The following is a 56,877-nucleotide window of genomic DNA, read 5'->3' on the forward strand; positions in this document are numbered from 1 at the left end:
ACGGGCACCCGCGCGTCCGCGTCGACGCCAACGGCGGGTGGACCGTCGACGAGGCCCTCGCGGCGGCGGAGGCGCTGACCCAGACCGGCCCCGTCGACTACCTGGAGCAGCCGTGCCGCACCGCCGCCGAGCTCGCCGAGGTCCGCCGCGGGCTCATGCGCCGCGGCCTGTTCGTCCGGGTCGCCGCGGACGAGCTCATCCGGCGGGCCGAGGACCCGCTCGCCGTCGTCCGCGCCGGGGCGTGCGACGTCGCCGTCGTCAAGGCCGCCCCGCTCGGCGGGGTCGACCGCGTGCTCGAGGTCGCCGAGGAGGTCGCGGCGTACGGGGTCGCGGTGACCGTGAGCTCCGCGCTGGAGAGTGCGGTGGGGATCGGGGCCGGTCTCGCGGCCGCCGCGGGGATCCCGGAGCGGATCGACGACGACGGCATGGTGGTCCCGCCGCAGGCCGCCGGCCTCGCCACGGGGTCGCTGTTCGCCGAGGACGTGTGCGCGCCGCGCCCGATCGTCGACGGCGGGCTCGAGGCCGTCGCCGTCGCCCCGGACGCGGACCGCCTGGAGTCCCTCGCCGTCGACGGCGCGACGCGCGACCGGTGGTTCGACCGGCTGCGGCGCGCCCACGCCCACCTCTGACGGCCCGGCCCCGGCCGGGCGCGACGGTGCCTCGCCCGGGACCCGGCCGTGCCGCGCCGGTGGCGCGCCCGTGACGCGCCCGGACGGTCCCCCGTCGGGGAGGGCGCACGTCGGGCGGTAGATTCGGTGGGGTGACCCATGACGACCACGACCTTCCCGGAGCGTCCGCCGGATCCGCCGGCCCCCACCCCGCCGACCCGACCCCGCCGGCGGTGACCGTCGCGGCGACCGTCGTCGACGAACTCGTCCGCTGCGGTGTCACCGACGCCGTCGTGTGCCCGGGCTCCCGCTCCGCCCCGCTGGCCCTCGCCCTCGCCGAGGCCGCGCGCACCGGCCGCCTCCGGCTCCACGTCCGCACGGACGAGCGCTCCGCGGCCTTCCTCGCGCTCGGCGTCGCCCGGCGCAGCCGCCGCGTCGTCCCCGTGGTGATGACGTCCGGGACGGCCGTCGCGAACTGCCTCCCCGCGATGGTGGAGGCCACGGCGTCGGGCGTGCCGCTGCTCGTCCTCTCCGCGAACCGGCCGCTCGACGTCCTCGGCACCGGGGCGAACCAGACCATCGACCAGGCCGGGATCTTCGGCGCCCACGCGGTGGCGTCCCTCAGCCTCGACGCCGCCGTGACCGGCGGCAGCGCCCCGGCCGTGCGGTCGCGCGTCGACGCCGCGGTGGAGGCGGCGCTCGACCCGTCGCGCGGGGGCGGGGTCCAGCTCGACATCCCCTTCGCGCCCCCGCTCGTCCCCGCGGACAGCGCGACGGTGAGCCTCGCGGCGCGGCGCGCGGCGTCCGACGGGACCGGGGACCCGTGGCGCGCGTCGGCGCTGACGACCCGCCACGGCCGCCCGAGCGCCGCCGCCGGGGCCGCCGCGCGCGCCCGCTTCGGCGAGGTCACCGTCGACCTGTCCCGCCGCACCCTCGTCATCGCCGGGGCCGTCCGCGACGAGGTGTGGGGCCGGGCGATGGCCGAGGCCCTCGCGGACGTGCCGACCGTCGCCGAGCCGACCGCGCCCGTCCCCGGCACCCCGGTCCACCCCGCCGGCGCGGCCGTGTTCGGCGCGACCGAGATCAGCGCCAACGGGTTCTCCGCGGCCGTGCGGCCGGAGCAGGTCGTCGTCCTCGGGCGGCCGACCCTCCACCGCCCGGTGACGGCCCTGCTCTCCGCCCCCGACATCGACGTCGTCGCCCTCACCGACGGCGTGACCGTCCCGGACGTCGGCCGGACCGTCCGCCGCGTCGGCGGTTCCGTGACCCTCACCGGCGCGCACCCGGCGGGCTGGACCGACGTCTGCGCCGCCGTCGACACCCTCGGCGCCGAGGCCGTGCGCGACGCCCTCGCCGCCCCGGGCCCGGTCACCGGCCTCCACGTCGCCGCCGTCGTCGCGGACGCGCTGCGCGACGGGGACGCGCTCGTCGCCGGGGCGTCGTCGGCCGTCCGCGACCTCAGCTTCGCCGGCCTGCCCTTCGACGGCGTGCGGACCCTCTCCGCGCGCGGCGCCGCCGGGATCGACGGCACCGTCTCCGCCGCCGTCGGCACCGCCCTCGCCCACGCCGCCGCCCACCCGGACGAGCCCCGCGCCCCGCGCACCGTCGCGCTCATGGGGGACCTCACGTTCCTCCACGACGTCAACGGCCTCGCCATCGGTGCGGACGAGCCCCGCCCCGGCTCCCTCGTCATCGTCGTCGCCGACGACCGGGGTGGGGCGATCTTCGAGGGGCTCGAACCGGGGGCCGCGCCGCTCCGGGAGTTCGACGACGGCACCCCCGCGTTCGACCGTGTCTTCGGCACCCCGCCCCGGGGCGGTGTCGCCGCCCTGTGCGCGGCCTTCGACGTCGCCCATGTCGCGGTCGACTCCGTCGCGGACCTCGCCCGGGTGCTCGACGACCACGCGGAGGCGGGGGAGGACGCGGTGGCGACGTCGCGGGACCACGCCCCCGGGATCCTCGTCGTCGAGGCGCGGGTCGACCGGGCGTCGCGTCGTGACCTGGAGGCCCGGATCCGGGACCGGGTGGAGATCCGGTGAGCGCCCCGACCCACCCCGTCCGCGCCGCGCGGGAACGCTCGCGCGCGCGGACCCGCGACCGGCGGCTCATCCAGGCCGTCCTCGCGCTGCTGCTCCTCGCCGCGGTCGTGTGCGCCGGGATGGTCGTCAGCTCCGCGGTGGACGACCTGCGCATCGCCCGTGACCGGGGCACCGCCACCGCGACGGTCGTGGACATCGACCCGCTGCGGACGGTCGTGCGCTACCGGGACGACCGGGGGGAGTACCACACGCCGGACACGGGCCTGAAGTACCCGACGGGCCTCGTCCGCGGGCAGCGGGTGAAGGTGGAGTACCAGCGCTCCGACCCGGACACCGTGAAGGTCGCCGGCCGGTCGTGGACGTTGGCGTTCCTGCCGGCGGGGTCGACGTTCCTCGTGTGCCTCGTCGTCGCGGCGCTGCTGCTGCTCGTCGTGCGGCGGACGTCGCGCCGGGCGGCGGGGGTGGGCTGACCGCCGCCTCGGCCGCCCCGCACGCCGTCGCCCCGGCCGCGGAGGGGGCCGCCCGGCCCGGGCCGACCGCCGGGTAACCTGGTGTTCGCCGGGTGGACCGTGAAACTTCATGTGTCGATCACCCTGTGGCGGCGTGCGGAGGTGATGCTGAGGTCATGCGTGTCGCCATCGTCGCCGAGTCCTTCCTCCCCGTCGTCAACGGGGTGGTCAATTCCGTGCTCCGGGTGCTCGAACACCTCCGTGACACCGGTCACGAGGCGATGGTCGTCGCCCCCGCCGCGCTCGACGGGGCGGAGCAGGTCGACGAGTACGCCGGCTTCCCCGTCGTCCGCGTCCCCGCCGTCGCGGTGCCGATGATCAACTCCCTGCCGATCGGCGTCCCGGTGCCGGCCGTCACCCGCAGCATCCGGGACTTCGCCCCGGACGTCGTGCACCTGGCCAGCCCGTTCGTCCTCGGCGGGGCGGGGGCGGTCTCGGCGCGGATGCTCGGCATCCCGTGCGTGGCGGTGTACCAGACCGACGTCCCGGGGTTCGCCGGCTCGTACCACCTGCGGGCGTTGACGACGGCCGCGTGGCAGTGGGTCCGCACGATGCACAACTCGTGCACGCTCACCCTCGCGCCGTCGTCGGTGACGATCGCCGACCTCGAGGCCCACGGGGTGGAGAACGTCCACCACTGGGGCCGGGGTGTGGACACGGTCCGGTTCGACCCGGCGAAGCGGGACGACGCGCTCCGCGCCGCGTGGATCCGGGAGGGTGCGCGCCGTCGGGGGGAGGCGGTCGAGGGGGAGCGTCACGTCGTCGGGTACGTCGGCCGGCTCGCGAGCGAGAAGTCGGTGGACCGGCTCGCCGGGCTCATGTCGCGCCGGGACATCCAGGTTGTCGTCGTCGGGGACGGCCCGGAGCGCGCGCGGCTCGAACGGCTCCTGCCGTACACGGTGTTCACCGGCGGGCTGTACGGGGAGGACCTGCCGCGGGCGATGGCGAGTCTCGACGTCTTCGTCCACACCGGTGACGTCGAGACCTTCTGCCAGACGATCCAGGAGGCCCAGGCGAGTGGGGTGCCGACGGTGGCCCCTGCGGCGGGCGGGCCGGTGGACCTCGTCGTCGACGGGGTGAACGGCCGGCTCCTGCCGCCGGCCCGGTTCGCGCGGGAGCTGCCCGCGGCGGTGGACACGGTCCTCGCCGAGGGGGCGGGGGCCCGGGCGCGGGCCCGGGAGTCGGTGCTGCCGCGGACGTGGACCGGCCTGTGCACGCAGCTCGTGGAGTACTACGAGCAGGCGCTGGCGATGGAGGACTTCGCGGCCGGCGCGCGGTGGGGGGCGTGGGGCGCCCGCGGCACGTCGTGGAGCCGCACCCCGGCGGCCTGAGACCTGCGGGTCGGCCTGGCCGGAGCGGGGCCCGGTGTGCGCGGTCCCGGCCTGACCTGAGCAGGGCCCGGGGCCTGCGGGCCGGCCTGACCGGAGCGGAGCCCGGGTCGCGCGGGCGCCGGCGGGCCGGCGGTGGGGTGGGGGCCGTCGGATAGGATGGCCGTCGTGTCCAGAGCCAGCCTCGAGAAGAACCCCCGTGACGTCGCGACGATGTTCGACGCCGTGGGCAAGAACTACGACATCACGAACACGGTCCTGTCCTTCGGCCGGGACCGGGCGTGGCGGCGCCGGACGCGGCGGCGTCTCGACCCCGCGCCGGGCGAGCTCGTGCTCGACCTCGCGGCGGGGACGGCGGTGTCCACGGTCGAGCTCGCCGAGTCCGGCGCCTGGTGCGTGGCCTGCGACTTCTCCCGGGGGATGCTCGCCGCGGGCCGGCACCGGGACGTGCCGAAGGTGTGCGGGGACGCGATGCGCCTGCCGTTCCCGGACGGGACGTTCGACGCCGTGACGATCAGCTTCGGCCTGCGCAACATCGTCGACTTCCGGGCGGGCCTGCGGGAGATGGCGCGGGTGACGAAGCCCGGAGGGCGGCTCACGGTGTGCGAGTTCTCCACCCCGACGCTCCCGGTGTTCCGCACCTTCTACATCGAGTACCTCATGCGCGCGCTGCCCGTCGTGGCCCGCGCCGTCGCGTCGAACCCGGAGGCCTACGTCTACCTCGCCGAGTCGATCCGCGCGTGGCCGGACCAGGAGTCCCTCGCCGCGGAGATCGACGCGAACGGGTGGACGGACTGCGGCTGGCAGAACCTCACCTTCGGCATCACCGCCCTCCACAGCGCCGTCAAGCCGCGCTGACCCCGCGGCCGCGCGCCGCGGGACACCCGGCCCGGACCTCGCCGGCCCCGGCCGCCCCGGTCCGGACCTCCCCGGTCCGGACCTCCCCGGACGTGCCCGGATGCGCCGGCCCCGCCCCGGCCCGGCTCAGACCCGGCCGAACAGCGGCCGGCTCTCCGCCGCGAGCACCCGGTCCGCCCCGGCGGACAGCCGCCCCGCGCCCCGCCACAGCCGCGCGACGACGTCCGTGTCCGCCGGCGTGACGAGGTTGCCCATGAGCCGCGCGGCCGTGCCCATGAGGCCGGGCGTGCGCATCCCGACGGGCCCGACGGCCGCGAGCAGCCCGGGCATCGTCAGGACGGTCGCCAGGCGCCGGGCCAGCGAGAACGCCGCGCCGTACCGCTCCCGGAGGTGCGCGGGCCAGAGGTGGCGCAGCCCGTCGGGGGTCCGGGCGGCGTCGTCGAGGAGGGCGACGACGTCCCGCGCGGTCTCGAGCGCGTAGTCGATGCCCTCGCCGTTGAGCGGGTTGACGCACGCCGCGGTGTCCCCGAGCGCCGCCCAGTTCACCCCGGCGACGCGGGTGACGGCCCCGCCCATTGGCAGCAGCGCGCCGGCGACGTCCTCGGGCTCTCCGAGGGACCACTCCTCCCGGCACTGCCCGGCGTACTGCGTGAGCAGCCGGCGCGTGTTCACCCGCGCCGGGCGGGCGGCGGTGGACAGGGCGCCGCAGCCGAGGTTCACCCGGTCCCCGCCGAGCGGGAAGATCCACCCGTACCCGGGCTGGGCGGTGCCGTCGTCGTCGCGGAGTTCGAGGTGGGAGTGGATCCACTGTTCGTCGCCGCGGGGGGTGCTGCAGTAGGAGCGGGCGGCGACGCCGTGGACGAGCCCGCGGAGCCACACGACCCCGAGGTCCCGCGCGAGGCTGCTGCGCACCCCCTCGGCGAGGAGCAGCACCCGCGGCCGCACGGTGAACCGGCCCCCGGGCCCCTCGCAGGTCACGGACGTGACGAGCCCGGTCGTGTGGTCGACGTCGACCGCCTTGACCCCCTGCAGCACCTCCGCCCCGGCGTCGGCGGCGAGCCCGAGGAGCGCGGCGTCGAGCGACATCCGGGTGACGGCGCTGCCGCGCCCGGGGAAGCCGCCGCCGGTGGGCCACGGGGCGGTGACGGAGCCGCCGAAGCCGTGGAGTTTCAGGCCCCGGTGGGCGGGGCGGTCGGTGAGGAGGTGCCCGGCCCCGAGCTCGTCGAGGGCGGCGACGGCGCGCGGGGTGAGGCCGTCGCCGCAGGTCTTGTCGCGGGGGAAGGTCCGCATGTCGACGACGACCGTCTCCCTGCCGGAGCGGGCGGCGTGGATCGCGGCCGCCGACCCGGCGGGGCCGCCGCCGACGACGAGGACGTCGCACGTGCGGTCGAGCGGGGGCCGGGGTGCGGTGGGCGGGACGTCACCGTCGTCCTGCCGGGGGACGGTGCGGGGCGCGGAGGGGCGGTCACTCATGGTGGACCCATTCTGTCACGCGCCGGTCACGCGCTCCTCTCCGTCCCGCCGCGCTCGTCCACGCCCCGCCGCGTCCCTCCCCGTCCCGCCACGCCCCTCCACGCGCCGGGGACGCCCCGCGGACCGCGCGGGTGGGCGCGTGGGTGGGAACGTGCACACGTGCTCGTCTACAGTATCGTGGGACACCGACTGCCGGACCCGGCAGCGGTTGAGCGTTGGCGGCACGACGACAGGCAGAGGCTACGGACGAGATGGCAAAGAGCAACACCGGGGAGCGGGTGGACCTCGATCTGGGCGACCCGTCGTTGAACGCGGTCATCGGTGCGGGCATGGAGCGCGTCGAGACCATGCTCCGGGACCGGCTGCTCGTGGGGGAGAGCTTCCTCACGGACAAGATCAGTCATCTCGCGCTCGCGGGGGGCAAGCGGTTCCGCCCGATGTTCGCGCTGCTCGCGGCGCAGTACGGGCCGTCACCCGAGACGACGGACGTCGACTCCGCGGCGGTGGTCGTCGAACTCACCCACCTCGCCACGCTCTACCACGACGACGTCATGGACGAGGCCGACCGCCGCCGGGGCTCGGCGAGCGCGAACGCGCGGTGGAGCAACTCGGTGGCGATCCTCGCGGGGGACTACCTCTTCGCCGTCGCCTCGCACCTCATGGCGGACATGGGCACGGCGACGGTCCGGCACTTCGCGGACACCTTCGGGGAACTCGTCACGGGGCAGATGCGGGAGACCGTCGGCCCCGGGGACGGCGAGGACCCGGTCGAGCACTACCTCACGGTCATCCAGGAGAAGACGGGCGTGCTCATCGCGTCCGCCGGGTACCTCGGGGCGCTCCACGGCGGGGCGAGCGACGCCCACCGGGAGGCCCTGTACCGCTTCGGCCGCAGCTTCGGCCAGATCTTCCAGATCGTCGACGACATCATCGACATCTGGTCGGACCCGGACGTCTCCGGGAAGACCCCGGGCACGGACCTCCGCGAGGGGGTCTTCACGCTGCCGGTGCTCTACGCGATGCAGGAGCAGACCCCGGGTGGGGAACGGCTGCGGGAGATCCTCACGGGCCCCGTCACGGACGATGAGGTTGTCGACGAGGCGCTCCGGCTCATCCGCGCCTCCGGGGGACGGGAGCGCTCCCTCGAGGACGTCGCGCGGTACCGCGAGCGCGGCGAGGCGGACCTCGCCGGTCTGCCGCAGGGACCGGTGACGGACGCGCTGCGCCGGCTCATGGAGTACTCGCTCGAGCGTCTGGGCTGACCGGCGCCCGGCGGGCGCGGGTGTCCCGCGAAGTGCCCGTGACCTCGTCATTTGCGCGGCGATGGGTGTGGCGTAGTAGAGTATCGCTCGCGCCGGAAACGGTGCACGCCAGGTTGCCCGAGCGGCCAAAGGGAGCGGACTGTAAATCCGCCGGCATTGCCTTCGTTGGTTCGAATCCATCACCTGGCACCACAGACACCGCCCCGGTTCACACCGGGGCGGTTTTCGTGTTCCCCGGGGTCGTCCCGTGACGGCGGGGACCCGGTCCGGCGGCCGGGCGGGGAGGACGACCGCGCGGGTGGGGGCGCGGGGCGGGGAGGACTACCGCGCGGGCCGGGGCGCGGGGCGGGGACGACGACCGCGCGGGCGGGGGCGCGGGGCGGGGACAGGCGGCGTCGGGACCCTGAAAATGGCCCCTGTCCTGGAGATTTGTGGAGAACGGAAGGGGGCGGTTATGCTATCCCAGGCTTCACGCGGTCCGGGTGAGTGTGTTGACTCCCCAGGTCACATCGTGAGGTCACGCCCCCTTAGCTCAGTCGGCAGAGCGTTTCCATGGTAAGGAAAAGGTCGACAGTTCGATTCTGTCAGGGGGCTCTGTCATTTTCTGCGGTCGGCGACACCGCCGCGCCGTGAGAGATGGCCATGGCGGTGTAGCTCAGCTGGTTAGAGCGCACGACTCATAATCGTGAGGTCGGGGGATCGAGCCCCCCCACCGCTACAGAGGAACCCCGGTCTCCGCGGCCGGGGTTTTTGTGTGTCCGGGGCCGGGGTGCGGGGAGCCGCCCCGGACCGCCCGCGGACCGCCCGCGCGGCGCTGACGGGTGCGTTTGTCCCGCCCCGGAGTGACTGCTACACTTTGCCGGTGCTGTTCGTGAGACGGATGTACCCTGCCGGGGTACGCGCGCTCGCGGCAGCGACCCCGGTTTCCGGTGTGCTCACCGGACACAACCGAGGGGCGTAGCTCAACTGGCAGAGCAGCGGTCTCCAAAACCGCAGGTTGCAGGTTCAAGTCCTGTCGCCCCTGCACACGAACCCCCTGTCCCAGGGGGTCGCGAACACAGGAGGACCCCGTGAGCGACGAGAACACCACGGCCGGGACCACCCCCGCCAACGGTGCCGACGGCGCCGGGAAGGACGCGCTCCGGCCGTCCGGTAAGAGGCAGGTCACGGGCCGTGCCACGACGGCGCGTGCCACGCCGCGTGAGACCCGCACCCGGGACACGGGCGGGGACACCGCCGGGCGCGGCCCGGTCGGGTTCGTCCGCGGGGTCGGCTCCGAGCTCTCCAAGGTCATCTGGCCGACCGGCCGGGAGATGGTGACCTACACTCTCGTCGTCCTCGTCTTCCTCATCGTCATCACCGCGATCTGCGCGGGTGTCGACTTCGGGACGGGCAAGGGCGTGGAGTTCATGTTCGGCGTCTGACCGTGCTACTCTGAACGTCGTCAACGACCGCCTCGCCGCCACGGCGAGGCGGATTTTTCGTGAATGAGCGGGTCATCCCGGGCGGCCACCCGACCGTCCGGGCCCGACCCACCACCCGGGGCCCACCGGATCGCGTCGACGATCGTCCGCGTGAGGGTCCCCGGAGCGAACCAGACCGGGAGATGACTGATGACTGACGACAAGAAGACCGCGTCCGACCTCGCCGCCGCCGCGCAGGAGGACGTCCAGCAGGCCGTGAACGACCTGCACGGCCGAACGACCTTCGACGACGGCTCCGGCGCGGCGGGCGCCGTCGACACCCCGGCGGAGACCCCGGTGAACGAGGACATCTTCGACGGCGACAGCCCCGCGACCGGGGACGGCTCCGCGCCGACGGACGCGGGCACCGGCGCCGCGACCGGCACCCCGGAGGACGGGGCCGCCGCGACCGGCGGGGACGACACCGCCGCCTCCCTCGAGGACGCCGCGATGGAGGCCTACCGCACGCGCCTGCGCGAGTTCATGCGCGCCCTCAAGAAGCTGCCGGGCGACTGGTACATCATCCAGTGCTACTCGGGCTACGAGAACAAGGTGAAGACCAACCTCGAGATGCGCGCCCAGACCCTCGGTGTCGACGAGCAGATCCACGAGGTCGTCGTCCCCATCGAGGAGGTCACCGAGCTCAAGGACGGCAAGCGCAAGCAGGTCAAGCGGAAGCTCCTGCCCGGCTACGTGCTCGTCCGGATCGAGCTCGACGACGCCTCGTGGTCGGTCATCCGTGACACCCCGGGCGTCACGTCCTTCGTCGGCAACGAGGGCAAGCCCACCCCGGTGCGGATCCGCGAGGTCGCGAAGTTCCTCCTCCCGCCGGAGTCGGCGAAGCCCTCCGACGACGTCGACGCGAACGACTCCGTCTCCGGCGTGGACGTCAGCGCCACCGGTGTCGCCACCCCGCCGAAGCCCGCGAGCGAGACCGTCGAGGTCGACTACGAGGTCGGCGAGTCCGTCACCGTGCTCTCCGGGCCGTTCGCCTCGGTCTCCGCGACGATCTCGGAGATCGACGCGCAGAACAGCAAGCTCAAGGCCCTCGTCTCCATCTTCGGCCGGGAAACCCCCGTCGAGCTGGATTTTGATCAGGTCGAGAAGCTGAACTAGGCTGACCCTCCGTGTGTGCCCACCGTGGCCGCACACTGTCCTTGAATGAAAACCACCCGGTGGCCGGTACCCAACCCGGCATCCGGTAGGGCGGGCCCCGGTCGCTGTCATCACCGGTGCCGTGACGCCTGATACCACGTGAAGAGGTGTGAACGATGGCGAAGAAGAAGGTCAGCGGACTGATCAAGCTCCAGATCGAGGCGGGCGCGGCCAACCCGGCCCCGCCGGTCGGCCCGGCGCTCGGTGCGCACGGCGTCAACATCATGGAGTTCTGCAAGGCGTACAACGCGGCGACGGAGTCGCAGCGCGGCAGCGTCGTCCCGGTGGAGATCACGGTCTACGACGACCGCTCCTTCGACTTCAAGCTGAAGACGCCGCCGGCCGCGAAGCTGCTGCTCAAGGCCGCCGGGATCCAGAAGGGCTCCGGCGTCCCGCACACCGACAAGGTCGGCAAGGTCACCTGGGACCAGTGCAAGGAGATCGCCCAGACCAAGCTGGAGGACCTCAACGCCCGCGACCTCGAGGCCGGTGGCTGGATCATCGCCGGCACCGCCCGCTCCATGGGCATCGAGGTCGTCGACCTCCCGTCCCGCTGACACCCGTCCGGCCGTCCCCGCCCGGTCCCACCGGGCGGTCGGCCGACCCCCGTCCGGCCCCGCCGGACACAGACCGTGGAAGGGCTGCTCAGGCCCGACTGACACCACGACTCCAACACGACTGATTGGACACAGACACATGAGCAAGAACTCGAAGGCCTACAAGGCCGCCGCCGAGAAGATCGACGCGAACCGGCTGTACTCCCCGCTCGAGGCGGCGAAGCTGGTCAAGGAGACCTCCTCGAAGAACTACGACGCGACCGTCGACGTCGCCATCCGCCTGGGCGTCGACCCGCGGAAGGCCGACCAGCTCGTCCGCGGCACCGTCTCGCTGCCGAACGGCACCGGTAAGACCGTCCGCGTCGTCGTCTTCGCCGAGGGCCCGAACGCCACCGCCGCCGAGGAGGCCGGGGCCGACGTCGTCGGCACGACCGAGCTCATCGAGCGCATCCAGGGCGGCTGGACCGACTTCGACGCCGCGATCGCGACGCCGGACCAGATGGCGAAGGTCGGCCGCGTCGCCCGCGTCCTCGGCCCGCGTGGCCTCATGCCGAACCCGAAGACGGGCACGGTGACCACCGACGTCGCCAAGGCCGTCTCCGAGATCAAGGGCGGCAAGATCACGTTCCGCGTCGACAAGGCGTCGAACCTCCACGCCCTCATCGGCAAGGCCTCCTTCACCGAGCAGCAGCTCGCCGAGAACTACGGCGCGCTCGTCGACGAGCTTCTCCGCGTGAAGCCGTCCGCGTCGAAGGGCCGCTACCTGAAGAAGATCACGATGGCCTCCACGACCGGCCCGGGCGTCCCCGTCGACCCCGCCGTCGTGAAGAACTACGCCGGCGGCGAGGAGTAGGACTCCCCGGCCCCGGCCCCGGGGCGCACCGCCGCCCCGGGCACACCGCCACCCCCGGACCTCGTTCGTCGAGGCCGGGGGTGTCGTCGTTCCTGCACCCGGTCACGGGGGAGGGGGCACGACGCCGCGACCCCGCGGCGCCGGCCGTCCGGGAGCCCCCGACCGGGACCCGCCGCCGGACCGGCCGTCAGCGGCCCTGCCCGCGTCGACCCCCGGGACGCCGCCCCGGGCGACGGGGGAGGGACCGCGGCGGCTCCGGGACCGCCCCGAGGAACGGGATGACCGTCCGGCTGACGTACGGGTGCTCGGTGCGGTAGGACTCGGCGTCGTCGCTGAGCGCCTCCTCGATGAAGTCGACGATGCGCGGGGAGTAGAGGACGGCCAGGTGGTCACTGAAGTCCCGCACGGCGCCCTGCTGGATGAGCACGTTGTGGACCGTCGCCCCCGGGCCCTCCTCCAGGTACTGCGTGCGCCACGGGGTGACGATCTGGTCGAAACGGGAGCACAGCATCGTGTACGTCACCCCCGGGACCGTGTCGCCCATGCGGTTGACGTGCCGCATCGCCGGGGAGCCGACGACCTGGTCCTCCGCGGCCTGCCCGACGAGCGTGCGGATGATCCGCCACATCGGCAGGCCGAGGCGGTTGAGGCGCTCGCACAGCGTCGTCAACCCCGACATCGTCGTGCCGTGGTTGCTGCCCCCGATGCCGATGAGGCGGCGCACCCGGTTCCGCGACGGGTCCTCCGGGTCCGCCCCGCCCGAGTCCGTGAGGTACAGGCGCGACTGCGTCACCCCCTGGGAGTGCCCGACGAGGTCGACCTGGCGGGCGCCCGTGCGCTCGATGACCTCGTCGACGAACGCCGCGACCTCCCGCTGGGAGTCGAGCAGCCCCTTCGCCCCGTAGACCGCGCGGCGCCGGCCGAGGGCGCACGCGGTGTTCCGGCCGTAGTTCAGGGCGAAGACGCGGTAGCCCGCCGCGGCGAGGGTCGGTGCGATCATCGACCACGTGTTGTACGCGTTGAGCCACGTGCCGTGGACGAGGACGACGGGGACCTGTCCGGGCTCCAGCGGGGTGTCGAAGTCGTTGACGCCGGAGGGCATCCACGTGGGGTGGATGAACGACCGCACGAAGGCGGTGAGGAACCCGCGGGACGCCCGGACGTTCTCGTGGTGTCCGGTGGACACCGTGGTGTCGCGTGTGGGGTGGCGATCGTCAGGTGAGGACATGGTGTAACAGGCTAGCGCGAGTCTGTGTCCTGGCGAAGAATATCGCGAATATGACAGCCGGTGGGGCGGTGGTCGGGCGGTGGTCGGGCGGTGGCGGGGACGCTCGGGGGCCGTGGTCGGGCCGGTGGTCGGGCGGTGGTCGGGCCCGCGCGGCGTCCGGATTTGGTCCGTGCGCGGGCGGGCTGTAACGTGTGCCGGGAAGTTTGATGTGTGGGCCCAGGTCCACATGCGTTCAAAGTTCACCGAAGACCGTCGGTCGTCCGGGAGTCCCCGGACCGAAGGACCGTCCCCGTGACGGTGGCCCACGCAGGAGAACACAGAACGCGCATTGTCCAGAACGTCCGGCCGCCACGGCCGCCGGACGCGGACCGGTGTGCGCCCTGTGCCCTGCGGCACAGGGCGCACTGTCGTGTGGAGGGTGCTGCGCCGACGGGACGTACACCGTCGTACATCAGACACCAGGAAGGAGGCGAGAGTATGGCTAACGCGAAGAACACCGCCGCTGTGGCGGAGCTGAAGGCGCGGTTCGAGAACTCGGACGCGACCGTGCTGACCGAGTACCGCGGTCTCACCGTCGCCGAGACGACCGAGCTGCGCACGAAGCTCGGTTCGGACGTGACCTACTCCGTCGCCAAGAACACCATGATCAAGCTGGCCGCCCAGGAGGCCGGTATTGAGCTTGACGAGTCCCTGCTGGTTGGTCCGACCGCCATCGCGTTCATCAACGGCGAAGCCGTGGACACCGCGAAGGCGCTGAAGGACTTCAGCAAGGACCACAAGCTGCTCGTGATCAAGGGTGGCTACATGGACGGTGCCTCGCTGACCGCCGATCAGGTCGACGCCATCGCCGACCTCGACAACCGCGAGACCACCCTGGCCAAGCTGGCCGGGGCCATGAAGGGTTCCTTGGCGAAGGCCGCCGGACTGTTCAACGCTCCCGCTTCCCAGGTCGCCCGCCTTGCGGTCGCCCTGGAGGAGAAGAAGAACTAGTCGCGGTCCCCGCGGTCCGCACCCGGGCCGCGAAACACACCACCTGTTACACCCCACAGACTCTCTGGAAAGGATGCCGTCATGGCTAAGTACTCCAACGACGAGCTCATCGAAGCTTTCAAGGAAATGACCCTCATCGAGCTCTCCGAGTTCGTCAAGCTCTTCGAGGACACCTTCGACGTCACGGCCGCCGCCCCGGTCGCCGCTGCCGCCGCCCCGGCCGCCGGTGGCGCTGCCGCCGCCGAGGAGGAGAAGGACGAGTTCGACGTCGTCCTCGAGGATGCCGGCGCCAAGAAGATCGGCGTGATCAAGGTTGTCCGCGAGATCGTCTCCGGCCTGGGCCTCAAGGAGGCCAAGGAGCTCGTCGAGGGTGCCCCGAAGGCCATCCTCGAGGGCGCCAACAAGGACGACGCCGAGGCCGCCAAGACCAAGCTCGAGGAGGCCGGCGCCAAGGTCTCCCTCAAGTAAGGGACCGGCTCCGCACACGTGCCGGGGCCGCACCGGGTCCCCCGGTCGCCCCGCCAGCCCCCGCAGCACCCGCCCGACAGGGCGGTGCGCGGGGGTTTCGTGCTGTCCGGGGAGGGTGCGGCGGCGGGGCCGGGAGGGCGCGCGGCCCGGGGTCTTGCGTCTCCGGCGGACGGTGCTATGGTGTCAGCAGTGTCGCGCGGTCGGTCACGGCCGGCGGTCGGACCGGGGGAGGGGACCCGGGGTGGAGGACGCACCGGTACAGGTGTGTCGTGGGGCTGGACAGTGGGGTCACTGGTGATATAGGGTGGTTGTTTGCGCTGGATTGACCTCCGGGCGTGATGCGGCAGACGATGAGCGGTCGGCGAGAGTCGGGTGTTCGACACGAGGACTGTGACCCACGGACAGGGTTGCGCAGTGGAAGGGGACGTGAGCACGGACATGTGGTATGACCACCGGTTCAGCACACGATCCCCCGCCAGGCGCGGCCCGGTCCCGGGACGGACGGCCGCCTCCCGCCCCGGCTTCCGTTGACGCCCGGACGTCACCCCACGACATCAGACCATCACAGACCGTACGCTCAAGTATCAGTGGCTCCCACCCGGAGCTCCACCCCCGGACGAGGGGAGCCACGTGAGCTGCTGGAAGGACCCAATCTTGGCAGTCTCCCGCCAGACCAGTTCAACGGCCGGAATTCCCGGAGCTTCGCACCGCTACTCCTTCGCGAAGATCAACGCCCCCATCGAGGTTCCCGGTCTCCTGGACCTGCAGCGCGAGTCGTTCGCGTGGCTCGTCGGGACCCCGGAGTGGCGCGCCCGCCGCCAGGCGGAGGTGGGCGACGGCGTCCGCGTGACCAGCGGACTGGAGGACATCCTCGAGGAACTGTCCCCCATCGAGGATTACTCGGAGAACATGTCGCTCACCTTCTCCGAGCCGCGCTTCGACGAGGTGAAGAACACCATCGACGAGTGCAAGGACAAGGACATCAACTACTCCGCGCCGCTCTACGTCACCGCGGAGTTCACCAACAGCATGTCCGGCGAGATCAAGAGCCAGACCGTCTTCATCGGCGACTTCCCGATGATGACGGACAAGGGCACGTTCATCATCAACGGCACCGAGCGTGTCGTCGTGTCGCAGCTCGTCCGGTCCCCGGGCGTGTACTTCGACGAGTCCATCGACAGCTCCACGGAGCGTCCGCTGCACTCCGTCAAGGTCATCCCGTCCCGTGGTGCATGGCTGGAGTTCGACGTCGACAAGCGCGACACCGTCGGTGTCCGCATCGACCGCAAGCGTCGTCAGCCGGTGACGGTCCTGCTCAAGGCCCTCGGTCTGACGACCCAGGAGATCACCGAGCGCTTCGGGTTCTCCGAGATCATGATGTCCACCCTCGAGAAGGACGGCGTCGCGAACACCGACGAGGCCCTCCTCGAGATCTACCGCAAGCAGCGCCCGGGTGAGTCGCCGACGCGCGACTCCGCGCAGGCGCTCCTCGAGAACAGCTTGTTCCGGCCGAAGCGCTACGACCTCGCGAAGGTCGGCCGCTACAAGGTCAACCGGAAGCTCGGCCTCGGCGGGGACACCGAGGGCACGATGACCCTCACCGAGGAGGACATCCTCACGACGATCGAGTACCTCGTGCGCCTCCACGCCGGGGAGAAGACCATGACCTCCCCGGAGGGCGTGGAGATCGCCATCGGTGTCGACGACATCGACCACTTCGGCAACCGTCGCCTCCGCACGGTCGGCGAGCTCATCCAGAACCAGGTCCGCGTGGGCCTGTCCCGCATGGAGCGCGTCGTCCGCGAGCGGATGACGACGCAGGACGCCGAGTCGATCACGCCGACGTCGCTCATCAACGTCCGCCCGGTCTCGGCCGCGATCCGCGAGTTCTTCGGCACGTCCCAGCTCTCGCAGTTCATGGACCAGAACAACTCCCTGTCCGGCCTCACGCACAAGCGTCGCCTCTCGGCCCTCGGCCCGGGCGGCCTGTCCCGTGAGCGCGCCGGCCTCGAGGTCCGTGACGTGCACCCGTCGCACTACGGCCGCATGTGCCCGATCGAGACGCCTGAGGGCCCGAACATCGGCCTCATCGGCTCGCTGTCCTCCTACGCGCGGGTCAACCCCTTCGGCTTCATCGAGACGCCGTACCGCCGCGTCGAGAACGGGCAGATCACCGACGTCGTCGACTACCTCACGGCGGACGAGGAGGACCGGCACGTCGTCGCCCAGGCGAACACGCCCTTCGACGAGGACAAGCGGTTCACCGAGGACCGCATCGAGGTGCGCCTGAAGGGCGGCGACGTGGAGGTCGTGCCCGTCGATCAGGTGGACTACATGGACGTCTCCCCGCGGCAGATGGTCTCCGTGGCGACGGCGATGATCCCGTTCCTCGAGCACGACGACGCCAACCGTGCCCTCATGGGCGCGAACATGCAGCGTCAGGCCGTCCCGCTGCTCCGCTCCGAGGCCCCGTTCGTGGGCACCGGCATGGAGCTGCGCGCCGCCTACGACGCCGGCGACGTCATCATCACCCCGAAGGCCGGTGTCGTCGAGTTCGTCTCGGCCGACTACATCACGGTCATGGACGACGACGGCGTGCGGGACACCTACATGCTCCGCAAGTTCGAGCGCACCAACCAGGGCACCTGCTACAACCAGAAGCCCCTCGTCGACGAGGGTGACCGCGTCGAGGCCGGCCAGGCCATCGCCGACGGCCCCGGCACCGACAACGGTGAGATGGCGCTGGGCAAGAACCTGCTCGTCGCCTTCATGCCGTGGGAGGGCCACAACTACGAGGACGCGATCATCCTCAACCAGCGCATGGTGGAGGAGGACGTGCTCACCTCGATCCACATCGAGGAGCACGAGATCGACGCCCGCGACACGAAGCTCGGCCCGGAGGAGATCACCCGGGACATCCCGAACGTCGGCGAGGACGTCCTCGCGGACCTCGACGACCGCGGCATCGTGCGCATCGGCGCCGACGTCCGCGACGGCGACATCCTCGTCGGCAAGGTCACGCCGAAGGGCGAGACCGAGCTGACCCCGGAGGAGCGCCTGCTCCGTGCGATCTTCGGCGAGAAGGCCCGTGAGGTCCGCGACACGTCGATGAAGGTCCCGCACGGCGAGTCCGGCAAGGTCATCGGTGTCCGGGTGTTCTCGAGGGAGTACGACGACGACCTCGCCCCCGGTGTCAACGAGATGGTCCGGGTGTACGTCGCCCAGAAGCGCAAGATCCAGGACGGTGACAAGCTCGCGGGCCGCCACGGCAACAAGGGTGTCGTCGGCCGCATCCTCCCCGCGGAGGACATGCCGTTCCTCCCGGACGGCACCCCGGTCGACATCATTCTCAACACCCACGGTGTGCCGCGTCGTATGAACATCGGCCAGGTGCTGGAGATCCACCTCGGCTGGCTGGCGAAGGCCGGCTGGTCCGTAGACACGAACTCCGACGACCCGAAGATCAAGGCCATGCTCGAGCAGCTCCCCGAGGAGCTGTACGACGTGCCGGCCGACTCGCTCACCGCGACGCCGGTGTTCGACGGCGCCTCGAACGAGGAGCTGTCCGGCCTGCTCCGGTCCTCCCGCCCGAACCGCGACGGCATCCGCCTCGTCGACGACTACGGCAAGGCCGAGCTCATCGACGGCCGGTCCGGCGAGCCCTTCCCGTACCCGGTGTCCGTGGGCTACATGTACATGCTCAAGCTGCACCACCTCGTGGACGAGAAGATCCACGCGCGGTCCACGGGCCCGTACTCCATGATCACCCAGCAGCCGCTCGGTGGTAAGGCCCAGTTCGGTGGACAGCGTTTCGGCGAGATGGAGGTGTGGGCCATGCAGGCGTACGGCGCGGCCTACACCCTCCAGGAACTCCTCACGATCAAGTCCGACGACGTCGTCGGCCGTGTGAAGGTGTACGAGGCCATCGTCAAGGGCGAGAACATCCCGGACCCGGGCATCCCCGAGTCCTTCAAGGTCCTCCTCAAGGAGCTCCAGTCGCTGTGCCTCAACGTCGAGGTGCTCGCGGCGGACGGTACGCCGATGGAGCTCAGCTCCACCGACGACGAGCTCGACCACGCCAACGCCGCCCTCGGCATCAACCTCTCCCGTGACGAGCGGCCCGACGCCGACAGTGACGTCGGGTAGCGCGCCGACGCCCCCCTGACGACTCACCGAAGTCACACCACCGCACATCATCCACCGACCCGCGGACCCCGCGGCGCCCACGGCGCCCGGACCGTCCCCGGGACCCGGTGACGAATCCCTCCGACGACGGAGGGGAAAGGGAGTTCACGTGCTGGACGTCAACTTCTTCGACGAGCTTCGCATCGGTCTGGCGACGGCCGACGACATCCGCCGCTGGTCCAAGGGCGAGGTGAAGAAGCCCGAGACCATCAACTACCGCACCCTCAAGCCCGAGAAGGACGGTCTGTTCTGCGAGCGCATCTTCGGCCCGACCCGGGACTGGGAGTGCGCCTGCGGCAAGTACAAGCGGGTCCGCTACAAGGGCATCATCTGTGAGCGCTGCGGCGTCGAGGTGACGAAGTCGAAGGTCCGCCGCGAGCGGATGGGCCACATCGAGCTCGCCGCCCCGGTGACGCACATCTGGTACTTCAAGGGTGTGCCCTCGCGGCTCGGTTACCTGCTCGACCTCGCCCCGAAGGATCTCGAGAAGATCATCTACTTCGCGGCGAACATCATCACGTCCGTCGACGAGGAGGGCCGGCACAACGACCAGTCCACCCTCGAGGCGGAGATGCTGCTGGAGAAGAAGGAGGTCGAGGCCGACCGCGACTCAGAGCTCCAGGAGCGTTCCGAGAAGCTCGAGGCCGACCTCGCCGAGCTCGAGGCCGCCGGCGCGAAGGCCGACGCGAAGCGGAAGGTGCAGACCGCCGCCGAGCGCGAGATGCGCCACATCCGCGAGCGCGCCGAGCGCGAGGTGGACCGGCTCGACGAGATCTGGAGCACGTTCGTCAAGCTCGCCCCGAAGCAGATGATCGCCGACGAGAACATCTACACCGAGCTCGTCGACCGCTACGAGGACTACTTCACGGGCGGCATGGGCGCCGAGGCGATCCAGACGCTCATCCGCAGCTTCGACCTCGAGGCCGAGGCCGAGAGCCTCCGCGAGACGATCCGCGACGGCAAGGGGCAGAAGAAGCTCCGCGCCCTCAAGCGGCTCAAGGTCGTCGCGGCGTTCCTCCGGTCCGGCAACGACCCGGCCGGCATGGTCCTCGACTGCATCCCGGTCATCCCGCCGGAGCTGCGGCCGATGGTCCAGCTCGACGGCGGCCGTTTCGCGACGTCCGACCTCAACGACCTGTACCGCCGCGTCATCAACCGGAACAACCGGCTCAAGCGCATGCTCGACCTCGGCGCGCCCGAGATCATCGTGAACAACGAGAAGCGCATGCTCCAGGAGTCCGTCGACGCGCTGTTCGACAACGGCCGGCGTGGCCGCCCCGTCACGGGGCCGGGCAACCGTCCGCTGAAGTCCCTGTCCGACCTGCTCAAGGGCAAGCAGGGCCGCTTCCGTCAGAACCTGCTCGGTAAGCGCGTGGACTACTCCGGGCGTTCCGTCATCATCGTCGGTCCGCAGCTCAAGCTGCACCAGTGCGGCCTGCCGAAGCTCATGGCCCTCGAGCTGTTCAAGCCGTTCGTCATGAAGCGGCTCGTCGAGAAGAGCTACGCGCAGAACATCAAGTCCGCCAAGCGGATGGTCGAGCGGCAGCGCCCCGAGGTCTGGGACGTGCTCGAGGAGGCCATCTCCGAGCACCCGGTCATGCTCAACCGTGCGCCCACCCTGCACCGGCTGGGCATCCAGGCGTTCGAGCCGATCCTCGTCGAGGGCAAGGCCATCCAGCTCCACCCGCTGGCCTGCGAGGCGTTCAACGCCGACTTCGACGGTGACCAGATGGCCGTCCACCTGCCGCTGTCGGCGGAGGCCCAGGCCGAGGCCCGGATCCTCATGCTCGCGTCGAACAACATCCTCTCCCCGGCGTCCGGTAAGCCGCTGGCCATGCCCCGTCTGGACATGGTCACGGGCCTGTACTACCTCACGCTCGTGAAGAAGGAGACCGAGTTCGGCGGCCAGGGCGCGTACAGCCCGGCGACCGACGAGCGCCCCGCGACCGGCGTGTACTCCTCGCTGGCCGAGGCGATCATGGCGTACGACCGTGGGGTCCTCGGGCTCCAGGCGCCGATCCGCGTGCGGATCAGCCACCTGCGCCCGCCGGCCGACGTCGAGGCGGATCACTTCCCCGACGGCTGGCAGCGCGGTGAGACCTGGCTCGCCGAGACGACCCTCGGCCGGGTGCTCTTCAACGAGCTCCTGCCGTGGAACTACCCGTACGTCGAGGGCGTCATGGCGAAGAAGCCGCAGGCGGCGGTCATCAACGACCTCGCGGCGAAGTACCCCATGATCACGGTCGCGCAGACCGTGGACAAGCTCAAGGACGCCGGCTTCTACTGGGCCACCCGCTCCGGTGTGACGATCACCATGCACGACGTGCTCGTCCTGCCGAACAAGGCCGAGATCCTCGACCGGTACGAGGAGCGGGCCCGGGTCATCGAGAAGAAGATGGCGCGCGGCAAGATCAACGAGACGGAGCGCTACAACTCGCTGGTCGACCTGTGGAAGGAGGCCACCGACCTCGTCGGTGAGTCCGTCGAGGAGCTCTACCCGGACGACAACCCGATCCCGATGATCGTGAAGTCGGGCGCGGCGGGCAACATGCGTCAGATCTGGACGCTCGCCGGCATGAAGGGCATGGTCACGAACTCGAAGGGTGAGTACATCACCCGTCCGATCAAGACCTCCTTCCGCGAGGGCCTCTCCGTGCTCGAGTACTTCAACAACTCCCACGGTTCCCGCAAGGGCCTCGCCGACACCGCCCTCCGTACCGCCGACTCGGGCTACCTCACCCGTCGTCTCGTCGACGTCGCGCAGGACGTCATCGTCCGCGAGGACGACTGCGGCACCCGCCGTGGCGTCACCCTGCCGCTCGCGACCCCGGTGCTCGACGCCGAGGGTCAGGAGACGGGCGAGTTCCGCCGCGCGGAGTTCGTCGAGACCTCCGTCACCGGCCGGTTCCTCGCCGACGACGCGACGGCCCCCGACGGCACCGTCATCATCGAGGCCGGCAACGACCTCGGTGATTCGGACATCGACCGCCTCGTCGCGGCCGGCGTGCGGGAGGTCAAGGTCCGCTCCGTCATGACGTGCGAGACCGCGACCGGCGTGTGCGCGACGTGCTACGGCCGCTCCATGGCGACCGGCAAGAAGGTCGACATCGGTGAGGCCGTGGGCATCGTCGCCGCGCAGTCCATCGGTGAGCCCGGCACGCAGCTGACCATGCGTACGTTCCACCAGGGTGGTGTCGGTGGCGACATCACCGGTGGTCTCCCGCGTGTCCAGGAGCTGTTCGAGGCCCGCGTGCCGAAGGCCCGCGCCCCGATCGCCTCCGTCGACGGCACGGTGAGGATCGACGACGGCGAGAACTTCTTCACCGTCACGATCGTTCCCGACGACGGCTCCGACGACGTCGTCTACGAGAAGCTGTCGAAGCGCCAGGGCCTGGCCGTCGTGAAGAACGACGGCGGCTACGAGCGCCAGATGCGCGACGGCGACCACGTGACGATGGGCCAGCAGCTCCTCAAGGGTGCCGCCGACCCGCACGAGGTGCTCCGCGTCCTCGGCCGCCGTGGTGTCCAGCTCCACCTCATCAACGAGGTGCAGAAGGTCTACCGCGACCAGGGTGTGGCCATCCACGACAAGCACATCGAGATCATCGTCCGGCAGATGCTGCGCCGCGTGACGGTCATCGACTCCGGGTCGACCGAGTTCCTCCCGGGCTCGCTCGTCGAGCACGCCGACGCCGTCGCGGCCTCGAAGGAGGCCGTGCAGAGCGGCGGGCGTCCGGTCGAGGTGCGTGCCGAGATCATGGGCATCACCAAGGCCTCGCTGGCCACCGAGTCCTGGCTCTCCGCCGCCTCCTTCCAGGAGACGACGCGCGTGCTCACCGACGCGGCGATCAACAAGCGCTCCGACAAGCTCATCGGGCTCAAGGAGAACGTCATCATCGGTAAGCTCATCCCGGCCGGCACGGGCATCGCCCGCTACCGGAACATCTCGGTCGAGCCGACCGAGGAGGCCCGGGCCGCCGCGTACTCCATCCCGTCGACGTTCGGCGACGGCTTCTACGGTGACGACTCCTACGGGGAGTTCACCGGCGCGGCCGTCCCGCTCGACGACCTGGACATGTAGCGCCCGCCCCGCGCACCGGACCCCGGTGCCGCGACCGCCCCGACCCCCGCCCCGGCCCCGTGCCGGACCGCGGGGGTCGCGGCGTGTCCGGGGGAGTGGGTGGGGGAGGGACGGTCGGTGCAGGCCCGGGTCGGGAGGGACCGCGGGGGCCGGCCCCGGGTGGGGAGGGACCGCGGGGGCCGGCCCCGGGTGGGGAGGGACCGCGAGGGGAGGGGAGGCCAGGGGCCGCGCGGGGGAGCGGAGGCCAGGGCTCGCCCGGGGGAGCGGAGGTCAGGGCCCCGCGGCGAGGGTGCCTGCCGGGGGTTCCGGGTCCGACGCCGTCGGTCGGCGTTTTGGTGCTGTCCGGCGTGTCGGGTAGGGTCACGGGGTAGTCCCCGTTATGAGGACGGTCCCGGCGGGCCGACCGCCGGGTGACACGGAGCCGGCCACGGCACCACGACGGTGCCCCGCCTCACCCGGTCACCCACACCGGCCCGCGTGGCATGAGCCACCTGACACGTGTCGCGCGAGATCACTTTCACCCCGTAGGCCAGCGAGAGCGGCCGACGGGTTCGCGCACGTTTCGGGCCGGATCGCCGTCCGCGGCAGGGAAGACAGGCTCAGGAATCAGGCTCGCTGTCGCGGGCAGGGTCGCGCAGCGTCGTCGAACCGGCCCCGACACCCCGGGACCGTGACAAGACACAACACCAGAGAAGAAAGTCGGTCTATGCCTACTATTCAGCAGCTGGTCCGTAAGGGCCGCCACGACAAGACGGTGAAGGTCAGCACCGCCGCGCTCAAGGGTTCGCCCCAGCGCCGCGGCGTCTGCACGCGCGTCTACACGACCACGCCGAAGAAGCCGAACTCGGCTCTCCGGAAGGTCGCCCGTGTCCGCCTCACCTCCGGTATCGAGGTCTCCGCCTACATCCCGGGTGAGGGCCACAACCTTCAGGAGCACTCCATGGTGCTCGTGCGCGGTGGTCGTGTGAAGGACCTCCCGGGTGTCCGGTACAAGATCATCCGTGGCTCCCTCGACACGCAGGGCGTCAAGGACCGCAAGCAGGCACGTTCCCGCTACGGCGCGAAGAAGGAGAAGTAGAATGCCGCGTAAGGGCCCCGCACCCTCCCGTCCCGTCGTCAAGGATCCGGTCTACGGTGACGTCATCGTCACCCAGCTCGTGAACAAGGTCCTCCTCGACGGCAAGAAGTCCACCGCCGAGCGCATCGTCTACGGTGCCCTCGAGACGTGCCGTGAGAAGACCGGCACGGACCCGGTGCTCACGCTGAAGAAGGCCCTCGACAACGTCAAGCCGGCCCTCGAGGTCCGCTCCCGCCGTGTCGGTGGCGCCACCTACCAGGTGCCCGTCGAGGTCCGCCCGGGCCGCGCGACGACCCTCGCGCTGCGCTGGCTGGTGACCTTCACCCGGCAGCGGCGTGAGAACACCATGACCGAGCGTCTCGCCAACGAGATCCTCGACGCCTCCAACGGCCTCGGCGCGTCCGTCAAGCGGCGCGAGGACACCCACAAGATGGCCGAGGCCAACCGCGCGTTCGCGCACTACCGCTGGTGACAGCGGGGTGCGGTGCGTGACGCGCCGCGCCCTGTCCGCGCCTCCCGCACGACCCGCCCGACGGCGGGCCCCGGGAGGGTGCGGATGCGAGCCTGAGGTTCCGGTTCCCCCCGTCCCGGCGGCACTCCGCCGACCCACGGACGGGGGCCGGGAAAACCCCCGCTCGCCGAGCCGGCTTCCCATGAAGCTGGCACAATAGAACGAGACCAGTTTCGCCCGTGACCGCGGTCCGTGCACCACCCTGCGCGGACCCAGGTCGCTTGAAGAAGAAATGAGCGGGGTTTTCCCAGTGGCACTTGAAGCGTTGACCGACCTGAAGAAGGTCCGCAACATCGGCATCATGGCGCACATCGATGCCGGTAAGACCACCACGACCGAGCGCATCCTGTACTACACCGGCATCAACCGCAAGATCGGTGAGACCCACGACGGTGCGTCGACGATGGACTGGATGGACCAGGAGAAGGAGCGCGGCATCACGATCACGTCGGCCGCGACGACCTGCTTCTGGAACGGCAACCAGATCAACATCATCGACACGCCCGGTCACGTCGACTTCACGGTCGAGGTCGAGCGCTCCCTGCGCGTGCTCGACGGTGCGGTCGCGGTCTTCGACGCGAAGGAAGGCGTCGAGCCCCAGTCCGAGCAGGTGTGGCGGCAGGCGACCAAGTACGACGTCCCGCGCATCTGCTTCGTGAACAAGATGGACAAGCTCGGCGCGGACTTCTACTTCACCGTCGACACCATCATCAACCGCCTCGGCGCGAAGCCGCTGGTCATGCAGCTCCCGATCGGCACGGAGGACAACTTCGACGGCGTCGTCGACCTCCTCAACATGCAGGCGATCACGTGGCCCGGCACCGTCGAGATCGGCGCCGAGCCGACGATCGAGGAGATCCCGGACGACCTCAAGGACAAGGCCGCCGAGTACCGCGAGAAGCTCGTCGAGGCCGTCGCCGAGTCCGACGAGGAGCTCATGGAGCGCTACTTCTCGGGCGAGGAGATCACGGTCGACGAGCTCAAGACGCACATCCGCAAGCTCACGATCAACTCCGAGGTCTACCCGGTCTACTGCGGGTCCGCCTACAAGAACAAGGGCATCCAGCCGATGCTCGACGCCGTCATCGACTTCCTCCCGAACCCGATGGACGTCGGCTCGATCCAGGGCCACGACGTCAACGACCCGGAGAAGGTCCTGACCCGTCAGCCGTCCAAGGACGAGCCGTTCTCGGCCCTCGCCTTCAAGGTCGCGACGCACCCGTTCTTCGGCCGCCTCATCTACGTCCGCGTGTACTCCGGCTCCGTCGAGTCCGGCGCGCAGGTCTTCAACGCGACCAAGGGCAAGAAGGAGCGCATCGGCAAGCTCTTCCAGATGCACTCCAACAAGGAGCAGCCGGTCGACAAGGCCTCCGCGGGCCACATCTACGCCTTCATCGGTCTCAAGGACACGACGACCGGTGACACACTGTGCGACTCGAACGACCAGATCATCCTGGAGTCCATGGACTTCCCGGACCCGGTCATCAAGGTCTCCATCGAGCCGAAGACGAAGTCCGACCAGGAGAAGCTGGGCACCGCGATCCAGAAGCTCTCCGAGGAGGACCCGACCTTCACCGTCGAGCTCGACGAGGAGACCGGCCAGACCGTCGTCGGCGGCATGGGCGAGCTCCACCTCGACGTCTTCGTCGACCGCATGAAGCGCGAGTTCAAGGTCGAGGCGAACGTCGGCGCCCCGCAGGTCGCGTACCGCGAGACGATCCGCAAGCCCGTTGAGAAGCTCGAGTTCACGCACAAGAAGCAGACCGGTGGTTCCGGCCAGTTCGCCCGCGTCATCATCGCGATCGAGCCCTACGAGAACCCCGAGGACCCCGAGGAGATGTACCTCTTCGACAACCAGGTCACGGGTGGCCGCGTGCCGAAGGAGTACATCCCCTCCGTCGACGCCGGTATCCAGGACGCGATGCAGTACGGCTACCTCGCCGGCTTCCCGCTGGTGAACATCAAGGCCACGCTGCTCGACGGCGCCTACCACGAGGTCGACTCCTCCGAGATGGCGTTCAAGATCGCCGGTTCCCAGGCGCTCAAGGAGGCCGTCGCCAAGGCGAAGCCGGTCCTGCTCGAGCCGCTCATGGCCGTCGAGATCACGACCCCCGAGGAGTACATGGGCGAGGTCATCGGCGACGTGAACTCCCGCCGTGGCCAGGTCCAGTCCATGGAGGACCGTGCCGGCGCGAAGGTCGTCAAGGCCCGCGTGCCGCTGTCCGAGATGTTCGGGTACGTCGGTGACCTGCGGTCCAAGACCCAGGGTCGCGCGAACTACTCGATGATCTTCGACTCCTACGGTGAGGTTCCCGCGAACGTCTCCCAGGAGATCATCGCGGAGCGGACCGGCGGCTCCCACTAGCCGGTCCCGGTGACCGCCGGTCCCGTCGCCCCGAGCGGGTGACGGGGGACCGGTGGCACCGCACCCCCTCCCCACGGGACAACGGGTCCCGACGGGGTAGGGGCCAGCACGTCGTATTCACCTCGTCACCACCGCACGGTGGGCCCGGCTGCCGGTTTCCGCAATCGGTGCCGGTGAAGTAGGATGCGGTGTGCTGGCCGTTACCCGGTAGACCAGGTGCGGGTCAGCGGCGTGAAACGCCGGTGACCGGGCACTGACATGCTGACAACGGCAAAAGTAAGGTCGGGGAGGTCGGGGCCACGCAACCGGCGTGGAGTCCGCCCCCGGAAGCACGTCATGTGGCTGCGAGAGTCGTAGCCACCGAGAAGTCCAGGAGGACACAAAGTGGCGAAGGCTAAGTTCGAGCGTACTAAGCCGCACGTTAACATCGGTACCATCGGTCACGTCGACCACGGCAAGACCACCACCACGGCTGCCATCACCAAGGTTCTGGCCGACACCTACCCGGACCTGAACCAGGCCTTCGCGTTCGACGCCATCGACAAGGCGCCGGAGGAGAAGGAGCGTGGTATCACGATCAACATCTCCCACGTCGAGTACCAGACGGAGAAGCGCCACTACGCGCACGTCGACGCCCCGGGCCACGCGGACTACATCAAGAACATGATCACCGGTGCCGCCCAGATGGACGGCGCGATCCTCGTCGTGGCCGCCACCGACGGCCCGATGCCGCAGACCCGTGAGCACGTCCTCCTGGCCCGTCAGGTCGGTGTGCCCTACATCCTCGTCGCCCTCAACAAGTGCGACATGGTCGACGACGAGGACCTCATCGAGCTCGTCGAGATGGAGGTCCGTGAGCTCCTCGCCGAGCAGGACTACGACGAGGACGCCCCGATCATCCACATCTCCGCCCTCAAGGCCCTCGAGGGTGACCCGGAGTGGACGCAGCGCATCGTCGACCTCATGAAGGCCTGCGACGACGCCATCCCGGATCCGGAGCGCGAGACGGACAAGCCGTTCCTCATGCCGATCGAGGACATCTTCACGATCACCGGCCGCGGCACCGTCGTCACGGGCCGTGTCGAGCGTGGCATCCTCAACGTCAACGAGGAGGTCGAGATCCTGGGTATCTGCGAGAACTCCCAGAAGACGACCGTCACCTCCATCGAGATGTTCAACAAGTTCCTCGACACGGCCGAGGCCGGCGACAACGCCGCCCTGCTGCTCCGTGGCCTGAAGCGCGAGGACGTCGAGCGTGGCCAGATCGTGGCCAAGCCGGGCGCCTACACGCCGCACACCGAGTTCGAGGGCTCCGTGTACATCCTCTCCAAGGACGAGGGTGGCCGCCACACGCCGTTCTTCGACAACTACCGTCCGCAGTTCTACTTCCGGACGACCGACGTCACCGGCGTCGTCAAGCTGCCGGAGGGCACCGACATGGTCATGCCGGGCGACAACGTCGACATGTCCGTCACGCTGATCCAGCCGGTCGCGATGGACGAGGGCCTGCGGTTCGCCATCCGTGAGGGTGGCCGCACCGTCGGCGCCGGCCGCGTCACCAAGATCACCAAGTAAGGAGCCGCCCCGACGCTCCGGCGGTCACGCCGGCGGAGCGCAGGCGCCCTCACTGCGAACAACGCCTCACCCGGGTTTTTCCCGGGTGGGGCGTTGTCGTGTGTCAGGGGGTGGTGGCGAGGCGCCGTGAGTGTTGATCCCCGCGTCGCCGCGGATGGTGGCGACGTTCCGGACCCCGTGTGCGCTGCCCGCCGGGTTGTGGGGCACGGTCCCCGTTCGCGTGGCCCGGGGGTCCTGCAGTAGCTACCGTGTGCTGACAGACACCTGAGAGGACACCGGCGATGGCACGACGATCCGGCACCAGACCCCCCGGCGGCGGGGCGTGGTCCCTGTTCCACGAACTCGCGATCCCCGTCGAGATCGCCCGGCTCAACGCCGACCCGAACTCCGGCGTGACCTACCGGCTCCCTGAGCCGACGGCGCCTCCGACCAGGCCCCGTTCCCGCTACCTGGTCATGGCCATCGGCTCGTGCCTGTTGTACTGGGTCTGCTCACTGATGGCCATCTCGGTCGACATGAGCGGCATCGGCAACGCCGCCCTCGTGATCGGAGCGGTGCTGGTTGTCGTGCTCATCGTGCGACGGGTCAGGTACAGGGCCCGCTGCAGGGCGGCGGCGCGGTCCCCTTTCGACGACATCCCGACGTCGGTCTTCGAGAAGTTCGGACCGACCGTCAACGAGGCCGTGCGGCTCGCACGGCAGCGCGACCGCCGGGCGTTCACGGACCGGTTCGAGTACTACGACGTCGAGATCGTCAACGCGGCGATGGGGGCGGCAACCGAGGAGTGGATCGGAGCGTCGCTGGAGTCCACCCTCCCTGAGACCTGGGACATCGCGCACGACGTCCTGATCCTGTCCGAGCCCCCTGCCACCGGGGTCAGCGCCAACATCGACCACCTCCTGTCCGGCCCGGCGGGACTGGTCATGGTGGACGCGAAGCACTGGATCGGCGAGACCGTGCTCGCGGAGGATGGACGGCTGGTGCGCTACCGCGGCCCGTCACGGCAGAAGGCCGTCGAGACGTGCCTGTTCGAGGCGTCGTGTCTCGCGGTTCCACCGGTGGAGATCGTCATCGCCGTTGACGGTGGCACCGTCCGCGACGGGTTCATCCGCGTGCCCCGGGTCAATCCGTCCCTGCCGGACATCCCCGTGGCCGTGGTGGAGTGGTCCCTGGCCGGCGTACCTGGAAACCATGGATCCGGATGTCCCCATCGACCTGGACCGGCTGATCGCCGCGTCGCCGCGGGTGGTGGCGGGGTAGGCGCGCCGCACGCGGGAGGGGAGCGCCTCCGCGCGGGGACGGCGTAGGCGCACGTCCCCCCAGGACGTGTGGCAGCGTGGCGGCAGCCACCCGGGCACAGACGACGGCCCCGGTGGGGTCCTCCGTGGGGAGGGCCCGCACCGGGGCCGGCGGTGTCGGGACCGGGGTGGGCGCTCACGCGCTCACGCGCTCAGCCGCTGGTGTCCACCCGGTCGAGCTGGATGATGAAGCGCGGCCGGATGTCCTGCCCCGGCAGCGCGTCGCGGATGTCCCGGCGGGCCTGGCGGCACGCCGCGGCGAGGTCGTTCATGTCCGTCTCCGCGGGGGCGTTGACGGTGACGGAGATGACCTTCGTCCCCCGGTCGTCGACCGCGCGGTGGTCGGAGGTGCGGACGCCCTCGAGCTGCCGGAACGAGTCCGCGACCGCGGCCGCGACATCGCCCGGGTGGACGGAGATGACGCCGGTGGCCGTCGAGGCGGGGGCGATCTGCCCGCCGACCCGACGGCGCTCGATGTTCATGATGATGAACACGAGCCCGAGGATGAGGGCGACGACGCCGATGCCGATGACGACGGCCTCGTAGTTCGACTGTCCGGGCAGGTCGCGCCAGAAGTCCTTGTTGGCGTACCCGCCGACCTTCTGCGCCCACGGGTTGTCGATCTGGAGGCCGATGCCCCACAGCGCGAGGAACGCGAGCACGAGGAACAGCAGGAACACGAGGAACCGGTTGAGGAATGCCTTGCCTTGGCTCATCGGGACTCACCTCCGGTCGTGATGCGGACGGTGACCGTCGGCGGGGAGGCCAGCAGCCGGGTCCGGGCGGTGACGGCCTCGGTGATCCGACGCTCGACCTCGCCGTTGTCGACGGCGGCGACCGCGGTCACGGTCACCTTCTTCCGGGTGGCGACGCTGTGCGCCCGGAGCACACCGTGGACGCGGCGCGCGGCGGCGGTGCTCATGCGCGCGACGTCGACGGGGCGCATCCACGCCGCGGTGTTGTCGCCGACACCGATGTGGGTCCGCGCCCGGGGCTTGAGGACGAGCCACAGGACGAGGAGCGCGAGGACGGCGCACACGATGGCCACGGGGAACATCCACGACTGGAACGTGAGGTCCCCGAGCCACGTGAACACCGGCTCGAGCCACTGGCCGCCGGAGACGACGTCCTGCATGACGAGGATGTCGTGCACGGCGACGCCGCACAGGCAGAGGAAGAGCAGCCCGATAAACATGACCAGCCACCGGGCGGCGGGGGAGGCCTTCGGCTCCGGCGCGGCCTCGACGGCCCCGGCGGAGGTGTCGACGCCGTCGGACGACGCCGCGGCCCCGCCGGTGGCCTGCGGGCCACCCGTGGCGGACCGGGGTCCGGTGCCGGCGGCGGCGTGGGGCGTGTCGTCGGAGACGGTGAGGGGCGCGGCGAAGCGCCCCGACGGCTCCGGGCGGTAGGTGTCACCGCTCAGGCCGCGTGGGCCGTGGGGTCGGGTACCGGACGGGTCGGCACTGCGTGTCGCTGTCACTGGTCTCCCCTTTCTCTCGCGGTGGTGGAGCCGGACCCGGTCGACGCCGGGGAGGCGTGGCCGTGGGCGGCGGTGGACCGGGTGGCCGTGGCTGTGCCGTCGGTGCCGTTTCCGTCGGTGCCGGTGCCGGCACCGTTCGTCCCGGCGCCGTCCGCACCCGTGTCGTCGCCGTGGGAGGCGTCGGCGTCCGGGTCGTCCGTACGGAGGCCGAGCTGGTACTCCAGCCGGGCGCGCTGCCGCGACGGACGGACGGTGACCTCGCGGGTGCCGTGGGTCTCGGCGGGGACGTCGACGTCGATCACCGGCGTGGGCCGCACGTGGACCTCGTCGAGGTCGCGGCGACGGGACTGCGGGTAGATCGTGACGTCGAGCCCCTGCGGCGTCGGCACGGCGTCGACCGGGAGGCCCTCCGGGGTCGGGATCGTCCGGACGGGGAGACCCTCCGGGGTCGGGATGTCCCGGGTGAGGCGGAGGCCGTCGGCCCGGCCGACGGGGCGCAGCTCGCGGCCCGTCGGGACGCGGGGCACATAGACCTCCGGCTCGGGCTGCCGCGGGAAACGCTGCACGGGCAGGCCACGCGGGGTGGTGATGCGGCGCAGCTCCGGCTCCGGGGGCGTCGGCACGGCCGCCGGCTGGACCGGACGGGGCGTGACGACGGGCGTGAGCGGGTGCGGCGCCGGGGTCTCCACGGACGCGACGTGCGGGGCCGGCGGGACGCTCACCGGGGTGAGCGGCTGCGGCTCCGGGGCCTCCGGGTGCCGGACGTCGACGGGGCGCGGGGCCTCGACGGACCGGACGACCGGCGGCTCCGGCGCGGTGACGTGGCGGACCTCGGGCAGCTCCCCGGCGGAGACCGGGGTGAGCGTGACGTCGTCGATCGGCTGCGGATGCTGCAGCTCACGCGGGATGAGCCGCTCCTCGGTCTCCGGGGAGACGACGTCGAGCGGGTCGGCGTAGACCCGGTGGAGCTCCGGGGTCCGCGGCGCGGCGAGGAGCTCGTCGACCGTGACCTGGTCCCGGCGGCCGTGCGCGGAGCCGGCCCCCGGGGTCCCGGAGGCGGACGACGTCGAGCTGTCGGCGGCGACGAGGGTGACGACGTCGACGTTGACGGCGACGACCGGCACCCCCGTCGTGTGCTCGATCCACTCCGCGACGGTCTCGCGGGTGGCCTGGGCGACGGCGACGACGGGGCTCGGCCAGCGGACGGCGATCTGGGCGTCGACGGACGCGGCGCGCTCCGCCGGGGCGACCCGGATGTCGAAGCGGGGCAGCGACCGGCCGGTGAGGCGGTTGAGGCCGCTGGCGTGCTCGATGACGCCCGGGACGCTCAGCGCGGCCCGGCGGGCGATCCGGTCGAGGATCTTCTCGTCGATCTCGGTGTGCCGGCGCTGCTCGGCGTACGCGGCGGCCCGGGGATGGGTCGTCGTGTCACCGGCCGCGCCCGGCGGGGTCGTGGGAGGGGACTGGGACACGGCGATCAGCCCCGGCCGCGGGTGCTCTGCGAGAAGATGGAGCGCAGGTCGACGACGCCCTCGAGGTGCGCGCCGATGAGTCCGCCGACGCCGCAGAGGACCAGGACGACGAGGAAGCCCGTGACGCCCTGCCAGAGAGCCCCGACTGCGAGCAGGAATCCTGCGAGGATGCCGAGAAGAGTTGCGTATTTCATGGTGTCTGCTCCTAGTTGTTCCGCTGGTGGTCCGGACCGGTGCCGGGGCCGGTGCGCCCGGTCCCCGTCACGGTGTCGGTGAAGCGTTTCGCCCCGGGGAACCCGCGGGGGATCCGGGAGCGGACCCGACGGCCGGCACCCGTGAGGACCCGCCCGGCGGTGCGCCGGACGGTCCGTGAGACGGAGGACGTCGCCACGACCTGCCCCCGCGACCGCATCGCCGCCGCGCGGCGTCGGATCTCCTCCGAGTACTGGTCGGCGAGATCCTGGGCCTGGCGGGCGACGTCGTCGGGGATGAAGGACGGCAGGGTCACCGACTCGCGTCGGGCCCACTGCTCGTCGAGCCGGCGGAGCTCCCTGATGAGACGGTCGTCGGAGCCGCCCCGGTCGGGGTGGTTCTCGCGGATGATCGCCCGGCGGCGCCGGAGGTACTCCGGGTCGTCGCGGAAACGGGGGGAACTCGTGCTGCTCATCGTCGTCCAGGGGGGTCGGACGCCCGGTCGGTGGGGACCGGGCGGGGTGGGGCGGCACCACCGGGGACGCCGGTGGCCGGGGACCTGCCGGAGGTGCCCGGGGCCTTACTGGACCCGGGAGCGCTCCTGCTGCTCGTTCTGCTCGTCGTCGTCCTCGTCGTCCTCCGGGAGGTGGACGTCGTGGACCGTGACGTTGACCTCGGTGACCTCGAGGCCGGTCATGCGCTCGACGGAGATGAGGATGTTGCGGCGGATCGCCTCGGCGAGCTCGTGGATGGCGACGCCGTACTCCGCGACGATGCTGATGTCGACGGCGGCCTGGCGGTCGCCGACCTCGACGGAGACGCCCTGCTGGACGTTCACGCGGCCGCCCGGGATGCGCTCCCGGAGGGCGCCGACGACGCGGGCGGTGCCGCCACCGAGGTCGTGGACACCGGTGACCTCGCGGGCGGCCATGCCGGCGATCTTGGAGACGACGACGTCCGCGACGGAGGTGCGGCCGTGGTCGGTGAAGAGGTCGGAGCCGTCCGTGGTGGAGACCTCGGAGCCCGAGCCGGCGGGCGTGGAGCCGTTACGGGTGGCGGGCTTCTGGGAGCCGTTGCTGGAGGTGGTGGTGTTCCGGTCGTTGTTCTTGTCGTTGCTCTCGCTCACGGTGAACTCCTCGTTCGGATCGGTGTGGCAGATGGTCGGTGATACACCCGGTACAGCCTGGACCCCCGGCAGCGGGCGGGACCCGGTGCCGTGGCCGGAACCGTGTCCGACACCGTGGGCTCCGTCGGGCGCACCCCGCGGGCGGGGTGCGGGACCCGGGGTGCCGTGAGGGCCGTCACGACGCCGAGGCGTCAGGGCGGCGGCCGGTCTGCGGCGTACCGTGCGGCCCAGGGTAGTGAAAACTGTGGGAGAGGCGGCGGGGCCGCGGGGGAGGTCTCCGGGGGGCGGGGAGGTGGCCGGGGGAGGGGGCCGTCGGAACCCTTTACCTCCTTCCCAGGTCAGCGGCACCGACCGGGGTCGTTGACGGGGCCGGGGGTGGGGGTACGACGACGTGCGGGTGCGGTGGTCGGGACCCGGTTCCGGGGCGGTCCGGGGGAGAGGGGGAGACGGGTGCCGACGATTTGGTGGGCTGGACGGCGACGTGCTTAAATGGCCGACGTTGCTTTGACACGGCGCATGAGGCCGTGGGTGTCAGTCACGACGACCGCACCGACCGCACCGCTCCGGCCACCGGCCGGGGGCGGCCACGTCGGTGGGGTGGGAGCAGGTCAGCCGTACCGGAACTGCCTGCACCACACGACGGACCCCGCGGACGAGACGGCGTCGATGGTGAAGTGAGCATGATCCGCCGTCAGTGGACACCGGTTCACCGGTCGGACGGAGGCCGTTCCCGAACGGTCACCGCCCCCGGGACGAGGTCCCACTGCGCGGTACTCTGCGCGGGAACGGGCGACACGCCCGACCGCGGGTGCCGGGCGGGGCATGGCAAGTAAACAGCGGCAGTAGTGAAGGCCCGTCACGCGGACCGTACGCACCGGCACCACCGGAGAGATCCGGGGCGCCCGGCGTCGGCCCACACGGGGGACCCCTTCCGACGCGGATGCAGGACATCCGGTGCTCTCCGACGACGGAGGGTGCGCTGACCCGGTGTTTACGACGCCGTGGCCGGCCCGCCACCGTCGTTCAACGGACTGCAAGCGAACTGGCGTCTGTTCCAGCCCCCGGCCGGACAGCGTGGACAAAGACAAGAAGCCGTCAGCCCCCGGGAGACCGGGACGCGGCGAGGAAGAGGACTAGCGTGGCGGGACAGAAGATCCGCATCAGGCTCAAGGCCTACGATCACGAGGCAATCGACGCTTCCGCGAAGAAGATCGTCGAGACGGTCACCAGGACCGGCGCCCGGGTTGTCGGCCCTGTGCCTCTGCCCACAGAAAAGAACGTGTACTGCGTCATCCGCTCGCCGCACAAGTACAAGGACTCGCGCGAGCACTTCGAGATGCGTACGCACAAGCGACTGATCGACATCCTCGACCCGACGCCGAAGACCGTTGACGCCCTCATGCGCATCGATCTTCCGGCCAGCGTCGACGTGAACATTCAGTGAGCCTGGACTCGAGTCTGAACTAAGGCAGCGGAGACAAGATTATGAGTGATATTGAGATCAAGGGCCTCCTGGGCAAGAAGCTCGGCATGACCCAGATCTTCGACGAGGACAACCGGGTGGTCCCGGTGACCGTCGTCGAGGCTGGGCCGTGTGTCGTCACCCAGGTGCGCACCACCGACACCGACGGCTACGAGGCCGTCCAGATCGCCTTCGGGGAGATCGACCCGCGCAAGGTCAACAAGCCGGGCAGCGGGCACTTCAAGAAGGCGGGCGTCACCCCGCGCCGCCACGTCACGGAGATCCGCGTCGCGGACGCCTCCGCGTACGAGGTCGGCCAGGACGTCACCGTCGACATCTTCAGCGATGTCGAGTTCGTGGACGTCACCGGCACCTCGAAGGGCAAGGGCTTCGCCGGCGCCATGAAGCGTCACGGCTTCGCCGGCCAGGGTGCGGCCCACGGTAACCAGGCCGCCCACCGCCGCGTCGGCGGCATCGGCGCCTGCGCGACCCCGGGCCGTGTCTTCAAGGGCAAGCGCATGGCCGGCCGCATGGGCAACAACCGGGTGACCCTGCAGAACCTCCGGGTCGCCAAGGTTGACGCCGAGTCGAACCTGCTCCTCATCAAGGGTGCAGTTCCCGGAATCAACGGCGGCGTTGTCGTCGTCAAGACCGCAGTGAAGGGCGGTGCACACGCATGAGCAACCTGAAGCTCGATGTCCAGACCGCTGACGGCACGACCAACGGCACGGTGGACCTCCCGGCCTCGATCTTCGACGTCGAGGTCAGCGTCCCCCTGATGCACCAGGTCGTCGTGGCCCAGCTCGCGGCCAAGCGCCAGGGCACCCACGCCACGAAGACCCGTGGTGAGGTCCGTGGCGGTGGCCGGAAGCCGTTCCGTCAGAAGGGCACCGGCCGTGCCCGTCAGGGTTCCATCCGCGCACCGCACTTCACCGGCGGTGGCACGGTCCACGGCCCGCAGCCGCGGGACTACGACCAGCGGACCCCGAAGAAGATGAAGGCCGCCGCGCTGCGGGGCGCCCTCTCCGACCGGGTCCGGCACGACCGGATCCACGTCGTCGAGGAGCTCGTCCCCGGCCAGACCCCCTCGACGAAGGCCGCCCGGACCTTCATCGAGCGCCTGACCGACCGCAAGTCCGTTCTGCTGGTCCTCGGTCGCGAGGACGTCACCGGCTGGAAGTCCGCGAACAACCTGCCGAACGTGCACATCCTCGCCAGCGACCAGCTCAACACCTACGACGTCCTGAACGCTGACGATGTCGTGTTCTCCGTGGAGGCGCTGACCACGTTCATCGCCGCCGCCGAGGCCCGCTCCGCGGCTGTGAAGGAGGAGGCAAAGTGAGCACCATCACAGACCCGCGCGACATCATCCTCGCTCCGGTCGTCTCGGAGAAGTCCTACGGCCTGATGGAGCAGAACGTCTACACGTTCCTGGTGAACCCGGACTCCAACAAGACCCAGATCAAGATTGCCGTCGAGCAGATCTTCGGCGTGAAGGTCGCCAGCGTCAACACCTCGAACCGTCAGGGCAAGCGGAAGCGCACCCGGACCGGCTACGGGCAGCGCAAGGCCACCAAGCGCGCCATGGTGACCCTGGTCGCCGGCAGCGATCCCATCGACATCTTCGGCGGTTCGGCCGCCTAGGCCGCCACCAAGGAAGGTAGAGAGAAGCACAGTTATGGCTATTCGCAAGTACAAGCCGACTACGCCGGGTCGCCGCCAGAGCTCTGTCTCGAAGTTCGACGAGATCACTCGCTCGACCCCGGAGAAGTCTCTGCTGCGCCCGCTGTCCAAGTCCGGCGGCCGCAACGTCCACGGCCACATCACGACCCGTCACAAGGGTGGCGGCCACAAGCGCCGCTACCGTGTCATCGACTTCCGTCGGAACGACAAGGACGGGATCACCGCCAAGGTCGCCCACATCGAGTACGACCCGAACCGCACGGCGAACATCGCGCTGCTCCACTACATGGACGGCGAGAAGCGCTACATCATCGCGCCGAAGGGTCTGACCCAGGGCACCGTCGTGGAGTCCGGTCCGAACGCCGACATCAAGCCGGGCAACAACCTGCCGCTCCGCAACATCCCCACCGGTACGACGATCCACGCCGTGGAGCTCAAGCCGGGCGGCGGCGCGAAGATGGCCCGGTCCGCCGGCGCCTCGATCCAGCTGCTGGGTAAGGAAGGCAAGTACGCCGTCCTGCGTATGCCCTCCACCGAGATCCGTCGCGTCGACATCCGGTGCCGCGCCACCGTGGGTGAGGTCGGCAACGCCGACCAGATCAACATCCGCTGGGGCAAGGCCGGCCGTATGCGCTGGAAGGGCGTCCGCCCGACCGTCCGTGGTGTCGTCATGAACCCGGTCGACCACCCGCACGGCGGTGGTGAGGGCAAGACCTCCGGTGGTCGCCACCCGGTCTCCCCGTGGGGTCAGCCTGAGGGCCGCACCCGCAAGCCCAACCGTCCGAGCGACAAGATGATCGTCCGCCGTCGCCGCACCAACAAGAACAAGAAGCGCTAAAGGAGGTAGTTGAGAATGCCACGCAGCCTCAAGAAGGGCCCGTTCGTCGACGAACACCTCCTCGCGAAGGTGGACGCTCAGAACGAGAAGGGCACCAAGCAGGTCATCAAGACCTGGTCCCGTCGCTCCACGATCCTGCCGGACTTCATCGGCCACACGTTCGCCGTCCACGACGGGCGGAAGCACGTGCCGGTGTTCATCGACGATTCGATGGTCGGGCACAAGCTGGGCGAGTTCGCCCCGACGAAGACCTTCAAGGGTCACGTCAAGGACGACAAGAAGGGTCGGCGATAAGTCATGAGTGACACCGTCAACACCGCACGGGCGACGGCGCGGTTCGTCCGCGTCACGCCGATGAAGGCGCGTCGTGTCATCGACACGATCCGCGGCAAGTCGGTGGAGGACGCCCTCGCGATCCTGAAGTACGCCCCGCAGGCGGCGTCTGAGCCGGTCGCGAAGGTTGTCGCCTCCGCCGCCGCGAACGCCGAGAACAACGTCGGGCTCGACCCCCGCAGCCTCGTGGTCTCCGCCGCGTGGGCCGACGAGGGTCCGACGCTCAAGCGTTTCCGTCCGCGCGCCCAGGGACGTGCGTTCCACGTCCGCAAGCGCACAAGCCACATCACCGTGGTCGTCGAGAGCCAGAAGGGAAGTGCTCAGTAGTGGGCCAGAAAATCCACCCCCACGGCCTCCGGCTGGGCATCACGTCCGAGTGGCGCTCCCGCTGGTACGCCGACAAGCAGTACGCTGACTACCTCGCCGAGGACATCAAGATCCGTGAGTTCCTGTCCAAGGGCCTCGACCGCGCCGGCATCGCCGACGTCGTCATCGAGCGCACCCGGGACCGGGTCCGCGTCGACATCCACACGGCCCGTCCGGGCATCGTGATCGGTCGTCGCGGCTCCGAGGCCGACCGCATCCGCGGCCGCCTGGAGAAGCTCACCGGCAAGCAGGTGCAGCTGAACATCCTCGAGGTCAAGAACATCGACGCGAATGCGCAGCTCGTCGCGCAGTCGATCGCCGAGCAGCTGACCAACCGCGTGGCCTTCCGCCGCGCGATGCGGAAGGCCATCCAGAGCGCGATGCGCCAGCCGCAGGTCAAGGGCATCAAGGTCGTGTGCTCCGGTCGTCTCGGCGGCGCCGAGATGGGCCGCACCGAGCGCTACCACGAGGGTCGCGTTCCGCTGCACACGCTCCGCGCCGAGATCGACTACGGCACCTTCGAGGCCCACACCACCTTCGGCCGCATCGGCGTGAAGGTGTGGATCTACAAGGGTGACGTCGTCGGTGGACGGCGTGAGAGCCTCATCAACGCCCGCGACGACCGCCCGAACCGTGGCGGTCCCCGCCGGGAGCGTCCGCGCCGCGGCGGTGCCCGTCGCCAGCGTGCTGAGCAGAAGCAGGAGGGCTGACAATGCTGATCCCGAAGCGCGTCAAGTACCGGCGCCAGCACCGCCCCACCCGTCGCGGTGTGTCCAAGGGCGGGAACCGGGTCACCTTCGGTGACTACGGCCTCCAGGCCCTGGAGCCGACCTACATCACCAACCGGCAGATCGAGTCCGCGCGTATCGCCATCAACCGGCACGTCAAGCGTGGCGGCAAGGTGTGGATCAACATCTTCCCGGACCGCCCCCTGACCCAGAAGCCGCTCGGCGTGCGCATGGGTTCCGGTAAGGGCCCCGTGGAGAAGTGGGTCGCGAACGTCAAGCCGGGCCGGATCCTGTTCGAGATGAGCTACCCGAACGAGGAGATCGCCCTCGAGGCGCTCCGCCGCGCGGGTAACAAGCTCCCGTGCAAGGTCCGCATCGTGAAGAAGGAGGATCAGTTCTGATGGCTACCGGCATTCCGGCCCATGAGCTCCGTGAGCTCAACGACGCTGAGCTGACCACTCGCCTCCGTGAGGCGAAGGAGGAGCTGTTCAACCTCCGCTTCCAGTCGGCCACCGGCCAGCTGACCAACAACCGTCGTCTGGGCATCGTCAAGCGCGACATCGCCCGCATCTACACCGTCATGCGCGAGCGCGAGCTCGGCCTGTCGACCAACCCGGGCGGTGACGCCGCATGAGTGAGGCTAACGTGACTGAGACCAAGAAGGAGAAGGGCGCCCGCAAGGTCCGCAGCGGCTACGTGGTGTCCGACAAGATGAGCAAGACCATCGTGGTCGAGCTCGAGGACCGTAAGCAGCACTCGCTGTACGGCAAGATCATGCGCAGCAACACCAAGGTGAAGGCGCACGACGAGGAGGAGATCGCCGGTATCGGTGACCTCGTCCGGATCGAGGAGACGCGGCCGCTGTCCAAGGACAAGCACTTCCGTCTCGTCGAGATCATCGAGAAGGCGAAGTAGCCTGACCCCGGACTCCTGACCGGCGGCGACGCCGGCAGGTCCGACGGTCACGCACCGTCGTCACAGGGCCGTTCCCCGTTGTCGGGGAGCGGCCCGTCGTCGTGTCCGGGGCCGGTCACGCCCGCCGCGCCCGCTCAGGTGTGGTTCCCGACGGTGCCCGTCCCCCGGGGCCGCTCACGTCCCGTTCCCGACGGTGCCCGCCCGCCGGCCGCCGCTCCTGCCCGCCCGCCGCGCGCCCCGCTCAGCGGCCGGCGAGGAACTCGAGGATGACCCGGTTGACCTCGTCGGGCCGCTCGAGGTACCCCCAGTGGCCCGTCCGCGGGACCTCCCGGTACGTCGCCCCCGGCACGGTCGCGGCGACGTCACGGACCTGGGCCGGGGTGACGACGCGGTCGTCGCCGTAGGCGAGCGCGAGGCACGGCCGGCGGATCGTCGCGTACTCCGCGTGCAGGTCCCACGGCCGGTCCGGGTCCGCGTGGTCGCTCGGGGTCGTCGGCGGGGTGCCGGGCCGGTCCGTCGCCGCGCCCCCGTCGCCGGCGGCCGTCGCACCCGCCGGCCCGCGTCGGGCCGTCGTCCCCCTCCCGTCCCCACCCCGGGCGGACAGGTGCCGGGAGAGGGCGATGACGTCGAGCCACTCGCGCTCCCGGGCCGGGTCCGCGAGCGTCGCGGGTGAGAGGTTCCGCGCGGCGGTGAGCGCGTCGAGGTACTCCGGCTCCTCCCTCGCGAGCAGCGCCGCGGCCCGGTCACCCCGCGCGGAGAGCACCTGGGCGGTCCGGGGCGCGGCGGCGTGCGCGGCGGCCATGACGCACCGCGTGACGAGCCCGGGGTGGCGGGCCGTGAGCGAGCCGGCGATCCGCGCGCCGAGGGACGTCCCGACGACCGCCGCCGGGCCGTCACCGGTGCGGCGGATGATGTCGGCGGCGTCGTCGACGAGCTCGCCGAACGTGAACGGCCCGCGGTCGACCGTGCCGGCGGCGCGGTGGTCGTAGGTGAGGACCTCGTAGCCGGCGTCGACGAACGCCGGGACCTGGTGCAGCGTCCACGTCCGCCCGGACGCGCCCTGGCCCATGATGAGCAGCAGCCGCGGGCGGGGGCGGCCGGTGGCGGGGTCGGTCGCCGGGCCGTGGTGCGTGACGGGGCCGGTGGCGGGGGTGGGGGTCGTGCGCGTCGGGCCGGTGCGGGGTCGCGTCATGTGGGGTCTCCGTCGGGGGTCGGGGGGTTCGGGTGCGGTGGTCGGGAGGTCCGGGGGAGGGGGACGACGCGCCCCTCCGCGGCGGCCCCGCCCCCACGGGGTCGGGGGCGTCAGTCCGGGTCAGGGGCGTTCGCGGCCGAGGATCCAGTACGTCACCCAGCGGACGTCGGCCCCCGCGAGCCCCCACGTGTCGACGAGCACCCGGCGGACGTCCTTGCACAGGCCCTGTTCGCCGCACACCCAGGCGTACCCCGCGCCGGTCGCGGGGTGGCCGGCGGCGGCCCAGCCGGAGAGCAGCGTCGTCACCTCCCGGGCCTGCTCCGTGACCGTCGCCCCGGTGACGGTGGCGAGGGTGCCCACGGACCCCTCCCACTCGTCGCGGAGGCCCGGCTCGAGGTCGGCGGGGCCGGAGGCGAGGACGACGACGTGCAGGTCGGCGAGTTCCGCGGGGTGGTGGTCGCGGGTGAACTCGAGGATCGAGCGGAGGGCCGGGACGGCGGTCGGGTCGGCGACGAGGAGCTGGCGGGTGGAGGCCCGGCACCAGATGCCGCCGGCCGGGCTCACCGCGCACCGCCGGCCGGGGCGGGCCCGGAGCGCCCAGCGGGAGCCGGGGCCGGAGTCGCCGTGGACGAGGACGTCGACGTCGATCTCGCCGGTGGGGGAGCCGTCCGGGGCGACGGTGTCCCGGCGGAGGTTCCGCACGCTGTACCAGCGCAGGAGGGGGCGGTCGGGGGCGGGCAGGGCGTTCACCGCGGCGCGGAGGTTCGTGCCGGTCGGGTCGACGGGCGGGACCGCGCGGCCCGGCTCCGGCATGAGCAGGCCGAGGTACTCGTCCGGGCCGGTGAGGACGAGGTCGCGGAACGCCGGGGAGGACAGGGTGAGGCGGCGGATCGACGCGGCGGGCGAGGTCACCGCCGTGACCGTGGCGGGGAGGACCGGGGTGTCCGCGCGGCCGGGTTCCGTCGGGAGGGAGAGGTCGCGGACGGCGGTGGCGGGGGTCGTGGTCACGGGGTCCTCCCGGGGCCGGCGTGGGCGTGGCCCGGGGTGGCGGTGGCGGCGTGGTCCGGGGTGCTGGCGGCGGTGGCGGCGTGGCCCGGGGCGTCCGCGCGGCCCCGGGGCGCGCACGGGACGATGAGGGGCCCGCCGGTCACCGGGTCGTCGACGACGACGGCGTCGAGGTCGAACACGTCCTTGAGCAGCTCGGCGGTGATGATGTCCCCCGGGGCACCGGTGGCGACGACCGCCCCGTCGCGCATGACGATGAGGTGGTCCGAGTAGCGCACCGCGAGGTTGAGGTCGTGGAGGACCATGACGACGGTCCGGTCGAGGGCCGAGCGGAGGTCCGCGACGAGGTCGAGGATCTCGATGGAGTGGGAGAGGTCGAGGAACGTCGTCGGCTCGTCGAGGAAGAGGATGTCCGTGTGCTGGGCGAGGACCATGGAGATCCACACCCGCTGCCGTTGGCCGCCGGACAGGGACTCGACGCGTCGTTCCGCGAGGTCCGCGACATTCGTCAGCTCGAGGGCGCGGAGCACCTCCTCCTCGTCCGTCGACGACCACTGGCGGATCCACGACTGGTGCGGGTGACGCCCCCGGGCCACGAGGTCGGAGACGATGAGGCCCTCCGGGGCGACGGGCGACTGCGGGAGGACACCGATCCGGCGGGCGAGGTCCCGGCGGCGCATCGACGAGATGTCGTCGCCGCCGAGGGTGACCCGGCCGGACCGGGACGGGATGAGCCGGCACACGGCGCGGAGGAAGGTCGACTTGCCGCAGCCGTTCGGCCCGATGACGGTCGTCACGGCGCCGCCGGGGATGGTCGTCGTGAGGTCGTCGATGATGAGGCTGTCACCGTAGCCGACGGACAGCCCGTCCACGGCGATGCGGTGGTCGGGGACACGGTCGACGGGGGCCGGGTCCCCGGGGAGCGCGTGCGCGGGGGCGTGGCCGGGGGCGTGCGTGGGGAGGTGCTGGCGGTTCACGGGGAGGCTCCTGACGGTCACGTGGTGGTCCGGCGGTTGTTCCGGACGAGGAGGTGGATGAGGAAGACACCGCCGACGGCCGAGGTCAGCAGGCCGACGGGAAGCTCGACGGGCAGCAGCGACTGCGTGATGATGTCCGCGCCGATGAGCAGCACCGCCCCGGTGAGGGCCGACGCGATGAGCGGCGGTGCCGCGACCCGGGTGAGGCGGAGCGCCACCTGCGGGGCGACGAACGCGACGAAGCCGATCGGCCCGGAGGCGGCGACGGCCACCGCCGCGAGCGCGACGGACAGGCCGAGGAGCACCACCTGGGTGGCGCGGGTGTTCTGTCCGAGGGCCGTCGCCGTGTCCGGCCCGAGGAGGCTCGCGAGCAGCCGGAACGCGATCCACGCGGTGACCGGGATGCACACGACGACGAGCAGGCTGATCGGCAGGGTGCGCTGCCACGTCGACGACCCCAGGGAGCCGGTGAGCCACATCTGGGCCGTCGCGGCGTCGCGGGTGTCGGCCGTCGTCAGCAGGTAGCTGATGTACGCCTCGAGCAGGGCCGAGACGATGATGCCGAAGAGGACGAGGCGGAAGGGGTCCGCGCCCCGCCGGGCGGCGAGTAGCCAGATGACCAGCGCCGTCGCGACCGCCCCGAGCAGGGCGGCGACCGGGGTGCCGACCGACGCGAGCCAGCCGGCGAGCCCGCCGCCGCTGCCGAGGATGATGACCGTCGCCGCGGCGGCGGAGGCGCCCTTCGTGATGCCGAGGATGTCCGGGCTGGCCAGGGAGTTGCGGGTGACGGACTGGGTCAGCGCCCCGGACAGGCCGAGCGCCGCGCCGACGGCGAGCCCGGTCACCGCGCGGGGCATCCGCCAGTCGAGGACGACGAGCCGCTCGATGCGGGTGCCGTCGCCCGTGAACAGCACCCGGAGGACCTTCCACACGCTGAGCGGGTAGTCCCCGAGCCCGATCGACGCGGCGAAGAGGAACACCGCGGCGACCGCGAGGATGAGGGTCACGGCGACGGGCCACGGGCGCCACACCGTCGACACCGGCCCGAGGCGCAGGGCGGGGCGTCCCGGGACGCGGGCCTCCCGGATGTGCCGGGTGAGGAGGCCGGCCCGGGGGGAGCGGTCCGTGGGTGGGGTGGAGGTCGACGCCGTCATCAGATGGACACCACCTTCCGCCGCGAGATGAGGACGATGAAGAACGGCGCCCCGACGAACGCCAGCACGATCCCGACCTGGAGTTCCCCGGGGCGGGCGATGACGCGGCCGACGACGTCGGCGAAGAGGATGAGGACCGACCCGGCGAGGGCCGAGTACGGCAGGATCCACCGGTAGTCCGGGCCCGTCACCGCGCGCACGATGTGCGGCACGACGAGCCCGATGAAGCCCACCGGGCCGGCGGCCGCGGTCGCGGCGCCGGCGAGGAGGGAGATGAGGAGCATCCCGCCGACCCGGGCGCGGCCGGTGTCCACGCCGAGCGCGGAGGCGACGTCGTCCCCGAGGTTGAGCAGGTTGAGCTGCGGGCCCGTCGCGAGGGCGAGGACGAGGCCGACGACGATGAACGGCAGCACCCCCCAGAACACCGTGAGGTCCCGGCCTGCGACCGAGCCGACGGTCCAGAACCGCATCCGGTCGAGGTTGTTGTCGTCGGTGAGGACGAGCGAGCTGGTGACCGAGCCGAGGACGGCCGAGAGCGCCGCCCCGCCGAGGATGAGCGTCAGGGGGTTGACCTGCCCGTTCCCGATCGACGCGAGGGCGAAGACGAGGGCCGTCGCGACGACCGCGCCGCCGAACGCCCACACGGACGTCGCCACGGCGCCGGTGACGCCGAAGAGCGCGAAGGAACCGACGACGGCGAGGGCTGCGCCGGAGGACACCCCGAGGATCCCCGGGTCCGCGAGCGGGTTCCGGGTGTGGCCCTGGATGAGCGCGCCGGCGACGCCGAGCGCCGCGCCGACGACGAGCGCGATGAGCGTCCGGGGGACGCGGAGTTCGGCGATGACCCGCAGGTCCGGGTCGGCGGAGGCGGGGTCGGCCATCGCGGCGCGGATCGAGCCGAGGCTGTCGAGGACGGTGCCGAGGGGGATCTCGCGCGCGCCGAGGGCGATGCTGAGAACGAGGCCGACGAGGAGGAGGCCGACGAGGACGACGAGGCCGGTCAGCCGCCGGACGCGGAGGGAGGTCGACGCGCGCCGGCGGGGGGCCGGGGAGTCCCGCCGCCGGGTCTCCGGGGGGTCGGTGAGCTGCATGTGGGTCGCTTCTCCGGGTCGTGGGCGTGGGCGTCGGGCGGGGCCGGGCGGCCGGTCGGACGCGGGTCGGGGCCCGTGGCCGGCGACTCCCGGGGGGCTGGGGCCAGCTGGATAGCCTTACCTCACGTGTGAGGCACGGGTTCACCATACTCTGTGTTTCTGATGCTGCATATCCCCGGGGAGGGGGCGAGGGGAGGAGTGAGGGGAGGGGCGGGAGCCCGCCGGTGGGCGGGCGGCGACCGTGCGGGACGGGGCGGCGCGCGGGGAGGTGGGCGTCGCCACCGGGGCCGGGCCGCGGGGAGGTGGGCGTCGTCCCTGGACCCGGTGGGTCGGGGATTTGTCCGGCTTTCCGGGGGCGTGGCATACTGTGCAGGTTGTCTCGCGGGGGGACCGCCGACCGGCCGTACCGTCATGACGGTGCACCGGTCCGCGGACCTGCGGGGCATGGACCAGGTGCGTGAGGGTCGGAAATCCCGCGCACGTGTACCTACTAGGTCTACGAGGAGACTCAAGTGATTCAGCAGGAATCGCGTCTGCGAGTTGCCGACAACACCGGTGCCAGGGAAATCCTGGTCATCCGCGTGCTCGGCGGCTCCACCCGACGCTTCGGCGGTATCGGTGACGTCGTCGTCGCCACCGTCAAGGAGGCGGCCCCGGGCGGCAACGTCAAGTCCGGCGACGTCGTCAAGGCCGTCATCGTCCGTGCGAAGAAGGAGACCCGTCGCGCCGACGGCTCCTACATCCGTTTCGACGAGAACGCGGCCGTTCTCATCCGTGCCAACGACAACGATCCGCGCGGTACCCGTATCTTCGGCCCGGTGGCCCGTGAGCTGCGTGAGAAGCGCTTCATGAAGATCGTGTCCCTTGCTCCGGAGGTGCTCTAATGAAGATCCGTAAGGGCGACAACGTTCTGGTCATCTCCGGCCCCGACAAGGGTGCCAAGGGCCGCGTCATCGAGGCCTACCCGCAGCGGGACAAGGTCCTCGTCGAGGGCGTCAACCGCATCAAGAAGCACGTCGCGAACTCCGCTCCGGAGCGGGGTGCCGAGTCCGGTGGCATCGTCACGCAGGAGGCCCCGATCCACGTCTCCAACGTCATGGTCCTGGACTCCGACGGCAACCCCACCCGCGTCGGCTACCGCTTCGACGAGAACGGCAAGAAGGTCCGTATCTCGCGTCGCAACGGGAAGGACATCTAATGGCTGAGAACTACACCCCCCGTCTGAAGACCCGCTACCGCGACGAGATCCGGGAGTCCCTGACCAAGGAGTTCTCCTACGAGAACGTCATGCAGATCCCCGGCGTGACGAAGGTCGTCGTGAACATGGGCGTCGGCGACGCCGCCCGTGACTCCAAGCTCATCAACGGCGCGATCAACGACCTGACCCTCATCACGGGTCAGAAGCCGCAGATCCGCACGGCGAAGAAGGCCATCGCGAACTTCAAGCTCCGCGAGGGCATGCCCATCGGCGCCCGGGTCACCCTCCGTGGCGACCGCATGTGGGAGTTCCTCGACCGTCTGCTGACGGTCGCGCTGCCCCGCATCCGTGACTTCCGTGGTCTCTCCGACCAGCAGTTCGACGGTCACGGCAACTACACCTTCGGTCTCAACGAGCAGTCCATGTTCTACGAGATCGACGTCGACAAGATCGACCGTCCGCGCGGCATGAACATCACCGTCGTGACGACCGCCACCTCGAACGACGAGGGCCGGGCGCTCCTGCGCGAGCTCGGCTTCCCGTTCAAGGCCGGCCAGAAGGCCGCCGACTAGGCGTCCGTCCGCCACACGGGGAAAGCCCCGTCCCCGGTCCGAGTGACCGGGGGCGGGGCTTCGTCGTGTCTGTGGTGCGGGCGACCGGGGGGCAGCCGGCACCGGTGGGGGCGGTGACCCGGGGGTCAGCGGGCACCGGTGGGGGCGACTGGGGGGCAGCCGGCACCGGTGCCGCTGCAGGTCAGCGGTGCAGGAACGTCCGGAGCAGGAACAGCAGCCCGCTCACCGCCGCGCTGATGATGAGCCCGGGGATGAACGCGAGCTGGAACCGCGCGCCGGAGAGCTCGACCGACGACCCGGACGAGCCCGTGGACGAGCCGGCGGGGGCCGTCGGGGTCGCGGCCGGGGTCGACGGGGCCGGGGCGGAGGTCGACGCCGACGCCCCGGCGAGGGAGCCGGGCAGGCTGCCCTGGACCGTGCCGGTGCCGGTCGCTCCGCCGAAGAGGCCGCGGATCGCGGTCCACAGCGGGGTCAGGAAGGACAGGAACGGCAGGTTCAGGGACCCGACGGGCTCCGGCGCGGGCGTCGGCGTGGGCGTCGGCTTCGGCGCCGGCGCCTGGGTGGTGGGCGTGGCCGGGGTGCTCGGAGCCGGCGCGGGCTCGGTGGTCGGCTTCGCCTCCGTGGTCGGGGCGGGCTCGGTGGTCGGCTTCGCCTCGGTGGTCGGGGCGGGCTTCGGCGCCTGGGTGGTGGGCTTCGCCTCGGTCGTCGGCGCGGGCTTCGGCGCGGGCTCGGTGGTCGGCTTCGCCTCGGTGGTCGGAGCAGGCTTCGGCGCGGGCTCCGTGGTGGGCTTCGCCTCGGTGGTCGGCGCGGGCTTCGGCGCGGGCTCGGTGGTGGGCTTCGCCTCCGTGGTCGGGGCGGGCTTCGGCGCGGGCTCGGTGGTGGGCTTCGCCTCGGTCGTCGGCGCCGGGGTCGTGAACGTGACCGGGGTGAACGTCTCGAACGTCGGCACCTCCGCCCCGCCGCCCGGGTACGTGTAGATGCCGTAGACACCGTCGGTGATGCCCTTCTCGGCGGCCGCGGCGTCGGCCGCCGCCTTGTCGACGAGCAGCGTCGCCGAGAACGCCCCGTCCGGCGTCAGCGGCGTCGCCCCCAGGGCGGTCCCGCCGATGAGCGGGACGAGCTCGGCGGGCACGGCCCAGTTGACCGAGGCGTACGGCCGGCCGCTGGACGGCACACCCGCGGACGGCTTCCACGTCGCCGGGAACTTGCCGAAGGCCACGTACACCCCGGAGCTCATGCCGGGGAACGGAGGCCGGGTGGAGACCGCCGCCGGGTGCGTGAAGCCGGTGCCGGTGACCGTCACGGCCTCGGAGCGGGCCGCGTCGAACTCCGTCCGGCTGACGGCGACCTGCGGGTTCCCGACCGGGACCTCCGGGGGCGGCGGCGGGCACTCCCGCTCGACGGTGAACGACCCGGAGATCGGGTCGACCCAGCCGTCGCTCTCCCCGTAGAAGTTGCCGAAGGCCTTGAGCCCCTCCGTCGTGAACTGACCCCGGCCGGCCTCGCCGGACCCGGAGGTGAACGTGACCGTCCCACCCTCGGCGGGGACGACGACCGGCTGGGTGAGCGTCCACGTTGCGACGTCGACGTCGGGCGAGTCGACCCACGGCCCGAGGCTCTCGGCGTTCACGAAGGTCCGCGCCTTCATGTAGGCCTTGAGCGTGGCCGTCGTGCCCTTGATGATGAGGCGGAACGCGGAGAAGGTGTCGTCGAGGATCGGCTGCTTGTCGGCGCGCTCGTAGGCGTGGCCGGTGATGTGGACGCTGCCCCTGGTGGCCAGCATGATCGACTGGGTCGGGTCGATCTCGTCGGGCATGGTCGGGAAGGAGAACGAGCGCGGGTTGCCCTTGCCGAACGGGCCGTTCGGCTTGGGGTCCTGACCGACGACGTCGCCGTCGACCGTGATCGTGCCCCGGGCGATGGGCCCGTTGATGTAGTTGATGAAGCTGTTGCGCAGGCCCCACGACCAGCTGCCGGAGGTGGTGCGGTAGATCGCGTCACTGTCGGCGCAGGTGGGGGAGGGGGTCGACGCGGGCTGTGCCGACGTCCCCGCCGCGGCGTCGGCGGCCGTGGCGGTGGGGACGGTGACGGGCGCCAGGGCGACGGATGTCGCCGTGACGACGGTGAGGGCGGCGCGGTGAAGTCGCATCCCAGTGAAACCTTTCGTGCGGGAACGTGAGGCACCTGTTGCCTCACACTCGGGTCGTGCGGACGGGAGTGGTCCCCGGCGGCCGCGGTGGGCCGGGCGGGGTGGTGGTGGCACGGTGTGCCCCCGGGGTGTGAGGGAGGTGGCGGAACGGGGTCCCACCGGGATGTGAGGGAGGTCAGCCCTGGTAGAGGGCCTTGGCGAAGGCGAGGACCATCTCTCCGGCCTGCGGTCCGAAGCTGAGGGCCTGGCTGTCGGGGATCGCGACGATGCGCGGCGTCTTCCCGGCGGTGGTCTCTGCGATGCCGGGGCGTTTCAGGAGGCCGTCGAGCCCGCCCGTCGACTCGAGCCCCTGGGACATCATGACGATGACCTCGGGGTTGAGCTGGGCGAGGGCTTCGGCGGTCGCCGGTGTCATGTCACCGATCTTCCGGTCGGCGGCGGCGTCGTGGCCGCCGACCGACTCGAAGAGGTCGGTGGTCCCGCTGTCAGGGCCGAGGATGAAGAAGACGCCGCCCGTGCCCCTGGCGTACACGAACGCCATGCGCAGCGGGTCGGCCGGGACGATCTTCTTCACGGTGTCCGAGGCGCGAGAGAGCTCGTCCCCGGCCCTGGTCGCCAGCGACTCCCCGACGTCGGGGAGTCCGACGACCCCCGCGATGGTGCGGATGTCGTCGCCGATGGCGTCCATGGTGTGCTTGGGGTTGATGACGGCGACGGTGACGCCGGCGTCACGGATCTGGTCGATCGCCTCCCGCGGGCCGATGGAGTGGTCCACGATGACGAGCGACGGGTGGAGGTTGAGGACCGCCTCGACGTTGATGTTGTGGCCGCCCTGCGTGACGACCGGCAGCTCCTTGAGGCTGGGCTCCTCGGACGACACGGTGCGGCCGACGATGTTGTCCCGCAGGCCGAGCCCCGCGACGGTGCGGGACGTCGTCCCGTAGAGGTCGAGGGGGAGGATCCGCGAGACGTCGCTGACGGTGACGTCGTACCCGTCGGCGTCGGTGAGGGACACGGGCAGCGACGGTGACGGGGAGTCCGTGACCGGGGTGACGTCACCGACGGAGTCGGCCGTCGACAGGCCCCGGAGGGAGCGCGGGTCCGGGGGTGTGGAGGTGGTGAAGGCCGCGAGGGCGGCGTCGAAGGTCGTCTCCTGCGCCTCGGCGCGGTTCCCGGAGTTGTCGACGTTGAGCCCGCACGCGGAGAGCAGCAGTCCCGCGACGGTGAGCGCGGCGACGACACCGCGGGCCCGGCGGGCCCGGCCGCGGCGGTCGCGCGCGCCGGGGCCGGCGGCCGGGCCGGTGCCCGGGCTGACACCCGGGGCGTGGCCGGACCCGGGGGGACAGGCGCTGGCTGAATGTGACACAGGAGTCATACTTGAGGTCCTTTCCTGGGTGGTGTCCGCCATCCTCCGCGTGCCGGGGGCACGTCACGCATTCGGGTGCCTGCTGGTGAGGAACAGGCAGGCTCCCGCGGCGGCGAGGAGAGCGGCGCTCATACCCATGAATTGAGCCACAGATACACCCGTATTAGCCAGGGTGCCGGTGCTCGCGCCGGCCGGCGCCGCACCCGCGCCGTTCTTGAACGTGACGTTCCCGGACCCGGACTGCCCGCCCGACGTCGCCCCGGACGCGTCGGCGGCGGCCGCGGCCGCGGGCGTCCCCGCGGCACCACCGGTGGCCGGCGGGGTGGCGGCCGCGCCGCCGGTCGTCCCGCCGCCCCCGGCCGCCGTCGGCGTGCCGCACGCGGTCTTCGAGCCGGTCAGCGTCGCACTGACGGTGATGGGGTCGAGCTCGGTGCCCGGGGCGTAGAAGTCGGCGAACGCCTGCGACCCCTTCGCGGTGAGCGCGACGTTCGCGGTGCCGTTCACCGCGGAGTCGGTGAGGTTGAGCGACGTGAACGTGAGCTGGCCGAACTCGACCCGCCCGTAGTCCACCGGGGTGCCCTCCATCGTGTTCGACACGACGGAGGCGATGAGGGTGCCCTGGTTGCCGTTGACGGTGATCTCCGGGTTGCTGACCTTGAGGTCGAGGATGCCCTTGTGGCCGGTGAAGCGGACGGTGCCGTCGGCCTTGATGTCGCCGGTCTTCGTCCCGGGGTCGGCGGTGCCGGACGTGCCCTTCCAGTGGAACTGGCTGCCGTCGTACGTGGCGCCCTGCATCTCCCACGAGCCCTTGGCGATGGAGCCGGTGATGTAGCTGCGGAAGGACTGCTTGAAGCCCCACGCGATCTCGGTCTGGCCGGCCGCGATGCAGCTCGTCGCGGCGCCCGCCGCGGCGGCCGGGGCGGTGCCCGCGGCCCCGCCCGCGGCGCCGGCGCCGGTGCCGCCCGCGGGGCCGGTCGTCGCACCGGTGGTCCCGGTCGGCCCGGCGTAGCCGCCGGACGGGGTGGACGCGCCCGCCCCCGTGCCCCCGGTGCCCCCGCCGGCCGGGGCGGGGGAGGTGGGCGCGGTGGTCCCGGCGCCGGTCGTCGGGTTGGTCTTGGGGACGCCGGGGAGGAGCTCGGCGGTCGGGGTCTGGCCGGTGACGACGGCCTGGGTCAGCGCGGCCGGGTTGAACTTCGCGCCGAGGGCGGAGACGGCCTCGATGAGCAGGCCGGTCTGCGTGGCGACGGTGGTGAGGTTCTGGAGGAAGCGTGTCGTCGCGCCGAGGGAGTCGTCGTCGTTCGGGGCGGGGAACGGGCTCGGGGACGACCCGACCGGCGGGGTGGCCGGCGGGGTCACCGGGGGCGTGGTGCCCGGGGGCCGGGTGGGGTCGTAGAGCGTCTCCGGCGCCTCCGGGCGGCTGCCGCACCGCTGCGCGGTCGCGGTGTGGAGGGTGAGGTCGTCCATGGCCAGCCCGGCCTCGTAGAAGCCGGCGAAGGCGGCGGCCCCGTCGGCGGTGAGGACGACCCGCCCGGTCTGCTCGTCGTCACCGGCGATGTCCTCGGTGAAGGTGACGTCGGCGAGCCGCACCCGGGACCCGGACATCGGGACGACGTTCCCCTCGACGTCCTGGGAGCTCACGAGGGCGGTGAGGTCGGCGTGGCGGGCGTCGCGGACGTTGAGCCGGAGGTCGTCGAGGCTGGTCCGGAGGATCCCCCCGTGGCCGGTGAAGGTCACCCCGCCGCCGGAGGGCAGCGCGCCGGTCTCCGGGGTGCCGGCGAGCGACGCGGCGGCGGTCAGCGGGAACGTCCAGCCGCCGGTGGGCCGGTCGGCGCCGGTGTCCGTGGCCGGGGCCGTCGTCGTCCACGCGCCCTTGGCGATCGGGCCGCGGATGTACGAGCGGAAGGACTGCTTGACGCCCCAGCTGATGTCGCCGGTGACGGCGGTCCAGGGGTCGGTGCACGCGGCCGGGGCGGGGGCGGCGGCGGGCTGCGGGGCGGCAGCGACGGTCACGGGGGTGGCGGCCCCGAGGAGGACGACGGTGGCGGCGCCGGCGGCCACGCAGGTCGTCCGCGGGGACCGCCGCAGCTGGCGGAGCAGGGAGGATGTGGACACGATGGCTCACTCTCAGGTGGAACTAAGTTTTCGTTGCGTAACCTAGCATGGGTTTCCTAGGTGAGGCTATGCTTCACTTCCATGACCCACGTCACGTCTGCCCCACCCCCGGACGTCGCCGCCCCCGCCGACGTCGACCCGCACCGCCCGATCGACACCACCCTCACCGAACGCCTCCTCCTCGCCCTCGCGGCGGGCGCCCTCTCCGGCGCCGTGACCTGGCCGAACGTCACCGCCGCCGCGGTCGCGGCCCTCGCGTTCGGGCTCATCGTCATGATGGTCATCGTGCGGCCGGACCGCCTCCGCCGGCGGGCGGTCCGCCGGGAGCTGCCCCGGTTGGACTGGGAGGAGTACTCGCGGGGTCGCGGCGTCGTCCCCCTCCAGATCGTCACCTGGCTGGTGGTGTACGCGCTCGTGACCGTCCGGCTGCTGTGGGGTCCGAAGGACGGCTGGCAGCACATCGCGACGTGCGTGCTGGTCGGGGTGCTCGCGGCGGTGCTGGTCTTCTACCTGCCCGGGTTCACGCGGCAGCGCGGGGCCGGCCGCGCCGGCCGGGACGGGGACGGCGGGGACGGGGACGGTGACGGGACCGGTGACGGTCCCGGGGAGGGTGACGGTCCGGGGGAGGGGGACGACGCCGGGACCCCGGGCCCGGGGACCCGCCGCGACGGGGTGTGGGTCGGGGAGGGGGACGACGCCCGCCTCCGCGGCCCGGGCGCGGGCGACATCGCCGACGCGCCGACGACCGTGTTCGGCCGGGCGCCCCGGCCGGGGCCGGCGGGGGAGCGGGGGCCCGGGGCCGGGGAGGTCTGAGCCGGCGCGACCGTGCCGGCCGGTCCCGGCTGCGGCCGGCCCCGGATCAGTCGCGGCTCAGCCGCCGATGGCGCTCATCGTGCGGTCCGGCTGCACGTACGACGGGTCGGAGACAATGACCGTGTCGCTGCCGTACGCGCGGGGCTTGAGCGCCATCGCCTCCTGCCAGCGCGCGGCGACGGCGGCGTCGTCCGCCCCCGAGCGCAGGAGCCCCAGCGGGTCGGTCTCCTCCTGCGAGAACAGGCAGCTGCGGACCTTCCCGTCCGCGGTGATGCGGGTGCGTGAGCACGCCGCGCAGAAGGACTCCGTGACCGGGGCGATGAGCCCCACCTGGCCGAGGACCGGCCCGTCCGGGTCGTCGCGGTGGCGGACGTCGGACAGCTCCGCCGGCGCGGAGCCGCGGGGCACCGGGTGCGGGGAGAGGTGGAACCGCCGGGTGAGCCGGTCGCGGATCTCCGCGGCGTCGACGAGGTGCGTCCGGGACCAGGAGCGGTCGGCGTCGAGCGGCATCTGCTCGATGAACCGCAGCTGGTAGCCCTCGTCGAGGCACCAGGCGAGGAGCTCGTCGGCCTGGTCGTCGTTGACGCCCCGCATCATGACGGCGTTGACCTTCACCGGGTGGAGGCCGGCGTCGCGGGCGGCGGCGAGGCCGCGGAGCACCGCGTCGAGCCGGTCGCGCCGGGTGATCTCCCGGAAGGTCTCCCGGCGCACGGTGTCGAGGGAGACGTTCACGCGGGTGAGTCCGGCGTCGACGAGGCCCGCGACGCGCCGGTCGAGCCCCACGGCGTTCGTCGTGAGGGAGACGGGGACGTCCGGGTGGAGGGAGCGCACGCCGCGGACGATGTCCTCGAGGTCGCGCCGGACCAGCGGTTCGCCGCCGGTGAAGCGGATGTCGCGCACGCCGAACACGCGGACGCCGATGTCCGCGAGGCGCACGGCCTCCTCCGTGGTGAGCAGCGACGACGACGGCAGCCACGGCAGCCCGTGCTCCGGCATGCAGTAGGTGCACCGGAGGTTGCACTTGTCGATCAGCGAGATGCGGAGGTCGTCGGCGACACGCCCCCAGCGGTCCGTCAGCGCGGCGCGGGACGGGGGTGCGATGGTGGTCACGTGTGTCACAGGTGACTCCCTTCTCCCCGGCCGCGGTGACGGGGGCCGACGGTGGTCGGCGGTGGGCGGTCGCCGGCGGCCTCCGGGCCCGTCGGGGACGGTGGAGGGGGACGACGGCGACCCCGGCGCGGTGGGGTGGTCGGTGGTCGGTGGTGCGGGGGTGTGGGTCGTGCGGGGTGGGCGGGGGTGCGGGTCGGAGGTGCGGGGGACGTCCGACCACTGTAGAACACGTCGGTCCCCGGCCGCCGCCGCGAGTCCGTGATGTGCACGTCCGCCGTGTGGCAGTCTGGGACGGACACAGCCCGGGACACAGTCCGGCACAGCCCGGCAGAGACAGGCACAGCCCGGCACACACAGACACAGTCCGGCACAGACACGCGGAGGAGAGGCGGGAGACGATGGCGGAGGACAGGTCGGCGGCACCCTCGACGGCACCGGCAGCACCGGCAGCGGCAGCGGCGGCACTTGCAGGGGCGGCGTCGCCGGTGCGCGCGGGTCGGGGCCGGCCCGGGCGGGCGGTCGCGACGGGGGTCGCGGCCGTGGCCGCCGCCGTCGGCCTCGTGGCCGGTGTCACGGCCTGTGCCTCGTCGCCGCAGGACGAGCCGGGTGCCGTCGGGGCCTCGACCGCCGCGGGCTCCACCGCGCGGACCGGCGGCGCGGCGGACCCCGACCAGGGTGACGCGGCGACCGGGACGGCCACCGTCTTCGCCGCGGCGTCGCTCCGGCCCGTCGGGGACAGCCTCGTCGCGGCGTTCCGGGCCGCCCACCCGGACGCGCAGGTCGAGATGAACTACGGCGGCTCGTCGGCCCTCGTCCGCCAGATCGACGACGGCGCCCCCGCCGACCTCTTCATCAGCGCCGACCGGCGCACCATGGACACCGCCCTCACGCGACGGGACTTCTCCGGCGCCGACCCGGTGGACGTGGCGTCGAACCGCCTGGTCCTCGCCGTCCCCCGCGGCAACCCCGGGCACGTCACCGCGGTCCGTGACCTGCCCGGGCACCGGGTCGCCGTGTGCGCGCGGGAGGTCCCGTGCGGCGACCTCGCCGGGAAGGCCCTCGCCGACGCCGGCGTCACCCTCGACGACCCCTCGGAGGAGGCGAACGTCTCCGCGGTCGCGACGAAGGTGTCGACGGGGCAGGTCGACGCCGGGTTCATCTACTCGACGGACGCGCGGGCGCTCGCCGACGAGGGCGTGACCGCGACGGACATCCCCGGTGTCGAGGCGAACGTCTACCCGGCCGCGCTGACGACCCGGGGCCGGGACAACGCGACGGCCCGGGCGTTCCGCGACTGGATGCGCGGGCCGGAGGCGCAGCGGATCCTCGCCGACCACGGCTTCTCCCCGGCCCCGGCCCCGTCGGACTCCACGGCCCCGTCCGACGCCCCGGCAGGGCGGTGAGCGCCGCCCCCCGCCGCCCGGTCCACGCCGTCCCGTGGCCGCTCGTCCCCGTGGCGGTGCTCGCGGTGGCGGTCGTCGCCGGGCCCCCGGTCGCCCTCCTCGCGGCGGTGCCGTGGCCGCGCCTCGGCGGGCTGCTCGGTGACGCGGAGTCCCTCACCGCCCTCCGCCTGTCCGTGACGACGGCCCTGCTCTCGAAGGTCCTCTGCGTCCTCCTGGGCGTCCCGCTGTCGTTGTGGGTGCGGGACCTCCTGCTGCG

At 71.7% G+C, this 56,877-nt stretch carries 54 protein-coding genes and 4 tRNA genes (2 of these 58 cut by a window edge); 41 read left to right on the top strand and 17 right to left on the bottom strand.

What is annotated here, in order from left to right; genetic code table 11:
* The 5 genes from CBOVI_RS01690 to CBOVI_RS01710 all read left to right on the top strand — a co-directional run.
* Positions 1–629 carry the 3' portion of an o-succinylbenzoate synthase gene (locus CBOVI_RS01690; protein WP_125186339.1) on the top strand. Its footprint begins 532 nt before the window's first position, so only the last 629 of its 1,161 coding nucleotides appear in the window; its start codon lies beyond the left edge, outside the window; the stop codon is at positions 627–629.
* 131 nt (positions 630–760) lie between these two features.
* Positions 761–2,647 carry a 2-succinyl-5-enolpyruvyl-6-hydroxy-3-cyclohexene-1-carboxylic-acid synthase gene (gene menD / locus CBOVI_RS01695; protein WP_183273727.1) on the top strand — a complete coding sequence of 629 codons (1,887 nt, stop codon included), beginning with the start codon at positions 761–763 and terminating at the stop codon, positions 2,645–2,647.
* Entirely contained in the window at positions 2,644–3,117 is a 474-nt protein-coding gene (locus tag CBOVI_RS01700; protein WP_010275092.1) for a DUF3592 domain-containing protein, read from the top strand. Before menD ends, CBOVI_RS01700 begins: the two co-directional genes overlap by 4 nt.
* 155 nt (positions 3,118–3,272) lie before the next feature.
* On the top strand, positions 3,273–4,487 hold the full coding sequence (locus CBOVI_RS01705; RefSeq protein WP_183273728.1) for a glycosyltransferase family 4 protein: 1,215 nt from the start codon (positions 3,273–3,275) through the stop codon (positions 4,485–4,487).
* 165 nt (positions 4,488–4,652) lie between these two features.
* Positions 4,653–5,342 carry a demethylmenaquinone methyltransferase gene (locus CBOVI_RS01710; RefSeq protein ID WP_010271089.1) on the top strand — a complete coding sequence of 230 codons (690 nt, stop codon included), beginning with the start codon at positions 4,653–4,655 and terminating at the stop codon, positions 5,340–5,342.
* 126 nt (positions 5,343–5,468) lie between these two features.
* Here CBOVI_RS01710 and CBOVI_RS01715 read toward each other — a convergent pair whose 3' ends face one another.
* Positions 5,469–6,815: a geranylgeranyl reductase family protein gene (locus CBOVI_RS01715; RefSeq protein ID WP_125185878.1), complete on the bottom strand. Its 1,347-nt coding sequence runs from the start codon at positions 6,813–6,815 to the stop codon at positions 5,469–5,471.
* Positions 6,816–7,066: 251 nt separating this feature from the next.
* Here CBOVI_RS01715 and CBOVI_RS01720 point away from each other — a divergent pair, with 251 nt between their 5' ends.
* From CBOVI_RS01720 to rplA, 9 genes are all read left to right on the top strand, one after another.
* Complete coding sequence (locus CBOVI_RS01720) at positions 7,067–8,077, top strand: polyprenyl synthetase family protein (RefSeq protein WP_010270065.1); 1,011 nt, start codon at positions 7,067–7,069, stop codon at positions 8,075–8,077.
* Positions 8,078–8,184: 107 nt separating this feature from the next.
* Positions 8,185–8,269: transfer RNA gene (locus CBOVI_RS01725), tRNA-Tyr, on the top strand.
* A 329-nt stretch (positions 8,270–8,598) separates the two neighbouring features.
* Positions 8,599–8,671: transfer RNA gene (locus CBOVI_RS01730), tRNA-Thr, on the top strand.
* Positions 8,672–8,721: 50 nt separating this feature from the next.
* Positions 8,722–8,795 (top strand) — tRNA-Met (locus CBOVI_RS01735).
* Positions 8,796–9,028: 233 nt separating this feature from the next.
* A tRNA-Trp gene (locus tag CBOVI_RS01740) sits at positions 9,029–9,101 on the top strand.
* Positions 9,102–9,147: 46 nt separating this feature from the next.
* Entirely contained in the window at positions 9,148–9,501 is a 354-nt protein-coding gene (gene secE, locus CBOVI_RS01745; RefSeq protein WP_010265879.1) for a preprotein translocase subunit SecE, read from the top strand.
* Positions 9,502–9,690: 189 nt separating this feature from the next.
* Positions 9,691–10,656: a transcription termination/antitermination protein NusG gene (gene nusG, locus CBOVI_RS01750; RefSeq protein WP_010265878.1), complete on the top strand. Its 966-nt coding sequence runs from the start codon at positions 9,691–9,693 to the stop codon at positions 10,654–10,656.
* Positions 10,657–10,811: 155 nt separating this feature from the next.
* Positions 10,812–11,252: a 50S ribosomal protein L11 gene (gene rplK, locus CBOVI_RS01755; RefSeq protein WP_010265876.1), complete on the top strand. Its 441-nt coding sequence runs from the start codon at positions 10,812–10,814 to the stop codon at positions 11,250–11,252.
* A gap of 139 nt (positions 11,253–11,391) precedes the next feature.
* Positions 11,392–12,105, top strand: coding sequence for a 50S ribosomal protein L1 (rplA, locus tag CBOVI_RS01760; protein WP_010265874.1), 714 nt, complete (start codon positions 11,392–11,394; stop codon positions 12,103–12,105).
* 187 nt (positions 12,106–12,292) lie between these two features.
* Here rplA and CBOVI_RS01765 read toward each other — a convergent pair whose 3' ends face one another.
* Positions 12,293–13,333: an esterase/lipase family protein gene (locus tag CBOVI_RS01765; RefSeq protein WP_125185875.1), complete on the bottom strand. Its 1,041-nt coding sequence runs from the start codon at positions 13,331–13,333 to the stop codon at positions 12,293–12,295.
* A gap of 477 nt (positions 13,334–13,810) precedes the next feature.
* Between CBOVI_RS01765 and rplJ the strand changes: the two genes are divergently transcribed.
* The 9 genes from rplJ to CBOVI_RS01810 all read left to right on the top strand — a co-directional run bounded on the left by rplJ (position 13,811) and on the right by CBOVI_RS01810 (position 29,893).
* Positions 13,811–14,323, top strand: a complete 513-nt coding sequence (gene rplJ / locus CBOVI_RS01770; protein WP_010274756.1) for a 50S ribosomal protein L10 — start codon at positions 13,811–13,813, stop codon at positions 14,321–14,323.
* An 81-nt stretch (positions 14,324–14,404) separates the two neighbouring features.
* Positions 14,405–14,791 carry a 50S ribosomal protein L7/L12 gene (gene rplL / locus CBOVI_RS01775; RefSeq protein WP_010274752.1) on the top strand — a complete coding sequence of 129 codons (387 nt, stop codon included), beginning with the start codon at positions 14,405–14,407 and terminating at the stop codon, positions 14,789–14,791.
* A gap of 654 nt (positions 14,792–15,445) precedes the next feature.
* A complete protein-coding gene (gene rpoB, locus CBOVI_RS01780) occupies positions 15,446–18,937 on the top strand; it encodes a DNA-directed RNA polymerase subunit beta (protein ID WP_010274750.1) in 3,492 nt (1,163 codons plus the stop codon).
* Between the two features lie 148 nt (positions 18,938–19,085).
* Positions 19,086–23,057, top strand: a complete 3,972-nt coding sequence (locus CBOVI_RS01785; RefSeq protein ID WP_010274748.1) for a DNA-directed RNA polymerase subunit beta' — start codon at positions 19,086–19,088, stop codon at positions 23,055–23,057.
* 706 nt (positions 23,058–23,763) lie between these two features.
* Entirely contained in the window at positions 23,764–24,135 is a 372-nt protein-coding gene (gene rpsL, locus CBOVI_RS01790; protein ID WP_010268949.1) for a 30S ribosomal protein S12, read from the top strand.
* A 1-nt stretch (position 24,136) separates the two neighbouring features.
* Positions 24,137–24,607, top strand: a complete 471-nt coding sequence (rpsG, locus tag CBOVI_RS01795) for a 30S ribosomal protein S7 (RefSeq protein ID WP_010268953.1) — start codon at positions 24,137–24,139, stop codon at positions 24,605–24,607.
* Positions 24,608–24,896: 289 nt separating this feature from the next.
* A complete protein-coding gene (fusA, locus tag CBOVI_RS01800) occupies positions 24,897–27,011 on the top strand; it encodes an elongation factor G (RefSeq protein WP_010268957.1) in 2,115 nt (704 codons plus the stop codon).
* Between the two features lie 384 nt (positions 27,012–27,395).
* Positions 27,396–28,586 (top strand): elongation factor Tu, encoded by a 1,191-nt coding sequence (gene tuf, locus CBOVI_RS01805; protein ID WP_010268960.1) that lies wholly within the window; start codon positions 27,396–27,398, stop codon positions 28,584–28,586.
* A gap of 281 nt (positions 28,587–28,867) precedes the next feature.
* Positions 28,868–29,893: a nuclease-related domain-containing protein gene (locus tag CBOVI_RS01810; protein WP_010268963.1), complete on the top strand. Its 1,026-nt coding sequence runs from the start codon at positions 28,868–28,870 to the stop codon at positions 29,891–29,893.
* Positions 29,894–30,036: 143 nt separating this feature from the next.
* Here the strand turns inward: CBOVI_RS01810 and CBOVI_RS01815 are convergent, their stop codons facing one another.
* The 6 genes from CBOVI_RS01815 to CBOVI_RS01840 form a co-directional block, all read right to left on the bottom strand.
* Positions 30,037–30,600 carry a hypothetical protein gene (locus tag CBOVI_RS01815; RefSeq protein ID WP_010268967.1) on the bottom strand — a complete coding sequence of 188 codons (564 nt, stop codon included), beginning with the start codon at positions 30,598–30,600 and terminating at the stop codon, positions 30,037–30,039.
* Positions 30,597–31,364, bottom strand: a complete 768-nt coding sequence (locus tag CBOVI_RS01820; RefSeq protein ID WP_010268970.1) for a DUF6286 domain-containing protein — start codon at positions 31,362–31,364, stop codon at positions 30,597–30,599. The genes CBOVI_RS01815 and CBOVI_RS01820 overlap by 4 nt, the downstream gene beginning before the upstream one ends.
* Positions 31,361–32,836, bottom strand: coding sequence for an Asp23/Gls24 family envelope stress response protein (locus tag CBOVI_RS01825; RefSeq protein ID WP_010268972.1), 1,476 nt, complete (start codon positions 32,834–32,836; stop codon positions 31,361–31,363). Before CBOVI_RS01825 ends, CBOVI_RS01820 begins: the two co-directional genes overlap by 4 nt.
* A 5-nt stretch (positions 32,837–32,841) precedes the next feature.
* Positions 32,842–33,030, bottom strand: coding sequence for a hypothetical protein (locus CBOVI_RS01830; RefSeq protein WP_010268976.1), 189 nt, complete (start codon positions 33,028–33,030; stop codon positions 32,842–32,844).
* 11 nt (positions 33,031–33,041) lie between these two features.
* Positions 33,042–33,503 carry a hypothetical protein gene (locus CBOVI_RS01835; protein ID WP_010268980.1) on the bottom strand — a complete coding sequence of 154 codons (462 nt, stop codon included), beginning with the start codon at positions 33,501–33,503 and terminating at the stop codon, positions 33,042–33,044.
* Positions 33,504–33,608: 105 nt separating this feature from the next.
* On the bottom strand, positions 33,609–34,154 hold the full coding sequence (locus tag CBOVI_RS01840) for an Asp23/Gls24 family envelope stress response protein (protein ID WP_010268984.1): 546 nt from the start codon (positions 34,152–34,154) through the stop codon (positions 33,609–33,611).
* A 528-nt stretch (positions 34,155–34,682) separates the two neighbouring features.
* Here CBOVI_RS01840 and CBOVI_RS01845 point away from each other — a divergent pair.
* The 12 genes from CBOVI_RS01845 to rpsQ all read left to right on the top strand — a co-directional run bounded on the left by CBOVI_RS01845 (position 34,683) and on the right by rpsQ (position 40,479).
* Positions 34,683–34,832, top strand: coding sequence for a hypothetical protein (locus CBOVI_RS01845; RefSeq protein WP_157998196.1), 150 nt, complete (start codon positions 34,683–34,685; stop codon positions 34,830–34,832).
* 460 nt (positions 34,833–35,292) lie between these two features.
* Positions 35,293–35,598 carry a 30S ribosomal protein S10 gene (rpsJ, locus tag CBOVI_RS01850; protein WP_010120790.1) on the top strand — a complete coding sequence of 102 codons (306 nt, stop codon included), beginning with the start codon at positions 35,293–35,295 and terminating at the stop codon, positions 35,596–35,598.
* Positions 35,599–35,639: 41 nt separating this feature from the next.
* Complete coding sequence (gene rplC / locus CBOVI_RS01855) at positions 35,640–36,296, top strand: 50S ribosomal protein L3 (protein ID WP_010269008.1); 657 nt, start codon at positions 35,640–35,642, stop codon at positions 36,294–36,296.
* Positions 36,293–36,958 carry a 50S ribosomal protein L4 gene (gene rplD / locus CBOVI_RS01860; RefSeq protein ID WP_010269011.1) on the top strand — a complete coding sequence of 222 codons (666 nt, stop codon included), beginning with the start codon at positions 36,293–36,295 and terminating at the stop codon, positions 36,956–36,958. The genes rplC and rplD overlap by 4 nt, the downstream gene beginning before the upstream one ends.
* Positions 36,955–37,260 (top strand): 50S ribosomal protein L23, encoded by a 306-nt coding sequence (gene rplW / locus CBOVI_RS01865; RefSeq protein WP_010269014.1) that lies wholly within the window; start codon positions 36,955–36,957, stop codon positions 37,258–37,260. The genes rplD and rplW overlap by 4 nt, the downstream gene beginning before the upstream one ends.
* Before the next feature lie 34 nt (positions 37,261–37,294).
* Complete coding sequence (gene rplB, locus CBOVI_RS01870; RefSeq protein ID WP_010269020.1) at positions 37,295–38,137, top strand: 50S ribosomal protein L2; 843 nt, start codon at positions 37,295–37,297, stop codon at positions 38,135–38,137.
* Positions 38,138–38,152: 15 nt separating this feature from the next.
* On the top strand, positions 38,153–38,431 hold the full coding sequence (gene rpsS, locus CBOVI_RS01875) for a 30S ribosomal protein S19 (RefSeq protein WP_010269028.1): 279 nt from the start codon (positions 38,153–38,155) through the stop codon (positions 38,429–38,431).
* 3 nt (positions 38,432–38,434) lie between these two features.
* Complete coding sequence (rplV, locus tag CBOVI_RS01880; RefSeq protein WP_010269031.1) at positions 38,435–38,797, top strand: 50S ribosomal protein L22; 363 nt, start codon at positions 38,435–38,437, stop codon at positions 38,795–38,797.
* On the top strand, positions 38,797–39,546 hold the full coding sequence (gene rpsC / locus CBOVI_RS01885; RefSeq protein ID WP_010269034.1) for a 30S ribosomal protein S3: 750 nt from the start codon (positions 38,797–38,799) through the stop codon (positions 39,544–39,546). The genes rplV and rpsC overlap by 1 nt, the downstream gene beginning before the upstream one ends.
* 2 nt (positions 39,547–39,548) lie before the next feature.
* Complete coding sequence (rplP, locus tag CBOVI_RS01890; protein WP_010269036.1) at positions 39,549–39,965, top strand: 50S ribosomal protein L16; 417 nt, start codon at positions 39,549–39,551, stop codon at positions 39,963–39,965.
* On the top strand, positions 39,965–40,198 hold the full coding sequence (gene rpmC / locus CBOVI_RS01895) for a 50S ribosomal protein L29 (RefSeq protein ID WP_010269039.1): 234 nt from the start codon (positions 39,965–39,967) through the stop codon (positions 40,196–40,198). Before rplP ends, rpmC begins: the two co-directional genes overlap by 1 nt.
* A complete protein-coding gene (gene rpsQ / locus CBOVI_RS01900) occupies positions 40,195–40,479 on the top strand; it encodes a 30S ribosomal protein S17 (protein ID WP_029157872.1) in 285 nt (94 codons plus the stop codon). Before rpmC ends, rpsQ begins: the two co-directional genes overlap by 4 nt.
* Before the next feature lie 241 nt (positions 40,480–40,720).
* Here the strand turns inward: rpsQ and CBOVI_RS01905 are convergent, their stop codons facing one another.
* From CBOVI_RS01905 to CBOVI_RS01925, 5 genes are all read right to left on the bottom strand, one after another.
* On the bottom strand, positions 40,721–41,671 hold the full coding sequence (locus CBOVI_RS01905; RefSeq protein ID WP_125187310.1) for an alpha/beta fold hydrolase: 951 nt from the start codon (positions 41,669–41,671) through the stop codon (positions 40,721–40,723).
* A 120-nt stretch (positions 41,672–41,791) separates the two neighbouring features.
* A complete protein-coding gene (locus tag CBOVI_RS01910) occupies positions 41,792–42,679 on the bottom strand; it encodes a siderophore-interacting protein (RefSeq protein ID WP_183273729.1) in 888 nt (295 codons plus the stop codon).
* Positions 42,676–43,554 (bottom strand): ABC transporter ATP-binding protein, encoded by an 879-nt coding sequence (locus CBOVI_RS01915; RefSeq protein ID WP_232625981.1) that lies wholly within the window; start codon positions 43,552–43,554, stop codon positions 42,676–42,678. The genes CBOVI_RS01910 and CBOVI_RS01915 overlap by 4 nt, the downstream gene beginning before the upstream one ends.
* A gap of 116 nt (positions 43,555–43,670) precedes the next feature.
* Positions 43,671–44,807, bottom strand: coding sequence for a FecCD family ABC transporter permease (locus tag CBOVI_RS01920; protein WP_010270307.1), 1,137 nt, complete (start codon positions 44,805–44,807; stop codon positions 43,671–43,673).
* Positions 44,807–45,898: a FecCD family ABC transporter permease gene (locus CBOVI_RS01925; protein WP_010270310.1), complete on the bottom strand. Its 1,092-nt coding sequence runs from the start codon at positions 45,896–45,898 to the stop codon at positions 44,807–44,809. The genes CBOVI_RS01920 and CBOVI_RS01925 overlap by 1 nt, the downstream gene beginning before the upstream one ends.
* Positions 45,899–46,410: 512 nt before the next feature.
* On the opposite strand from CBOVI_RS01925, the gene rplN reads away from it, so the two are divergent.
* Genes rplN through rplE form a run of 3 tightly spaced genes read left to right on the top strand, consistent with a single transcriptional unit; the run spans position 46,411 to position 47,668 of the window.
* Positions 46,411–46,782: a 50S ribosomal protein L14 gene (gene rplN / locus CBOVI_RS01930; RefSeq protein WP_010270312.1), complete on the top strand. Its 372-nt coding sequence runs from the start codon at positions 46,411–46,413 to the stop codon at positions 46,780–46,782.
* Positions 46,782–47,096 carry a 50S ribosomal protein L24 gene (gene rplX, locus CBOVI_RS01935; protein WP_010270314.1) on the top strand — a complete coding sequence of 105 codons (315 nt, stop codon included), beginning with the start codon at positions 46,782–46,784 and terminating at the stop codon, positions 47,094–47,096. The genes rplN and rplX overlap by 1 nt, the downstream gene beginning before the upstream one ends.
* Positions 47,096–47,668 (top strand): 50S ribosomal protein L5, encoded by a 573-nt coding sequence (gene rplE / locus CBOVI_RS01940; RefSeq protein WP_010270317.1) that lies wholly within the window; start codon positions 47,096–47,098, stop codon positions 47,666–47,668. Before rplX ends, rplE begins: the two co-directional genes overlap by 1 nt.
* A 181-nt stretch (positions 47,669–47,849) precedes the next feature.
* Here rplE and CBOVI_RS01945 read toward each other — a convergent pair whose 3' ends face one another.
* From CBOVI_RS01945 to CBOVI_RS01955, 3 genes are all read right to left on the bottom strand, one after another.
* Positions 47,850–49,817 (bottom strand): HtaA domain-containing protein, encoded by a 1,968-nt coding sequence (locus CBOVI_RS01945; RefSeq protein WP_183273730.1) that lies wholly within the window; start codon positions 49,815–49,817, stop codon positions 47,850–47,852.
* Between the two features lie 175 nt (positions 49,818–49,992).
* Positions 49,993–51,192, bottom strand: a complete 1,200-nt coding sequence (locus tag CBOVI_RS01950) for a heme/hemin ABC transporter substrate-binding protein (protein ID WP_125187177.1) — start codon at positions 51,190–51,192, stop codon at positions 49,993–49,995.
* A 54-nt stretch (positions 51,193–51,246) separates the two neighbouring features.
* Positions 51,247–53,295: an HtaA domain-containing protein gene (locus tag CBOVI_RS01955; protein ID WP_125187176.1), complete on the bottom strand. Its 2,049-nt coding sequence runs from the start codon at positions 53,293–53,295 to the stop codon at positions 51,247–51,249.
* An 81-nt stretch (positions 53,296–53,376) separates the two neighbouring features.
* Between CBOVI_RS01955 and CBOVI_RS01960 the strand changes: the two genes are divergently transcribed.
* Positions 53,377–54,108: a hypothetical protein gene (locus CBOVI_RS01960; RefSeq protein WP_125187175.1), complete on the top strand. Its 732-nt coding sequence runs from the start codon at positions 53,377–53,379 to the stop codon at positions 54,106–54,108.
* Positions 54,109–54,165: 57 nt separating this feature from the next.
* Here CBOVI_RS01960 and moaA read toward each other — a convergent pair whose 3' ends face one another.
* Entirely contained in the window at positions 54,166–55,218 is a 1,053-nt protein-coding gene (moaA, locus tag CBOVI_RS01965) for a GTP 3',8-cyclase MoaA (protein WP_010271702.1), read from the bottom strand.
* A gap of 398 nt (positions 55,219–55,616) precedes the next feature.
* Between moaA and modA the strand changes: the two genes are divergently transcribed.
* Together modA and CBOVI_RS01975 are read left to right on the top strand one after the other, a co-directional pair.
* Positions 55,617–56,621 (top strand): molybdate ABC transporter substrate-binding protein, encoded by a 1,005-nt coding sequence (modA, locus tag CBOVI_RS01970; protein WP_183273731.1) that lies wholly within the window; start codon positions 55,617–55,619, stop codon positions 56,619–56,621.
* Positions 56,618–56,877 carry the 5' end (the start) of a molybdate ABC transporter permease subunit gene (locus CBOVI_RS01975; RefSeq protein ID WP_010267636.1) on the top strand. It continues 589 nt past the right edge of the window, so only the first 260 of its 849 coding nucleotides appear in the window; it begins with the start codon at positions 56,618–56,620; its stop codon lies beyond the right edge, outside the window. The genes modA and CBOVI_RS01975 overlap by 4 nt, the downstream gene beginning before the upstream one ends.

Origin of the sequence: Corynebacterium bovis DSM 20582 = CIP 54.80 (assembly GCF_030408615.1) — a bacterium.
Taxonomy (GTDB): domain Bacteria; phylum Actinomycetota; class Actinomycetes; order Mycobacteriales; family Mycobacteriaceae; genus Corynebacterium; species Corynebacterium bovis.

Excerpts from the sequence above, each read along its gene's own strand:
- rplK (WP_010265876.1), top strand. The coding sequence starts at position 10,812 with ATGGCGAAGAAGAAGGTCAGCGGACTGATCAAGCTCCAGATCGAGGCG.
- rplV (WP_010269031.1), top strand. The coding sequence starts at position 38,435 with ATGAGTGACACCGTCAACACCGCACGGGCGACGGCGCGGTTCGTCCGC.
- rpmC (WP_010269039.1), top strand. The coding sequence starts at position 39,965 with ATGGCTACCGGCATTCCGGCCCATGAGCTCCGTGAGCTCAACGACGCT.
- CBOVI_RS01810 (WP_010268963.1), top strand. The coding sequence starts at position 28,868 with ATGGCACGACGATCCGGCACCAGACCCCCCGGCGGCGGGGCGTGGTCC.
- CBOVI_RS01720 (WP_010270065.1), top strand. The coding sequence starts at position 7,067 with ATGGCAAAGAGCAACACCGGGGAGCGGGTGGACCTCGATCTGGGCGAC.
- rplL (WP_010274752.1), top strand. The coding sequence starts at position 14,405 with ATGGCTAAGTACTCCAACGACGAGCTCATCGAAGCTTTCAAGGAAATG.
- rpsL (WP_010268949.1), top strand. The coding sequence starts at position 23,764 with ATGCCTACTATTCAGCAGCTGGTCCGTAAGGGCCGCCACGACAAGACG.
- CBOVI_RS01950 (WP_125187177.1), bottom strand. The coding sequence starts at position 51,192 with ATGACTCCTGTGTCACATTCAGCCAGCGCCTGTCCCCCCGGGTCCGGC.
- rplC (WP_010269008.1), top strand. The coding sequence starts at position 35,640 with ATGAGTGATATTGAGATCAAGGGCCTCCTGGGCAAGAAGCTCGGCATG.
- rplJ (WP_010274756.1), top strand. The coding sequence starts at position 13,811 with ATGGCTAACGCGAAGAACACCGCCGCTGTGGCGGAGCTGAAGGCGCGG.
- rplE (WP_010270317.1), top strand. The coding sequence starts at position 47,096 with ATGGCTGAGAACTACACCCCCCGTCTGAAGACCCGCTACCGCGACGAG.
- CBOVI_RS01960 (WP_125187175.1), top strand. The coding sequence starts at position 53,377 with ATGACCCACGTCACGTCTGCCCCACCCCCGGACGTCGCCGCCCCCGCC.
- CBOVI_RS01905 (WP_125187310.1), bottom strand. The coding sequence starts at position 41,671 with ATGACGCGACCCCGCACCGGCCCGACGCGCACGACCCCCACCCCCGCC.
- rpsS (WP_010269028.1), top strand. The coding sequence starts at position 38,153 with ATGCCACGCAGCCTCAAGAAGGGCCCGTTCGTCGACGAACACCTCCTC.
- rpsG (WP_010268953.1), top strand. The coding sequence starts at position 24,137 with ATGCCGCGTAAGGGCCCCGCACCCTCCCGTCCCGTCGTCAAGGATCCG.
- CBOVI_RS01705 (WP_183273728.1), top strand. The coding sequence starts at position 3,273 with ATGCGTGTCGCCATCGTCGCCGAGTCCTTCCTCCCCGTCGTCAACGGG.
- rplB (WP_010269020.1), top strand. The coding sequence starts at position 37,295 with ATGGCTATTCGCAAGTACAAGCCGACTACGCCGGGTCGCCGCCAGAGC.
- rplD (WP_010269011.1), top strand. The coding sequence starts at position 36,293 with ATGAGCAACCTGAAGCTCGATGTCCAGACCGCTGACGGCACGACCAAC.
- CBOVI_RS01925 (WP_010270310.1), bottom strand. The coding sequence starts at position 45,898 with ATGCAGCTCACCGACCCCCCGGAGACCCGGCGGCGGGACTCCCCGGCC.
- rpsQ (WP_029157872.1), top strand. The coding sequence starts at position 40,195 with ATGAGTGAGGCTAACGTGACTGAGACCAAGAAGGAGAAGGGCGCCCGC.
- CBOVI_RS01830 (WP_010268976.1), bottom strand. The coding sequence starts at position 33,030 with ATGAAATACGCAACTCTTCTCGGCATCCTCGCAGGATTCCTGCTCGCA.
- nusG (WP_010265878.1), top strand. The coding sequence starts at position 9,691 with ATGACTGACGACAAGAAGACCGCGTCCGACCTCGCCGCCGCCGCGCAG.
- CBOVI_RS01815 (WP_010268967.1), bottom strand. The coding sequence starts at position 30,600 with ATGAGCCAAGGCAAGGCATTCCTCAACCGGTTCCTCGTGTTCCTGCTG.
- modA (WP_183273731.1), top strand. The coding sequence starts at position 55,617 with ATGGCGGAGGACAGGTCGGCGGCACCCTCGACGGCACCGGCAGCACCG.
- CBOVI_RS01835 (WP_010268980.1), bottom strand. The coding sequence starts at position 33,503 with ATGAGCAGCACGAGTTCCCCCCGTTTCCGCGACGACCCGGAGTACCTC.
- rplA (WP_010265874.1), top strand. The coding sequence starts at position 11,392 with ATGAGCAAGAACTCGAAGGCCTACAAGGCCGCCGCCGAGAAGATCGAC.
- CBOVI_RS01715 (WP_125185878.1), bottom strand. The coding sequence starts at position 6,815 with ATGAGTGACCGCCCCTCCGCGCCCCGCACCGTCCCCCGGCAGGACGAC.
- CBOVI_RS01945 (WP_183273730.1), bottom strand. The coding sequence starts at position 49,817 with ATGCGACTTCACCGCGCCGCCCTCACCGTCGTCACGGCGACATCCGTC.
- CBOVI_RS01920 (WP_010270307.1), bottom strand. The coding sequence starts at position 44,807 with ATGACGGCGTCGACCTCCACCCCACCCACGGACCGCTCCCCCCGGGCC.
- rplP (WP_010269036.1), top strand. The coding sequence starts at position 39,549 with ATGCTGATCCCGAAGCGCGTCAAGTACCGGCGCCAGCACCGCCCCACC.
- rplX (WP_010270314.1), top strand. The coding sequence starts at position 46,782 with ATGAAGATCCGTAAGGGCGACAACGTTCTGGTCATCTCCGGCCCCGAC.
- CBOVI_RS01765 (WP_125185875.1), bottom strand. The coding sequence starts at position 13,333 with ATGTCCTCACCTGACGATCGCCACCCCACACGCGACACCACGGTGTCC.